The 47,350-nt window shown below is 65.1% G+C and carries 36 protein-coding genes; 12 read left to right on the forward strand and 24 right to left on the reverse strand.

Annotated features, from left to right (window positions below):
* A partial coding sequence (locus GM672_RS15560) for a sensor histidine kinase (protein WP_155471453.1) occupies positions 1 to 920 on the forward strand: 920 nt, incomplete at its 5' end.
* A gap of 99 nt (positions 921 to 1,019) precedes the next feature.
* Positions 1,020 to 2,024 (forward strand): sensor domain-containing diguanylate cyclase, encoded by a 1,005-nt coding sequence (locus GM672_RS15565; protein ID WP_155471454.1) that lies wholly within the window; start codon positions 1,020 to 1,022, stop codon positions 2,022 to 2,024.
* Here the strand turns inward: GM672_RS15565 and GM672_RS15570 are convergent.
* Positions 2,012 to 3,709 carry a DUF4214 domain-containing protein gene (locus tag GM672_RS15570; RefSeq protein ID WP_155471455.1) on the reverse strand — a complete coding sequence of 566 codons (1,698 nt, stop codon included), beginning with the start codon at positions 3,707 to 3,709 and terminating at the stop codon, positions 2,012 to 2,014. The two genes, GM672_RS15565 and GM672_RS15570, sit on opposite strands and share 13 nt — an antisense overlap.
* A 162-nt stretch (positions 3,710 to 3,871) precedes the next feature.
* Between GM672_RS15570 and GM672_RS29245 the strand changes: the two genes are divergently transcribed.
* Together GM672_RS29245 and GM672_RS15575 are read left to right on the forward strand one after the other, a co-directional pair.
* Positions 3,872 to 4,480 carry a M16 family metallopeptidase gene (locus GM672_RS29245; RefSeq protein ID WP_229427758.1) on the forward strand — a complete coding sequence of 203 codons (609 nt, stop codon included), beginning with the start codon at positions 3,872 to 3,874 and terminating at the stop codon, positions 4,478 to 4,480.
* A complete protein-coding gene (locus GM672_RS15575) occupies positions 4,468 to 6,732 on the forward strand; it encodes a M16 family metallopeptidase (protein ID WP_229417758.1) in 2,265 nt (754 codons plus the stop codon). The genes GM672_RS29245 and GM672_RS15575 overlap by 13 nt, the downstream gene beginning before the upstream one ends.
* A gap of 61 nt (positions 6,733 to 6,793) precedes the next feature.
* Here GM672_RS15575 and GM672_RS15580 read toward each other — a convergent pair whose 3' ends face one another.
* On the reverse strand, positions 6,794 to 9,022 hold the full coding sequence (locus tag GM672_RS15580) for a prolyl oligopeptidase family serine peptidase (protein WP_155471456.1): 2,229 nt from the start codon (positions 9,020 to 9,022) through the stop codon (positions 6,794 to 6,796).
* 236 nt (positions 9,023 to 9,258) lie between these two features.
* Between GM672_RS15580 and GM672_RS15585 the strand changes: the two genes are divergently transcribed.
* Positions 9,259 to 11,067 carry a GGDEF domain-containing protein gene (locus GM672_RS15585; RefSeq protein WP_170300093.1) on the forward strand — a complete coding sequence of 603 codons (1,809 nt, stop codon included), beginning with the start codon at positions 9,259 to 9,261 and terminating at the stop codon, positions 11,065 to 11,067.
* A 3-nt stretch (positions 11,068 to 11,070) separates the two neighbouring features.
* Here the strand turns inward: GM672_RS15585 and GM672_RS15590 are convergent, their stop codons facing one another.
* The 3 genes from GM672_RS15590 to GM672_RS15600 form a co-directional block, all read right to left on the reverse strand.
* A complete protein-coding gene (locus tag GM672_RS15590) occupies positions 11,071 to 12,438 on the reverse strand; it encodes a tetratricopeptide repeat protein (protein WP_155471457.1) in 1,368 nt (455 codons plus the stop codon).
* Between the two features lie 184 nt (positions 12,439 to 12,622).
* Complete coding sequence (locus GM672_RS15595) at positions 12,623 to 13,264, reverse strand: 3'-5' exonuclease (RefSeq protein WP_155471458.1); 642 nt, start codon at positions 13,262 to 13,264, stop codon at positions 12,623 to 12,625.
* Positions 13,265 to 13,285: 21 nt separating this feature from the next.
* Positions 13,286 to 14,542, reverse strand: a complete 1,257-nt coding sequence (locus GM672_RS15600) for an Hsp70 family protein (RefSeq protein ID WP_155471459.1) — start codon at positions 14,540 to 14,542, stop codon at positions 13,286 to 13,288.
* A 167-nt stretch (positions 14,543 to 14,709) separates the two neighbouring features.
* On the opposite strand from GM672_RS15600, the gene GM672_RS15605 reads away from it, so the two are divergent.
* Positions 14,710 to 14,928, forward strand: a complete 219-nt coding sequence (locus GM672_RS15605; RefSeq protein ID WP_155471460.1) for a hypothetical protein — start codon at positions 14,710 to 14,712, stop codon at positions 14,926 to 14,928.
* A 123-nt stretch (positions 14,929 to 15,051) separates the two neighbouring features.
* The gene (locus tag GM672_RS15610; protein ID WP_229417759.1) at positions 15,052 to 16,194 is read left to right on the forward strand and encodes a LacI family DNA-binding transcriptional regulator; all 1,143 of its coding nucleotides are present in this window, start codon (positions 15,052 to 15,054) and stop codon (positions 16,192 to 16,194) included.
* A 50-nt stretch (positions 16,195 to 16,244) separates the two neighbouring features.
* Here the strand turns inward: GM672_RS15610 and cphA are convergent, their stop codons facing one another.
* Together cphA and GM672_RS15620 are read right to left on the reverse strand one after the other, a co-directional pair.
* Positions 16,245 to 18,815 (reverse strand): cyanophycin synthetase, encoded by a 2,571-nt coding sequence (gene cphA, locus GM672_RS15615; protein ID WP_155471461.1) that lies wholly within the window; start codon positions 18,813 to 18,815, stop codon positions 16,245 to 16,247.
* Between the two features lie 90 nt (positions 18,816 to 18,905).
* Positions 18,906 to 21,086, reverse strand: a complete 2,181-nt coding sequence (locus GM672_RS15620) for a cyanophycin synthetase (protein ID WP_155471462.1) — start codon at positions 21,084 to 21,086, stop codon at positions 18,906 to 18,908.
* A gap of 233 nt (positions 21,087 to 21,319) precedes the next feature.
* Between GM672_RS15620 and GM672_RS15625 the strand changes: the two genes are divergently transcribed.
* Positions 21,320 to 23,605 carry a cyanophycin metabolism-associated ABC transporter gene (locus GM672_RS15625; protein ID WP_155471463.1) on the forward strand — a complete coding sequence of 762 codons (2,286 nt, stop codon included), beginning with the start codon at positions 21,320 to 21,322 and terminating at the stop codon, positions 23,603 to 23,605.
* Positions 23,592 to 24,062, forward strand: coding sequence for a cyanophycin metabolism-associated DUF1854 family protein (locus tag GM672_RS15630; protein WP_155471464.1), 471 nt, complete (start codon positions 23,592 to 23,594; stop codon positions 24,060 to 24,062). Before GM672_RS15625 ends, GM672_RS15630 begins: the two co-directional genes overlap by 14 nt.
* Positions 24,063 to 24,136: 74 nt before the next feature.
* Here GM672_RS15630 and GM672_RS15635 read toward each other — a convergent pair whose 3' ends face one another.
* Positions 24,137 to 24,874: a hypothetical protein gene (locus tag GM672_RS15635; RefSeq protein ID WP_155471465.1), complete on the reverse strand. Its 738-nt coding sequence runs from the start codon at positions 24,872 to 24,874 to the stop codon at positions 24,137 to 24,139.
* Positions 24,875 to 25,158: 284 nt separating this feature from the next.
* Between GM672_RS15635 and GM672_RS15640 the strand changes: the two genes are divergently transcribed.
* Together GM672_RS15640 and fdhD are read left to right on the forward strand one after the other, a co-directional pair.
* Entirely contained in the window at positions 25,159 to 27,429 is a 2,271-nt protein-coding gene (locus tag GM672_RS15640; RefSeq protein ID WP_155471486.1) for an FdhF/YdeP family oxidoreductase, read from the forward strand.
* The gene (fdhD, locus tag GM672_RS15645; RefSeq protein ID WP_155471466.1) at positions 27,426 to 28,268 is read left to right on the forward strand and encodes a formate dehydrogenase accessory sulfurtransferase FdhD; all 843 of its coding nucleotides are present in this window, start codon (positions 27,426 to 27,428) and stop codon (positions 28,266 to 28,268) included. The genes GM672_RS15640 and fdhD overlap by 4 nt, the downstream gene beginning before the upstream one ends.
* Positions 28,269 to 28,287: 19 nt before the next feature.
* On the opposite strand, the gene GM672_RS15650 is transcribed toward fdhD, so the two are convergent.
* Entirely contained in the window at positions 28,288 to 28,815 is a 528-nt protein-coding gene (locus GM672_RS15650) for a hypothetical protein (protein ID WP_155471467.1), read from the reverse strand.
* Positions 28,816 to 29,009: 194 nt separating this feature from the next.
* On the reverse strand, positions 29,010 to 29,540 hold the full coding sequence (locus tag GM672_RS15655; RefSeq protein WP_155471468.1) for a nuclear transport factor 2 family protein: 531 nt from the start codon (positions 29,538 to 29,540) through the stop codon (positions 29,010 to 29,012).
* Positions 29,541 to 29,762: 222 nt separating this feature from the next.
* Here GM672_RS15655 and GM672_RS15660 point away from each other — a divergent pair, with 222 nt between their 5' ends.
* Positions 29,763 to 30,899: a sensor histidine kinase gene (locus GM672_RS15660; protein WP_170300091.1), complete on the forward strand. Its 1,137-nt coding sequence runs from the start codon at positions 29,763 to 29,765 to the stop codon at positions 30,897 to 30,899.
* Here GM672_RS15660 and GM672_RS15665 read toward each other — a convergent pair.
* The 14 genes from GM672_RS15665 to GM672_RS15730 all read right to left on the reverse strand — a co-directional run.
* Positions 30,896 to 32,155, reverse strand: a complete 1,260-nt coding sequence (locus GM672_RS15665; protein WP_188916046.1) for a flavin monoamine oxidase family protein — start codon at positions 32,153 to 32,155, stop codon at positions 30,896 to 30,898. The two genes, GM672_RS15660 and GM672_RS15665, sit on opposite strands and share 4 nt — an antisense overlap.
* Positions 32,152 to 32,706 (reverse strand): thioesterase family protein, encoded by a 555-nt coding sequence (locus tag GM672_RS15670; protein ID WP_170300092.1) that lies wholly within the window; start codon positions 32,704 to 32,706, stop codon positions 32,152 to 32,154. Before GM672_RS15670 ends, GM672_RS15665 begins: the two co-directional genes overlap by 4 nt.
* A gap of 4 nt (positions 32,707 to 32,710) precedes the next feature.
* Positions 32,711 to 33,481 (reverse strand): enoyl-CoA hydratase/isomerase family protein, encoded by a 771-nt coding sequence (locus GM672_RS15675; protein ID WP_155471472.1) that lies wholly within the window; start codon positions 33,479 to 33,481, stop codon positions 32,711 to 32,713.
* A 26-nt stretch (positions 33,482 to 33,507) separates the two neighbouring features.
* The gene (locus tag GM672_RS15680; RefSeq protein WP_155471473.1) at positions 33,508 to 34,437 is read right to left on the reverse strand and encodes a diiron oxygenase; all 930 of its coding nucleotides are present in this window, start codon (positions 34,435 to 34,437) and stop codon (positions 33,508 to 33,510) included.
* Between the two features lie 67 nt (positions 34,438 to 34,504).
* A complete protein-coding gene (locus GM672_RS15685) occupies positions 34,505 to 36,190 on the reverse strand; it encodes a long-chain-fatty-acid--CoA ligase (RefSeq protein ID WP_155471474.1) in 1,686 nt (561 codons plus the stop codon).
* Positions 36,180 to 36,686, reverse strand: a complete 507-nt coding sequence (locus GM672_RS15690; protein WP_155471475.1) for a winged helix-turn-helix transcriptional regulator — start codon at positions 36,684 to 36,686, stop codon at positions 36,180 to 36,182. Before GM672_RS15690 ends, GM672_RS15685 begins: the two co-directional genes overlap by 11 nt.
* A 197-nt stretch (positions 36,687 to 36,883) precedes the next feature.
* Complete coding sequence (locus tag GM672_RS15695; protein WP_155471476.1) at positions 36,884 to 37,699, reverse strand: hypothetical protein; 816 nt, start codon at positions 37,697 to 37,699, stop codon at positions 36,884 to 36,886.
* 412 nt (positions 37,700 to 38,111) lie between these two features.
* Positions 38,112 to 39,197, reverse strand: coding sequence for a hypothetical protein (locus GM672_RS15700; RefSeq protein ID WP_155471477.1), 1,086 nt, complete (start codon positions 39,195 to 39,197; stop codon positions 38,112 to 38,114).
* Positions 39,194 to 39,946, reverse strand: a complete 753-nt coding sequence (locus GM672_RS15705; protein ID WP_155471478.1) for a DUF3304 domain-containing protein — start codon at positions 39,944 to 39,946, stop codon at positions 39,194 to 39,196. Before GM672_RS15705 ends, GM672_RS15700 begins: the two co-directional genes overlap by 4 nt.
* Positions 39,946 to 40,770: a DUF4123 domain-containing protein gene (locus GM672_RS15710; RefSeq protein ID WP_155471479.1), complete on the reverse strand. Its 825-nt coding sequence runs from the start codon at positions 40,768 to 40,770 to the stop codon at positions 39,946 to 39,948. The genes GM672_RS15705 and GM672_RS15710 overlap by 1 nt, the downstream gene beginning before the upstream one ends.
* Positions 40,771 to 40,773: 3 nt before the next feature.
* Complete coding sequence (locus tag GM672_RS15715) at positions 40,774 to 43,434, reverse strand: type VI secretion system Vgr family protein (RefSeq protein WP_229427757.1); 2,661 nt, start codon at positions 43,432 to 43,434, stop codon at positions 40,774 to 40,776.
* Between the two features lie 131 nt (positions 43,435 to 43,565).
* Positions 43,566 to 44,261 (reverse strand): hypothetical protein, encoded by a 696-nt coding sequence (locus tag GM672_RS15720; RefSeq protein ID WP_155471481.1) that lies wholly within the window; start codon positions 44,259 to 44,261, stop codon positions 43,566 to 43,568.
* Positions 44,258 to 46,075 (reverse strand): glycoside hydrolase family 19 protein, encoded by a 1,818-nt coding sequence (locus tag GM672_RS15725; RefSeq protein WP_155471482.1) that lies wholly within the window; start codon positions 46,073 to 46,075, stop codon positions 44,258 to 44,260. Before GM672_RS15725 ends, GM672_RS15720 begins: the two co-directional genes overlap by 4 nt.
* A 445-nt stretch (positions 46,076 to 46,520) precedes the next feature.
* Positions 46,521 to 47,350 (reverse strand): DUF2345 domain-containing protein (locus GM672_RS15730; RefSeq protein ID WP_155471483.1); only part of this gene is annotated, 830 nt, incomplete at its 5' end.

Below are 47,350 nucleotides of genomic sequence, written 5' to 3' on the forward strand. Positions count from 1 at the left end.
CGATCGCGTGCGCCGTGCTGGCCGTGGGTGCCGACTGGCAGCGCCGGCTGCAGGCGCGCGAATGCGCCCTGCTGCGCACCCGGCTGGCCCAGGAACAGGGCCTGCGCGACCACGCCGAGCGGGCCTTGCGCGCTACCCAGGCCAGTTTATGCCGCCTGGCCGCAAACCGCCAGGCCGACCGTGAAGCCACCCGCGCCGCCAGCCGCGACGCCGAACGGCGCCGCATCGGCCGCGACATCCACGACGACCTGGGCCAGCGCCTGCTGGCCCTGCAGCTCGACATTGGCGGCCTGCACGGCGATCCCCGCCTGCCGCCATGGCTGCGCCAGCACACCGAACGGATCGAACGCCACGTGGGACTGACCACCGCCTCGCTGCGCGCCATCATCAACGACCTGCGCCCGGCCGCGCTGGACGGGGGGCTGCGCCAGGCCGTGCGCTGCCAGGTGGAGGAATTCGCCCGCCGCACGGGCCTGCGCTGCCGGCTCGACGCCGCCGGCCTGGATGGCGTGCCGGCCATCGGCCCGACGCCGTGCGCCGCGGCCGAGACGGCCGTGTTCCGCATCCTGCAGGAAACACTGTCGAACGTGCTGCGCCATGCCGCCGCCACCGAGGTGCACGTGGCGCTGCACCGCGACGCCAACGGCCTGGTGTTGACAGTACGGGACAACGGCGTCGGCATGAAAGCCGAGGCCGCCACAGGCGCGGGCCTGGCCGGCATGGCCGAGCGCGTGGCCGCCGCCGGCGGGCGCCTGGACCTCGACAGCCGGCCGGGCCGCGGCACGACCTTGACGATCGCCGTGCCGTTGCTGGCCGGCGCCGTACTGCCCGACGGGGCGCCTGCCGCGAATGACGTGCAGCATCACGGGAAGCACCACGTCCAGCATCACGCCAGGAATCACACCGAGTATTGCGGTTAGCCAGCCAAACCCCCGCTGCGCGCCGCACGCCCGGGCGAAGTTCCGCCCGGCTTACTTTTCACCTCAACAAAACTACGTGTTATCACGAACGGGACCTCCATGAACACGCAAATCCTCCGGCAACAAGCTGCGGTCGTCGCACCGCACGGGGCTGCTTACAGGCTGCTGGAACTTCTGGTTATACCAACCTTCGTCCTCGATGCCCAGTGCCGGGTGATCGTGTGGAACCGCGCCTGCGAGCGCCTGACGGGCGTCCCGGCGCGCGAGATGCTGGGCACGCGGGACGCGTGGCGCTGCTTCTACGGCAAGGCCCGCCCTACCCTGGCCGACCTGGTGATCCAGCGCCGCACAGGCGAGGTGCCGACCCTGTACGACAGCCACCAGCGCCTGTGCGAGGACGGCGCCCACCTTGCCGCGCAAAGCTGGTGCGACATGCCGCGCGCGCCGCGCCGGCGCTACCTGGCCGTCGACGTCAGCCCCATCGTCGACGACGACGGCAACGTCACGGCCGTGGTGGAGACCTTGCGCGACATGACGGACGAGAAGCAGGCCCAGATCGCGCTGGAGCAGCTGGCCACGCGCGACGGCCTGACAGGGCTGGCCAATCGCCGCTGTTTCGACGACACGCTGCAAGCCGAATGGCAGCGCGCGCTGCGCCAGCACCAGCCGCTGTCGCTGCTGATGGTCGATGTCGACAGCTTCAAGCAGTACAACGACGCCCATGGCCACGTGGGCGGCGATGAATGCCTGCAGCGCATCGCCACCGCGGTGGCGAGCGAAATGCGCGCCAACGACCTGGTGGCCCGCTACGGCGGCGAGGAATTCGCCGTCATCCTGCCGAACCAGTCGCTGAAGGGGGCGGCCATCGTGGCCGAACGCATCCGCTGCCGGGTCGAAAGCCTGAACCTGCCGAACCTGGGCGCAGCCAAGCGGTGCGTCACCGTCAGCATCGGCGCCGCCACGGCGCTGCCGTCGCCGGAAACGGAAGCGGGCCAGCTGATCGCCACGGCCGACGCCGCGCTGTACCGCGCCAAGCACATGGGCCGCAACCGCATCAGCCTGACGCGCGAGGCCGACGGCGAGCTGCCCGCCTACACGGTGTAGAACACGCCGACCGGCAAGCTGGGCGCCAGGCCGGCGATGAATTCGGCCGACTCGGAGAAGTCCAGCAATGCCTGGGCGCGCGACACGCCGTGCGCCAGGTTGTCGACGTGCCAGGCAAAGCCGCCCGGATCGGGCGCGCGGTCCAGCACGTTCTGGTACAGGCGCGTGACGTAGGCGGCATCGTCGAGGCGGCCATTGGCGGCGACGAATTCGGCGCTGCCGACGAAGCTGTCCGCGATGCCGACCAGGCTCGCGCCGGCGTCCTGTTGCGCCAGCCAGTAGGCCATGCCGCCCGGGTCGGGCGCACGGTCGAAGACGGCCTGGTACAGCCGGTACAGCTGGCCCGCGCCGCCGCCGGCCAGGTCCAGCGCGATGCCGCCGTCGGCGAACACGAGCCGCTCCACGTTCACCAGCACATCCTCGACACCGTTGCCGCCGACGGTCACGCCGGTGCCGCCGACGGCCAGCCGGTAGTCGGCAACCTTGCCGGCGAAGACGACCGTATCGAGCCCGGCGCCGCCATCGATGGTGACGCTGGCGGCGGGCGCGACGATGCGGTCGTTGCCGGGCGTGCCGTCGGCGGCGGCGGCCACGTCGCCCACGCGCACGACGCGGTCGGCGAACTGCAGCAGCTCGATTCCGACCAGCGTGTCGCTGCCGTCGCCGCCCACGGCGATGCCGCCGCTGCCGGCCGCCACCGTATAGCGCGCGTAGCTGCCCGCGAAGACGACCGTATCGATGCCGGCGCCACCGTCGATGGTGTCGTTGCCGGCCCCCGCGTGAATCACGTCCGTGCCGGCGCCGCCGCGCAGCAGGTTGCCCAGGTCGTTCGCATGAATGGTCGTGTCGCCCGAGCCCGCGATGGCGCCCTGCACGGCAACGCCGTAGGCGATGGACAGGTTGTTCAGTCCTGGCGCCGTTTCGCTGAAGCTGCCCGCGTTCAGGTTGATGACGGCCGCGCCCGTGCAGGCGGAAAAATCGATGGTGTTGTTGCCGCCCGCGTCCCAGATGCACTGGGGCGTCGCATCGGCGGCAAAGGCATACACATCGTCGCCGGCGTGCCAGCCCGTGTTGGCGCCATACAGGTACTGGATCGCCTGGATGTCGTACAGCATCGGCGTGGTGGCGTAGTGGCGGTTGACGTTCCAGCTGGTCGGCTGGTCATACGACATCTGCGTGTAGTCGCCGTTGTCCGTGGCCGCCGGCAGGAAGGGCCCGGAGCCGCCGCCGCCGGTGGAGTCGTAGTCGCCCGGGTGCTTCAACCCCAGCAGGTGACCGATCTCGTGCACCAGCACGGCCGGACCGTAGCTGCCCGGCGTGAACACGCTGTTGTAGCCGTTCTGGATATTGGTGTACATGGCCAGCGACGTCACGCCCGTGCCCGGCAGGTAGGCATAGGCGCTGCTTTCGCGGCCCTGGTCGTTGCTGCCGAACAGCAGGTTGCCACCGCTGGCGACCTGCTCGAACGTGACGTTGGCAACGCCGGCCCACTTGGCCAGCGCCTCGCGCACGGCGCCCTGCTGGGCCTCGGTCATGGCGCGAAAGCCGTTGCGGTCGTCGGCGCTGGCCCCGGAGGGCGAGCGCGTCAGGAAACTGTAGGTCAGGGTGACGGGCGCGCCGGCCACGCCGGTCCAGCTGTTGTAGACCAGCGCGTCGATGGCGTTGTTACCGGTGTCGAGACTCATGGCAGGACGGAAAATGGTCGAAAACCGCCCGATACTAGCATGCCGTCGCGGGCCTGTCGCGCTGGGGAAACACGCGGCATCCCGGCGCTGTTCATCGGCACCGGGCCGTCGTATTCTGACGCTTGTCGATTCATCATGAAACCATTTGCGCAAGGAGACACCGTGCGATTTTCCGCCCTGCCGTCCGCCCTGAGCTGTTCCCTACTGGTCGCCTGCGCGGCCCTGGTGCTGGCCTTGCCCGCCGCCCGGGCCGCAGCGGCCGCACCGGCCAGCCCCGTGCTGCCCTTCAAGGCGGCCGAGAAGACCCTGCCGAACGGCCTGAAGGTCATTGTCGTGCCCACGGGCTCTCCCGATCTCGTCACCGTCGAGATTCCCGTGCAGACGGGCTCGCGCAACGAGATCGAGCCGGGCAAGTCCGGCTTCGCCCACTTCTTCGAGCACATGATGTTTCGCGGCACGCCCGCCAATCCGCCGGCGAAGTACCAGCAGATGATCGCCCGCGCCGGCGCCCGGCAGAACGCCTATACGAGCGACGACCTGACCAACTACCACATCACGTTCGCCAAGGAAGACCTGGAGGAAGTGCTGAAGGTGGAGGCCGACCGCTTCCAGAACCTGGCCTACGACGAGGACGTGTTCCGGACGGAGGCGCGTGCCGTGCTGGGCGAGTACAACAAGAACAGCGCCAACCCGGTGCAGAAGATGCTGGAAGTGATGCGCGAGGCCGCCTTCACGACGCACACGTACGGCACACGACGATGGGCTTCCTGAAAGACATCGAGGACATGCCGAACCAGTATGCCTACTCGAAGGTGTTCTTCGACCGCTGGTACCGGCCCGAACGCACCACCATCATCGTCGCCGGCGACGTGGTGCCGGCGCGCGCCTTCGCGCTGGTGGAAAAATACTGGGGCCGCTGGCAGCGCGGCAGCTACCGGGCCAGCGTGCCGGTGGAGCCGCCGCCGCAAGGCCCGGCGTACCGGCACGTCACATGGACCACGCCGACCCTGCCCTGGGTGGCGCTGGGCGTGCGGGCGCCACGCTTCTCCGTCGTCGACAAGGAGGGAGCCGCGCTGGCGATGCTGCTGTCGCTGGCCTACGGCGAGACGTCGCCCCTCTACAAGCGCCTGGTGCAGGACGAGCAGAAGGTCGATCAGCTGCTGACCTACACGCCCGAGCGGGTCGACCCCACCTTGTGGATACTGGGCGCGCGCGTCAAGCGCGCCGGGGATACGCTGGCCGTGCGCGACGCCATGCTCGCGACGATGGCCGGGCTGCGCGACACGCCGCTGCCGGCCGCCAAGCTGGCCGACGGCAAGGCCGCCATGAAATACGGCCTGATCCGCTCGCTGGACAACACCGAGCGGATCGCCGCGACCCTGGCCAGCTACGTCCACTTCGAGCGTTCCTACGACACCCTGAACCGCTACTACCGTCTCATCGACAGCCTGACGCCGGCGGACCTGCAGGCTGCGGCCCGCACCTGGCTGCGCGACGAAGGCCTGGTGCTCCTGACCCTCGCACATGGCGAGGCCGACCCCGCGCTGGCGCAACTGCCGGGCCTGGCCTCGTTCGCCGCGCCGGCCGGCAAGGCGGCCTTCGACGTCACCGTGCAGAAGACGGCCCTGCCACAGGTGCGCTACAAGCTGATGTTCGCGGCCGGCTCGGCCCACGACCCGGCCGGCAAGGAAGGCCTGGCGGCGCTGACGGCGGCGATGGTGGCCGCCGGCGGCTCGCTCGAGCGCAAGGTCGACGAAGTGACGAAAGCCCTGTTCCCGATGGCCGGCAGCTTCGACGCCCGCGCCGACAAGGAACTCACCACCTTCACCGGCTCGGTGCACCGCGACAAATGGACCGAGTTCCAGGAAATCGCCATGCCGCTGCTGCTGTCGCCCGGTTTTCGGGAGGAAGACTTCCGGCGCTTGCGGGACGCGCAGAAGAACGCGCTGGACGTGGACCTGAAGAACAATAACGAGGAGGAGCTGGCCAAGGAGCGGCTGCAGGCCAACGTCTTCGCCGGTACCGGCTACGCCCACCCCGTCCTGGGCACGGCGCGCGGGATCGACGCCATCACCCTGGACGACGTCAAGGCCTTTTACCGGCAGGCCTACGCGCGCGGCGCCATCAAGGTCGCCATTGCCGGCGACGTGACGGAGGCGATGGTGGAACAACTGAAGACGCAGCTGGCGCGGCTGCCGGCGGGCACCGGCCTGCCCGCCACGTCGGTGCCCGCCGGGCGCATGCCGCAGGGGCTGGAGGTGGAGATCGTGCAGAAGGACACGCGCGCCACGTCGATCTCGTTCGGCCTGCCCCTGACGGTGACGCGCGCCCATCCGGACTTCCCCGCCCTGTGGCTGGCCAAGACGTGGCTGGGCGAACACAGGGCCTCGAGCGGTGTGCTGTACCAGCGCATGCGCGAACTGCGTGGGCTGAACTACGGCGACTACGCGTATATCGAGGCCTTCCCGCGCGGGATGTTCCAGTTCTTCCCCGATCCGAACGTGGCCCGCAAGGCACAGCTGTTCGAGATCTGGCTGCGCCCGGTGGTGCCGGACAATGCCCACTTCGCCTTGCGCCTGGCCCTGGCGGAGCTGGACAAGATGCTGGCCGACGGCCTGTCGCAGGCCGACTTCGACAGCACCCGCAACTACCTGATGAAGAATGTCTTCCTGATGACGTCGACGCAGGACCAGCAGCTGGGCTACGCCCTCGATTCGCGCTGGTACGGCACCGTGGAATTCACGAAGCTGATGCGGGACGGCCTGGCCAGGTTGACGGTGGCGGACGTGAACGCCGCGATGCGACGGCACCTGTCGTCGAAGAACCTGTCGGTAGTGATGGTGACGAAGGATGCGGCGGGCCTGAAGGAGAAACTGCTGTCCGATGCCTTCTCGCCCATCAAGTATGACGGTAACAAGGCCCAGGCGGTGCTGGAGGAAGACAAGGCCGTCGGTGCGATGAAGCTGGGCTTGCGGCCGGAGGCGGTGCGGATCGTGCCGGTGACGGCGGTGTTCGCGAAGTAAAGCGCGCGGACGAAGACGAAAAAAGCGCCGCACGAAGCGGCGCTTTTTTTGTGCGGCGACCTTACTGGGCGCCGCCCGCCGGTGCTGCCGCCGGTCCCTGTGCGGTGGCTGGAACCGAGGTGGGTACCAGGGTCGCATTCATCTTCAGGGTGCGCGCCAGGAAGCCCCACTTGTCCGCCACTTCCTCGATCTGCTTGGACGTCGGCTTGCCGGCGCCGTGGCCGGCCTTGGTGTCGATGCGGATCAGGATCGGCGCGGGGCCGGCCTGGCTGGCCTGGGCCGCGGCGGCGAACTTGAAGCTGTGCGCCGGCACGACGCGGTCGTCATGGTCTGCCGTCGTCACCATCGTGGCCGGGTAGCAGGTGCCCGGTTTCAGGTTATGCAGGGGCGAGTACTTGACGAGGGCCTTGAACTCTTCCGGGTTGTCCGACGAGCCGTAGTCCGACGTCCAGGCCCAGCCGATGGTGAACTTGTGGAAGCGCAGCATGTCCATCACGCCCACGGCCGGCAGGGCCGCCGCGTACAGGTCGGGCCGCTGCGTCATGGCCGCGCCCACCAGCAGGCCGCCGTTGCTGCCGCCGCCGATCGACAGTTTTTCCGGCGACGTCACCTTGTTGGCGATCAGCCATTCGGCCGCGCCGATGAAATCGTCGAACACGTTCTGCTTCTGCAGCTTGGTGCCGGCCTTGTGCCACGCTTCGCCGTACTCGCCGCCGCCGCGCAGGTTGGCCATCACGTAGACGCCGCCCATTTCCACCCAGGCCAGGTTGGCCACGGAGAAGCTGGGGGTCAAGGACACGTTGAAGCCGCCGTAGCCGTACAGGTAGGTGGGGTTCGAGCCGTCCAGCTTGATGCCCTTCTTCGCCACGATAAACATGGGCACCTTCGTGCCATCCTTGCTGGTGAAGAATTCCTGGCGCGTCTCGTAGGCGCTCGGGTCGAAGTCCACCTTCGGCTGGCGGTAGACCTGGCTCTGGCCCGTCTTCAGGTCGTAGCGGTAGATCGTCGTCGGCGTCGTGAAGCTGGTGTACGAGTAGAAGGTCTCCGTGTCCGTGCGCTTGCCGTTGAAGCCGCCGGCCGAACCGATGCCGGGCAGGCTGACGTCATGCAGGGGTTTGCCCTTCAGGTCGAACACCTGCACCGCGCTGCGGGCGTCCGTCAGGTACTCGGCCACCAGCTGGTTGTTGATGATGTTCGCGCCCGTCAGCGTGGCGGCGCCTTCGGCGACGATTTCCTGCCATTTGGCCGGCGCGGCGTCCTTCACGTCGATGGCGACGATGCGCGACTTCGGCGCGTTCTTGTCGGTGACGAAGTAGAAGGTGCTGCCGATATTGTCGATGAAGCTGTAGGACGCGTCGAACGCCTCCAGCAGGCCCACGACCTTGCTGTTCTTCTTCGTCAGGTCCTTGATGAAGACGCGGTTCTTCGGATCGGTGCCCTGGGACGAATTGATGACGAGCCAGCGGCCGTCGTCCGTCACTTCGGCCGAGAAGCCCCATTCCTTCTGGTCCTTGCGCTCGTAGACCAGCACGTCCTTGTCCTGGCTGGTGCCGATCTTGTGGAAGTACAGCTTCTGGAAGTAGTTGATGCCGGCCAGCTTGGCCGCTTCCGTCGGTTCGTCGTAGCGGCTGTAGTAGAAGCCGGAGCCGTCATGGGCCCAGGCCGTGTTCGAGAACTTGACCCACTTGACATGGTCCTGCGTGTCCTTGCCGCTGTCGATGTGGCGCACGCGGATTTCGTTCCAGTCCGAACCGGAGGCGGCCGTGCTGTAGGCCAGGTACTTGCCGTCCGGGCTGACGGCCGCGCCGGCCAGCGCCACGGTGCCGTCGGCGGCCAGCTTGTTGGGGTCCAGCAGCAGGCGCGGTTCTTCGTCCAGGGTCTTCATCGTGTACAGCACGGACTGGTTCTGCAGCCCGTCGTTGCGGTTGTAGAAGTAGCGGCCGCCTTCCTTGTACGGCACCGAGAAGCGCTCGAAGTTCCACAGCTTGGTCAGGCGCGCGCGGATGGCGGCGCGCTCGGGAATCTGTGCCAGGTAGCCTTGCGTCAGCGCGTTCTGCTGCTCGACCCAGGCCTTCGTGTCGGCGCTGTTGGCGTCTTCCAGCCAGCGGTAGGGATCGGCGATCGTGGTGCCGTGGTAGGTGTCCCGCTGGTCGACCTTCTGCGTGGCCGGGTAGGCGACCTTGGCGGTGTCGGCAGGGTTGGCCGATCCGGGCGCGCAAGGCAGGGCCTGGGCCTGTCCGCCGAATGCGGCCAGCAGCGAAAGTACGAGGGAAGCGCGTCGAAATGCCATGTGTGCTGTGTCCTTATGGTTGTGATCCCGCTCGGGGCGGATCGGCAGATGATAGCGTGAACCCAGGAAAATAAAAGCGGTAAGGTCACGGGAGGTGGCGTGGATTATTCGGCAAAAAACGGTTGTTGCATGGTGCTTCGCTTCATCATCTTGTCACAATGCAAGATTAAGATGGGCGGCATTCCCGCTTCCCCGATGCCACCGTGACCTCCGCGACCGCCCTGTTGTTTCCCGTCCTGCCCGCCGCCAACCTGACCCACCTGCATGCGGACGGCGACCGGCTGACGGCGGCCTACCTGCGCGACATCCTCGCCCGGCGGCAGCTGACGGCCCTGTTCCAGCCCATTATCCACATGGGCACGGGCGACATCGTCGGCTACGAGGGGCTGATCCGGGGCCCGTCCGACAGTCCCCTGCATGCGCCGATGAGCCTGTTCAAGGCGGCCCGCGACAACGGCCTGATGCGCGAAGTGGAGTCGCTGTGCCGCAGGGTCGTGCTGGAGCGCTTCGCCGAACTGGCGCTGCCGGGCCGGTTGTTCCTGAATGTCAGCCCGGACTGCCTGCTGCCGCAGCGCCCCGGCAGCCATGGCGAGACGCTCGACACGATCCGCCAGATCGGCATCGCGCCCGAGCGCGTCATCATCGAGCTGACGGAGAACCAGCCCACCTACGACTACGCGCTGATGCGCGACGCCGTGCTGCACTACCGCGACATGGGCTTCGGCATCGCCATCGACGACCTGGGCGAAGGCTTTTCCAGCCTGCGGCTGTGGTCCGAGCTGCGGCCGGAATACGTCAAGATCGACATGCACTTCATCCAGGGCATCAACCACGACGCCGTCAAGCTGCAGTTCGTCCGCTCGATCCAGCAGATCGCCGAGAAATCGGACACGCTGGTGATCGCCGAAGGCATCGAGACGCAGGCCGAGCTGCTGGTGCTGCGCGACCTGGGCATCGGCTTCGCCCAGGGCTACCACCTGGGCCGGCCCCATCCGACACCGGCCAGGGCGCTGCCGGCCGAGGTGGCCCAGGCCCTGTCGCGCAACGGCGTGGCCGTCTACCCGCAACGCCAGGCGGAGAACACCAGCGTGAGCATCCTGAAACTGCTGCACCGGGTCGCGGCCGTGCCGCCGTCGATGACGAACAACGAGGTGTATGAGCTGTTCCTGCGCGAGCCGAAGCTGCTGATCGTGCCCGTGGTGGATGAGGATGTGCCGCTGGGCCTGATTTCCCGCTTCGACGTCATCGAGCACTTCGCCCGGCCCTACCAGCGCGAGCTGTACGGCAAAAAATCCTGCCGCCAGTTCATGGACAGCACGCCCCTGATCGCCGACAAGGACACGAGCCTGCAGGATTTGTCATACCGGATGGTGGAGTCGGACGCCCACCACCTGTTCAACGGCTTCATCATCACGGACGAAGGCCGCTACCTGGGCATGGGTACGGGCCACGACCTGATGCGCGAGATCACGCAGATGCAGATCAACGCGGCCCGCTACGCCAATCCGCTGACGCAGCTGCCCGGCAATGTGCCCATCAACGAGCACATCGACCGCTTGCTGGCCAGCGGCACGCGTTTCTGGGTGTGCTACTGCGACCTGGACCACTTCAAGCCGTTCAACGACGTGTACGGCTACCGCCGCGGCGACGACGTGATCCAGCTGGCGGGGCGCATCCTGTCCGGCCATTGCGATCCGGACCGGGACTTCGTCGGCCATATCGGCGGCGACGACTTCATGCTGCTGTTCCAGAGCGAGGATTGGGAAAGCCGCTGCGCCGCCATCCTGGCCGAGTTCGCCGGCAGCATCACGGCCTTCTACAGCAACGACGATTGCGAGCGGGGCGGTTATTTCAGCGAGGACCGGCAAGGCCGGAAGGTATTTTATTCGCTGATGAGCCTGTCGCTGGGTGTCATCAAGGTGGAACCGCGCCAGTATTATTCGCACCACCAGATCGCCACCAGCGCGGCCGAGGCGAAGAAGCAGGCCAAGAAGATCCATGGCAACAGCCTGTTCCTCGACCGGCGCCAGGAGCCGCAGCGCTAGTCCCTAGGCGCGGTGCGCGTCGCGCCACCGCTGCGTCATCTGCAATGCCGACCCCAGTTCTTCGCGCGTCAGGCGCCGTTCGATCAGCTTGCGGTTGGTGCGGGCCGTTTCGTCGCCGGCCTCGGCGGCGAGCGAAATCCACATATACGACAGGACGGGGTTCTGCTCGACACCCCGGCCGCTGTTGTACATGCCGCCCAGGTTGTACTGGGCCAGGGGGTGGCACTGTTCGGCAGCCTTGCGGTACCACCGCACGGCCTCGATATCGTCCTGCGGCACGCCCTGGCCGTTGGCGTACATGACGCCCAGGTTGTTCTGCGCGCTGGCATCGCCCTGCGCGGCCGCATGGCGGTACCAGGCGACGGCGCGCGCTTCGTCCTTCGGCACGCCGTGGCCGTTGGCATAGATGACACCGACATTGAACTGGGCATTCGCGGCGCCCTGCTCGGCGGCCTTGCGGTACCAGTCCAGCGCCCGCTCCGCATCGCGCTCGACGCCCCGGCCATACGCATACAGGCTGCCCAGGTTGTATTGCGCCAGCACATGGCCCGCGTCGGCGGCGCGGCGGTACCACTGGGCCGCCAGCGCTTCGTCCTTCGGCAGGCCATGGCCGTTGGACAGCATTACGGCCAAGTGGAACTGGGCATCGGCGTCGCCCTGGTCGGCCGCCCGCTGCAGCCACGAGCAGGCCCGTTCCAGGTCCGCCGTTACGCCCCGCCCTTCCGCGTAGACGATGCCGAGGTGGCGCTGGGCGGCCGCGTGGCCCTGCGCGGCGGCCTGGCGGTACCAGGCGATGGCCTGGGTATCGCTTTGCAGCACGCCATGGCCGCGCCGGTACATCAGGCCCAGGTTGAGCTGCGCCGTGGCGTCGCCCTGCAGCGCCGCCTTGCGGAACCAGGCCAGCGCCAGCGCGAAATTGCGCTGCGTGCCCAGGCCCTGGGCGTACGCTTCGCCCAGCAGGGTCTGGGCGCTGGCAACGCCCTGCTCGGCGGCGCGGCTGAACCACGTCAGGGCCATGTCGTCGCTGCGTGGCACGCCGCGCCCCTTGCGGTACATCAGCCCCAGGTTCTGCTGGGCCGACGCGTCGCCCTGCTTGGCCGCCATGCGGAACCAGAACACGGCCTCGGCATCGTCGCGGGGCGTGCCGCAGCCGTTGTAGTACATGGCACCGAGATGGTTCTGGGCAAAGGCGATACCCTGCAGCGCCGCCAGCCGCATCCACGCGAATGCCTGTTCCTCGTCGCGCTCGACGCCCTTGCCCCGCTTGTACAGCAGGGCCAGGTTGAACTGCGCATACGGATTGCCAGCCTCGGCGGCGCCACGAAACCACGCGCAGATGCTGACTTCCTCCTTCGAATAGCGATGTTTCATGCCAGTTCCCCCATCCAGCACGTCGGTGTTGTAAGAAGTTTAATAAGTGCCTGCGCATTCCATTTGCGCAGTCTCAATCGCTTTATCAGTTTGTCATGCACAACCTTGCAAGACGCGACGCACGGCAAAAGGCCCGCTGCGTCTGCACGCAGCGGGCCCGGAAATCACGGCGACGGACGGCGAATCAGGCGGGCGGCGGCACCGCCCCGGTGGCGGCATGCTTTTGCAGCCATGTGTGCACCTTGGCGGCGGCCAGGCGGTTCACCGACAGCAGCAGGCCGGCATCGACGCGGGCGATGCCGTAGCTGCTGGCAAGGTGGCGGCCGATGTGCAGCAGCAGTTCGGCCGCCACTTCGGCGTCGGCCTCGGCCCGGTGGGCCGTGCCGCGGAACGGGATGCCCAGGCGGCCGCTCAGGGTGCCCAGCTTGTAGCTGCCCAGCTGGGGGAAAACGCGGCGCGACAGCTTGAGCGAGCAGACCGTGCCGCCATGGCCCGATTCCAGGCCCAGGCGCCCCCCTTCGGCGCGGAGGAACTTCTCGTCGAAGCTGGCGTTGTGGGCAGCCAGGGTGTCGGCGCCGATGAATTCCAGGAGGCGCGGCACCACGTCCGTGGCCGGCGGCGCGCCGTCGACCATCTGCTGCGTGATGCCTGTCAGGCTCGTGATGAATGGCGGGATACGCACGTGGCAGTTCACCAGCGACACGAAACGTTCGACGATGCGCCCGTCGACGATGCGCAGCGCCGCCACTTCCGTGATGCGGTCGCCCATGTCGGGCGACAGTCCCGTCGTTTCGAAGTCGATCATGACGACCGGTTCAGCCAGCATTGCTACCTCCGTGTTGTGGGGTCACGCGAACTTGCGCACGGCGTCGAGCGCCAGGCCGGCGCCGATGCTGCCGAACAGGTCGCCCTCGACCTTGCGTGCGCCCGGTACCAGCGCGCCGATGCGCTCTCGCAGCAGGCCCACGCCCGACGAACCGCCCGTGAAGAACACCGTGTCGACCTGGTCCGCGCGCACACCGGCGTCGGCCAGCAGCTTGCCCACCGTCGTGCCGACGTCGTCGACCAGGTGGCCGATGGCAGTCTCGAACAGCACGCGCCGCACGTCAAGCTCGACCTTCGGTGCCAGGCGGTCCAGGTCCAGCCGCACCGCTTCCTGTGCCGACAACGCGATCTTGCCCTCTTCCACCTTCATCGCCAGCCAGTGGCCGGCGCGATCCTCGATCAGGTTCTGCAGCCGTTTCATGGCCTGCTGGTCCTGGGCGTCGCGCACCAGCTCGGCCAGCTGGGTCCACATCTTCTTCGTGTAGGCCTGGTTGATCGTGTGCCAAGTGGCCAGGTTGAAGTAATAGCTGGACGGGATGGCGCTGCTGTTCTTCAACAGCGAGCCGTAGCCCAGCAGGGGCATGACGGCCGCCAGGCTCAGGTACTTGTCGAAATCCGTGCCGCCGATATGCACGCCGCCGTTGGCGAGGATGTCGTCGCGGCGGTCCAGCTTGGCGGCACGCCGGGGCGACAGCCGCACCAGCGAGAAGTCCGACGTACCGCCGCCGATGTCGGCGATCAGCACCAGCTCCTCGCGGTCGATCTGCGACTCGTAGTCGAAGGCGGCGGCGATGGGCTCGAACTGGAAGTCGATATGCTGGAAGCCCACCGAGCGGGCGATCTCGCCGAGCGTGTCCTGGGCCAGCTGGTCGGCCTTGGCGTCGTCGTCGATGAAGTGCACGGGCCGGCCCAGCACGACGGACGTAAACGGCGCGCCGGCGGCACTGTCGGCCCGGCGCTTCAGTTCGCCGATGAATTGCGCCAGCAGAGTGCGGAACGGCACGGCGCGGCCGGCCACTTCCGTCTGCCCGTCCATCAGGCTCGTGCCCAGCAGGCTTTTCAGCGAACGCATCAGCCGGCCTTCGTAGCCGGCCAGGTAATCGGCCAGCGCGGCGCGGCCGAAGGTAACGCCGTCATCCTCCGCATTGAAGAACACGACGGACGGCAAGGTGGTCTTGCCCTCTTCCAGTGCCAGCATCGCGCTCGCGCTTGCGCCGGGGCGCACCCAGCCGACGGTGGAATTGGATGTGCCGAAGTCGACACCGCAAGCGTTCGCCATTACTACCTTTCATTAACCATGGAGGCCGGATGTTGCCGCGCGGATCACGCGGGACCGTCGCGGCGCCGAAGGGGCGGTATTTTAGCAGAGAACGGTTTGCGCCAGATCAAAAAGCCCGGCCCGTAACTAATTACCCTAGGAAATTCACACGAACCCTGGAAGACGCCATGAACCATCCCGCCCCCTCGCCCGCGCCGGACCCAGCCAACCGCCCGTCCGCGCACCCCGTGCCGCCACGTCGCAGCGCAGACATTCACGCCATCGGCAGTGGTGCCCGCGTGCGCCACCAGCAGGCCCTGTCGCGCACCCGGGCCGTCTGGCGCCGCCGCGCCGGCGCCGCCGTGCCCCTGTTGCTGGCCATTGCGGCCGCCGTTGCGCTGGTCTGACCGGCCGGGGTAGCGCAGGCGCGACACCCGAGGCCGGCCTCGGCATATAAAATTGCCACACGGTAAGTATTTCAGTTATGCTCGGTTTCACAACAGGTGCCCTACGGCAACCCAAGAGAGACGATGAGAAAAACGAAACCACCCGCAATGGCCGAACTGGCCGCCGCCCAGTCCGTGAACAACATGGCGCTGGAGCGCCCGATCGACCGGCAAGGCGTGGCGCGCCCGTCCGTGCGCAGTGAACGCCGCGTCACCTCCTACGACGTGGCGATGCTGGCCGGCGTGTCGCAGTCGGCCGTGTCGCGCTGCTTCAAGCCCGGCGCCAGCGTGTCGAAGTCCACCTATGCCCGGGTGATGAAGGCGGCCGCCGGCCTGGACTATATTCCCAACGCGGCCGCGCGCAGCCTGATCACGCGGCGCTCGAACATGGTGGCCGTCGTCATCTCGCAGCTGGCCAACCTGTACTACCCGGAAGCGCTGGCCGAGCTGTCGCAGCAGATTGCCCGGCGCGGCAAGCGCGTGCTGCTGTTTACGATGCAGCACGAAAGCGACGTCGAAGCCATCCTGGCCGATATCTGGCAGTACCAGGTCGATGGCGCCATCGTGGCCGCCGCGCTGACGGATGCCCAGGTCGAGGAATTCGAACGGCGCCGCCTGCCGCTGGTCGTGTTCAACCGCAACCTGCGGGGCCAGTCCGTCAACAGCGTGCTGTGCGACCAGTACGAGGCGGGCCGGCTGCTGGCGTCGAAACTGGCGGCCGCCGGCCACCGCCGCTTCGGCATCATCGCCGGGCCGGCCGACTCTCCCGTCGCCACGGAGCGGCGCAACGGCGCCTGCGAACGTTTGCAGGAACTGGGCCTGCCGCCGCCCGTCATCGTCACCGGCCAGTTCGACTATGCCAGCGGCGTACTCGGCGTGCGCCAGATCGTCGCCCAGGGCGGCGTGCCGGACGCCATCATCTGCGGCAACGACGTGATGGCCATCGGCTGCCTCGACTGCGCCCGCCAGGAACTGGGCATCGACGTGCCGGGCCGGCTGTCCGTGGCCGGCTTCGACGCCGTCGAGCCGTCCAACTGGCTCAGCTACAACCTGACGACCCTGCGCCAGCCCATCCACAATATGGCGCTGGCGGCGGCCGACCTGCTGACGTCCCTGATCGAGTCGCACGGCGGCACGGCGGAGAAGCGCACCTTCGCGCCGCAGTTCATTACCGGCGCGACGGCGCGGCTGGTGCCGGCGACAGCGGCCGACCCGCTGGCCGCCTGAGGCCGAAAAAAAACCCGCCGCGGCGGGTTTCTTCATGGCGGCGCCGAAACTCAGCCCGCCGCGATGCGCGCGGCCAGATGGGCCAGCGCCTCTTCCACCTGGTCGACCAGGATCAGGCACAGGTCGCCCGGCTGCAGCCGTTCCAGCGCCGTGTCGATGGCGACGAATTCGCCGTTGATCTCCAGCACCTGCTCGGTGCGGCTGGCGCCGCGCAGGCCTTCGCGCAGCAGCGCGATCACTTCGCCGTCGGCGCGGCCCCGCTGGCACTGGTCCTGGTACAGCAGAACATGGTCGAAGGCCTTGCCGAGGATTTCCGTCTGCTGGCGGATATCCTCGTCGCGCCGGTCGCCGGCGCCGCTGATGACGACAGAGCGGCGCAGCGCCGGCATCGCCTCGACGGCCTGAACCAGTGCCAGCATGGCGTCCGGATTGTGGCCGTAGTCGGCGATCACCGTGGCGCCCCGGTAGTCGAACACATTGAAGCGGCCAGGTGCATTATGGCTGTCCGTCGTGAAGGTCTTCAGGCCCAGGCGGATGGCCTGCCAGTCGATGCCGGCGCCCCAGGCGGCGGCGACGGCGGCCATCGCATTCTCCACCTGGAAGCCGATCTGGCCGTTGCGCGTGATCGGCACGTCGGCCAGCGCGATGCGCTCCATGAACTTGCCTTCCACCGCCACCAGGTCGCCGTTGTCGACATACACGGTGCGGCGGCCCTGGGCCACGTGCGTGGCCACCACGGGGTGGTAGCGGTCGGCGCCGAAGAAGGTCACCTTGCCGCGGCAGGTGGCCGCCATCGCCGCCACGATCGGGTCGGTCGCGTTCAGCACGGCCATGCCGTTGTCGTCGACGTTCTGCACGATGACGCGCTTGAGCACGGCCAGGTCTTCCACCGTCGTGATGTAGTTCAGGCCCAGGTGGTCGCCCGCGCCGATATTGGTCACCACCGCCACCTTGCAGCGGTCGAACGCCAGGCCTTCGCGCAGGATGCCGCCGCGCGCCGTCTCGAACACGGCAGCATCCACGTCCGGGTGCTGCAGCACGTTGCGGGCGCTCTTCGGGCCCGAGCAGTCGCCGCTGTCGATCTGGCGGCCATTGACGTACACGCCGTCCGTATTGGTCATGCCCACGCGCAGGCCGCTGGACGCGATCAGGTGCGCCGTCAGCCGGACCGTCGTCGTCTTGCCGTTCGTGCCCGTGACGGCGATGACGGGAATGCGGCCGTCGTCGCCTTCGTCGAACAGCGTGCCGACGATGGCTTCACCGATGGGGCGGCCCTTGCCGTAGGACGGCGACAGGTGCATGCGCAGGCCCGGCGCGGCATTGACTTCCACCACGCCGCCGTTCTGTTCCTCGATGGGACGCAGCACGCTGTCGACCACCACGTCGACGCCGCAGATATCCAGGCCGATCATCTGCGCCGCTTCCACGGCGCGCGCCGCCACTTCCGGATGGACGTCGTCCGTCACGTCGGTGGCGCTGCCGCCGGTGGACAGGTTGGCGTTGTTGCGCAGGATGACGCGCTGGCCCTGGGCCGGCACCGAGTCCGCCTCCAGGTCCTGCATCTTCAGGCGCGCCAGCGCGATATCGTCGAAGCGGATTTTCGTCAGCGACGTGGCATGACCGCTGCCCCGGCGCGGATCGGCGTTGACGATGTCGACCAGCTGGCGCACCGAGTGCACGCCGTCGCCCACCACGTGGGGCGGATCGCGGCGCGCGGCGGCCACCAGCTTGTTGCCGATGACGAGCAGGCGGAAGTCATGGCCGGCCAGGAAGCGCTCGACCAGGATATCGTCGCGGAATTCGCGCGCCGTGTGGTACGCCGCGTGGGTCGCTTCTTCCGTCGTAACGTTGACGGTGACGCCCTTGCCCTGGTTGCCGTCCTTCGGCTTGATCACCACCGGCAGGCCGATTTCCAGCGCCGCCGCCCACGCGTCTTCCGCGCTGGTGACGGAGCGGCCCGTCGGCACGGGCACGCCGGCCGCGTCCAGCAGCTTCTTCGTCAGCTCCTTGTCCTGCGCGATCGATTCGGCGATGGCACTGGTCGAATCGATTTCGGCGGCCTGGATGCGGCGCTGCCTGCTGCCCCAGCCGAAGGCCACCATCGAGCCGGACGTCATGCGGCGATAGGGAATCTTGCGGGCCACGGCGGCGTACACGATGGCGCCCGTGCTGGGGCCCAGGCGCACGTCCTCATCCAGGTCGCGCAGTTCCGTCAGCGCGGCCGTCAGGTCGAAGGGCTGGTCGGCCATGGCGGCGTTGACCAGCTGCTCGGCCAGCTCCACGGCGCGGCGGCCCACTTCTTCCTCCGTGTACTCCACCACCATCTGGAAGATGCCCTGCTCGACCGTCGCCGTCGTGCGGCTGAACGTGACGGGGCAGCCGGCTTCGGCCTGCAGCGCCAGGGCCGTCAGCTCCAGCACATGGGCCATCGGCACGGCATCGGCATGACCGTGCGGCTGGAACTGGCCGATGCGGGGAAAGCGGGCACGCAGGCGCACTTCGAAACCGGCCAGCTTGTCGACCGCCAGTTCGTCCGGCGTGCAGGAGACGATCGCCTCGATCGCCGTGTGGTGGCTCCACAGATTCGGGCCGCGCAGGGCGCGGGTACGGATGACTTCCATTGATGTTCCTGTCTGTCTTTGTACTGCTGACTTTTATTCTGAAAAGTTGCCTGAAAAATGGGGTCTGTCCCCATTTTTCAGGCAAGAAGCTTAGGCGGCGCGGCGGGTCTTCCACTCGAAGGTGCGCAGCGCGGCGGCGATCAGGTCCGGCGACAGGCCCAGGGCCCAGCCCGTGGCCAGCGCGGCCAGCACGGCTTCGCGGCATTCCTCCTCGTCGCTGGGCAGGCAGCTGGCGGGCAGCACGGCGACGATGTCGGCACCGTCGGCCAGCACGAAGCCGCCCTCGGCCAGGAACACGGCCTTGCCGCCGGCCTGGCGGTGCGCGTCGATCGGCCCCGCGTGCGGGTCGATGCCGTAGAAGATCACGTCGCCGTCGCACAGGCGCGCCATGTCGGCCACGTGGGCGTCGCCCGCGTTCAGAACGGCCACGCCTTCGGGCAGCACCACGTCGACCTGGTTGCGCAGCACATTGAACATCTTGTCCGGCGTGTCGATATAGAACTCGTGCAGCTCGTCATGGCCTGCCGTGTCCGTGACGACGCCGACGGTGCAGCGGTCGTAGGCGAAGCCCTCGGTCAGGATCATGCGGTTGCCGTTGGCGAAAACGGCCGACTCGACGTTCTTGTTCAGCAGCAGGCGCTGGCCCGATTCCCATTCCGTCAGCGGGCCGCGGGCGATCTTGCGCCCGTTCAGGTAGACCCCTTCCTCGCAGGCCACGCCGACATAGCGGCCCGATACCTGCAGCTGCCACGCCGTCAGGCGCGCGATCAGCGCCGTGTGGCGCGTGCCGGAAACCCCGACGATGGGAATGCGGCCGTCCTCGCCCGCGGCGAACAGCTGGTCGACGATGGCGGCGCCCACGTTGCGGGGCGTGCCGCCGGCGGCCGGCTTCAGGTGGGCCAGCAGGCCCGGGCTGGCATTGACTTCGATGATGGCGCCGCCCTGCGCTTCCAGCGGCTGCGAGACATCCTGCACCACCATGTCGATGCCGGCGATGTCCAGGCCCACGGCGCGCGCGGCCAGGGCCGCCATTTCCGCCACGGCCGGATGGACTTCATCCGTCACGTCGTTGGCAACGTTGCCGTTCAATTGAATGAGGACCTTCCTGCCCGCATCCGGCACGGAATCCGGGGTCAAGCCCTGGCGTTGCAGGTCCAGCTGCACTTCGGCCGACTTCTTCGGCTCGACGATATTGAGGGGGAATTCCTCCGTCGTGCCACGCCGGGGATCGGTATTGATCTGCGAATCGACCAGGCCCTGCACACTGTGCACGCCGTCGCCCGTGACCCACAGCGACTCGCCTTTCGACGCCGCGACGACCTTGCGGCCCACCACCAGCAGCCGGTGTTCGTCGCCGACGATGAATTTCTCGACGATGACGGACTCGCTGCCGCCCCGCTCGACGGCGATATCGTAGGCGGCGCGGATGTCGGCCTCGGTCGACAGGTTCAGCGACACGCCCCGGCCATGGTTGCCGTCGTACGGTTTCACGGCCACGGGCAGGCCGATTTCCTGCGCCTCTTCCCAGGCCGCGTCGGCGCTGGTGACGAGGGCGCCTTCCGGCACGGGCACGCCGCAGGACTTCAGGATGTCCTTCGTCATGTCCTTGTCGCTCGCAATGCCTTCGGCAATCGCGCTGGTGTTGTCCGTCTCGGCCGTCCAGATGCGGCGCTGGCGGGCGCCATGCCCCAGCTGCACCAGGTTGCCGTCGGTCAGGCGGATATGGGGAATGCGGCGCTCGGTGGCGGCATCGACGATATTGTTCGTCGATGGGCCCAGGCACAGCGACTCGACCATGTCGGTCAGCTCGGCCACGGCGGCCGGCACGTCGAAGGCTTCGTCATGGATGGCGGCCAGCAGCAGCTCGCGGCCCAGGGCCAGGGCCTTGCGCCCCACCTGCTCCTGGCGGGTACGGAAGGCCATCTTGTAGATGCCCGAACCTTCGGCCGTCTGCCGCGTCTTGCCGAAGCCCGTACGCATGCCGGCCAGGTTCTGCAGCTCCAGCACGACGTGTTCCAGGATATGGCCGGCATAGGTGCCATCGCGCAGGCGCTCGATGAAGCCGCCCACTTCGCCCACGCCGCAGCGGTGCTCGACCAGGCTGGGCAGCCAGGCCGTCAGGCGGTCGGCCAGGCCCGGCAGTTTATTCGAAGGGAAGTCTTCCAGCTCGCCGATATCCAGCCAGGCTTCCACCACGGGACGATAGGTCCAGATATTCGGTCCGCGCAGGTGTGTTACACGGAGAAGTTCGATGTCTTTCTTCTTTGTCATGTTTTTGCTCTGCTACGTCTTGCGTTATATACTCCGCAAAAGCAGAGCTTCCTCTTCTTTATCGTCTATTCGTACAGCCGAAGAATACAATATTCACTGTCCTACCCTTCGACTACGCTAAATCGTGTCAGCGCAACAGGGGCCTGATCCGTTGATTTTGCTAGTTTAGTTATTTTCCCACCGAATCAACATTCTTGCCACTTGGCAAAAACACCACCGGAGTAGCGCCAACAATGATAACAACCGACTTTCCCTCCGAGCAGACCCGGGTCGAACTGCCAGAACGGTGGCATGCCGAAGCGAAACTCCAGCTTGCTCCAGGGGAAAACGTACAGAGTGCTCTGGAGGTTGACCTCGATTCGAAACTGCATTTCGCCAAAGGTATCATTCTTTTGACGGAGCATCGTGTACTGTCGCGTGCGCCGGGCGCCGCCGAATGGCAGGCCTGGCCCTACCGCGCCGGCATGAGGCTGAAGCTGCACGACCACGCCGGCGTCGGTCACCTGGAACTGTTCGACAGCCATGGCCGCCTGGCAGCCTGGCGTTTCACCCTGGGCCAGAACCTGCACGCGCTGCGCCTGGCGGAGCAGTTCACGCCGATGCTGGAAACGGCGCTGACGGGCGTGCCCCCCGTGCGCATCGAGGAACACGCCTGCCCCACGTGCAAGGCGCCGCTGGCGCCGGACGAAGTCGATTGCCCCATCTGCACCAAGGTGGTCTACACGCCGCCGTCCACGTGGACCCTGTTCCGCCTGTGGCGCTTCGCCCATCCCTACCGCTGGCAGCTGCTGGGCGGCTTCACCCTGATGCTGCTGTCCACGGCGGCGCACATGATTCCGCCCTACCTGTCGATGCCCCTGATGGACAACGTGCTGATCCCGTACCAGAACGGCCAGCCCGTCAACACGGAGCTGGTGACGATGTACATGTCTGGCCTGTTGGGCGCTGCCGTGCTGGCGTGGATACTGGGCTGGGCGAAGACCTATGTGCTGGCGCTCGTGTCGGAGCGGATCGGCGCGGACCTGCGCACGAATACCTATGAACACCTGCTGCGCCTGTCGCTGGAATACTTCGGCGGCAAGCGCACGGGCGACCTGATGTCGCGCATCGGCAGCGAAAGCGACCGCATCTGCGTGTTCCTGTCGCTGCACTTGCTGGACTTCGCATCGGACTGCCTGATGATCATCATGACGGGCGTGATCCTGTTCTCGATCGATCCATGGCTGGCCATGGTGACCCTGGTGCCGCTGCCCTTCATCGCATGGCTGATCCACCTGGTGCGCGACCGCCTGCGCACGGGCTTCGAGAAGATCGACCGGGTATGGGGCGAAGTGACGAACGTGCTGGCCGATACGATTCCCGGCATCCGCGTCGTCAAGGCCTTTGCCCAGGAGACGCGCGAAGCGAACCGCTTCCGCGTCGCCAACCGCCACAACCTGGCCGTCAATGACAAGTTGAACAAGGTGTGGTCGCTGTTCTCGCCCACCGTGTCGTTCCTGACGGAGCTGGGCCTGCTGGTGATCTACGTGTTCGGCATCTGGCAGGTGTCGCAGTCGCACATCACGGTGGGCGTGCTGACGGCCTTCCTGACGTACTCGGCCCGCTTCTACGGCCGCCTCGATTCGATGAGCCGGATCGTCTCCGTGACGCAGAAGTCCGCCTCGGCCGCCAAGCGCATCTTCGACATCCTCGACCACGTGTCGTCCGTGCCGGAGCCAAGCAACCCCGTCAAGGTGGGCAAGATCGAAGGCAATATCACCTTGCGCGAAGTGGGCTTCCGCTACGGCAACCGGGCCGTCAACCGCGGCGTCAACCTCGAGATCAAGGCGGGCGAGATGATCGGCCTGGTGGGCCACAGCGGCTCGGGCAAGTCGACGCTGGTCAACCTGATCTGCCGCTTCTACGACGTGGCCGAAGGTGCCATCCTGCTCGACGGCGTCGACATCCGCTCGTTCGCCGTGTCGGACTACCGCCGCAATATCGGCCTGGTGCTGCAGGAGCCCTTCCTGTTCTTCGGCACCATCGCCGAGAACCTGGCCTACGGCAAGCCGAACGCGACGCGCGCCGAAATCATGGCCGCGGCCCGCGCGGCCCACGCACACGACTTCATCCTGCGGCTGCCACAGGGCTATGATTCGATGGTGGGCGAGCGGGGCCAGGGCCTGTCCGGCGGCGAACGCCAGCGCATCTCGATCGCCCGCGCCCTGCTGATCGATCCGAAGATCCTGATCCTGGACGAAGCGACCGCCTCGGTCGACTCGGAAACGGAGAAGGAAATCCAGAAGGCGCTGGACAACCTGGTGGCCGGGCGCACGACGATCGCCATCGCCCACCGCCTGTCCACCTTGCAGCGCGCCAACCGCCTGGTCGTGATGGACCGGGGCCGCGTGGTCGAGGAAGGCCCGCACGAGGAACTGATGGCCCAGGAAGGCGCGTATTACCGCCTGTACCAGGCGCAGGCCCGCAACGTCGACACCGACCTGGACGACACCAACACGAAACGCCATGACGACAATTGATTTTCAGCTGGAACGCGACGCCTTCGGGCGCCTGAACCTGACCGACGCCGCCGGCACGGTCCACCACAACGTGTCGCCCGTGCGCGCCTTTCCCGTGCAGGCGCCGGACGAGGGCCTGGCACTGGTCAATGGGGACGGCAAGGAAGTGGCGTGGATCGACCGCCTCGACGACCTGCCGCCGGCAGTGGCCGGCCTCGTGCGCGAGGAATTGTCGGGTCGTGAATTCATGCCGGAGATCGCCCGCATCATCGACGTGACGAGCTTTGCCACGCCTTGCACGTGGACGGTGGAGACGAACCGGGGCCGTACGGAGTTCGTGCTGCGCGGCGAGGAAGACATCCGCCGCATCGGCCCGGAGGCGCTCCTGGTGTCGGATACGCACGGCATCCATTTCCTGATCCGGGACCAGTACGCGCTGGACAAGCACAGCAAGAAGATCCTGGACCGCTTCATGTAAGGGCCAGGATCGCGCTCGGGAGGAGCGATGGCAGGCATGCCATCGCCAAGCGGCAGGCACCCCCGCCCCACCCCTTACTGCTGCAAGTACGCCGAGCAGGCAGCCTGCTTGCGTGCAGCGCCGCTGCACACGGCGCGCCGGCACTCGACGGCGCCTGATTCGCCCGGTTTCGGGCAGCGGGCAAACACGGCCGATGCCCGCTCGGGGGCCGTCCGGGCCGGCGTCTTGTCCTTGCCGCGTTCCTTGACCGATTCGGCCGACTCGTCGCCCGACGCGCCGGAACTGGCCGCTTCCACTGGCGCCACGGCCGCCCGCGGTGCCGTGCCGCCCACTTCCGTCGCCAGCCAATCCGGCAGGTCGCGCACCAGCGCCGCCGGCGCCGGCGCCGGCTTGGCCGGCTTCGTTCCCTGTGCCAGCAGTTCCTCGGCCGACGGCAAGGTCGGCGGCGCGCTCGGTCCCGCTCCCATGGCGGCATCGGACCGGGGCAGGTCCATCGTCGCGACCTCCGGGGCGGCCGGAACGGCAGCCGCGGGGGCAGCCGGGATGGCCGGGACGCTCGGGGCCTTGGCGGCGCCCTGCTCCGTGACTGCCTTGCCCAGCTTGTCGACCTGGCTGGTCGTGACGACCTGGTAGCCAAGGTAGACCGAGCCGGCCGTGAACGCCACCACCAGCACTGCCAGCACGCCGAACAGGACCTTGCGCGACAGCGCCGGCGTGGCTGACTCCGCGCGCGGCTGTACGGTTTGCTGCGCGTCCGGCTGACTCTCGGGCCGCGCCGTGAACGGGGGTGGAACTTGGCTTTCGTCTTCCATCGTGGGGCTCTGTTGGCAATCCGTTAAAGCTGGCTATGATATCACTCATGTTCGCGCGGAGGTCCTCGCGCGTCTCCCCACGCGCCGCCTCACGCTGGCCCGCCTCGGCGCCGTCGCTGCCGCGCCTGACCCGGCCTTCTCGACCCGATCCGCCCCTATGTGCGCCCGCGCACCGAGCCGGCGCCCCCACGGCGCTACGGTAGCTCGTTCAAATGCAAGGAGAAACCATGAGCGACGATCGGAAGCGCCAGTCAGCCAAGGCAGTCAGCATCGAACCGGCCACCATGCCCGCCGGCGGCTGGGGCTCGGTGAGCGAAGTGACGCACATCCTGCTGGACCAGCACGTGGCAGGCAAGGACAGCCGCCTGTTGATGAGGCAGAACAAGCCGGACGGCTTTGCCTGTGTCAGCTGCGCCTGGGCCAAGCCGGCCAATCCCCATCCCTTCGAATTCTGCGAAAGCGGCGCCAAGGCCACGGCCTGGGAAACCACCAGCCGCGCCATCGGCGCCGATTTCTTCGAGCGCCACACGGTGACGGCGCTGGAGAGCTGGTCCGACCATGACCTGGAGGACCAGGGCCGCCTGACCGAGCCGCTCCGGTGGGATGCCGCCAGCGACAAGTACCGGCCCGTCGCCTGGGACACGGCCTTCGCCGAGATCGGCGCGGCGCTGCGGGCCTGCCAGCGCGACCAGGTGGTGTTCTACAGTTCCGGCCGGGCTTCGCTGGAGACGTCCTACATGTACCAGCTGCTGGCCCGCATGTACGGCAACAACAATCTGCCGGACAGCTCGAACATGTGCCACGAAAGCACGTCGGTGGGCCTGAAGAAGACCATCGGCGTCCCGGTCGGCACAGTGACCCTGGACGACTTCGAAAAGACCGACTGCATCTTCTTCTTCGGCCAGAACGTGGGCGTGAACAGCCCACGCATGCTGCACCAGCTGCAGGAAGCGCGCCGGCGTGGAGTGCCGATCATCACGTTCAATCCCCTGCGCGAGCGGGGCCTGGTCAGCTTCACCAATCCCCAGTCGCCGCTGGAAATGCTGACGGGCTCCGAGACGGCCATCAGCACCCAGTACCACCAGCTCAAGGCAGGCGGCGACACGGCCGCCCTGATGGGGCTGTGCAAGGCCATCCTGGCACGCGACGACGCGGCCGTGGCGGCGGGCGGCCAGCGCGTGCTCGACATGCCCTTCCTGCACGAGCACACGGACGGCTTCGATGATTTCGCGGCCGCCGTGCGGGCCTGCCCGTGGCAGGACATCGAGCGCGAGGCGGGCCTGCTGCGCGAGGCGCTGGAGCTGGCGGCCGACGTCTACTGCAACTCGTCGGCCGTGATGGCCGTCTACGGCATGGGTGTCACGCAGCACCGCAACGGTGTACAGAACGTGGCGATGATCGTCAACCTGCTCCTCATGCGCGGCAATATCGGCAAGCCCGGCGCGGGAGTCTGCCCCGTGCGCGGCCATTCCAATGTGCAGGGCCAGCGTACCGTCGGCATCACGGAAAAGCCGGAACTGGCGCCGCTGGACAAGCTGAAGGTGCAGTACGGCTTCGAACCGCCCAGGAAGCCCGGCATGAACACGGTGGAGGCCTGTGAAGGCATCCTGGCGCGGCGGGTCCAGGCCTATATCGGCCTGGGCGGCAACTTCATCCGCGCCGTGCCGGAAACGGCGATGATGGAAGCGGCCTGGCGCGAGCTGCCGCTGACGGTGCAGGTCTCCACCAAGCTCAATCGCAACCACGTCATCCACGGCAAGGCCTCGTACATCCTGCCCTGCCTGGGCCGCATCGAAGTGGACCGGCAGGCCGGCGGCGCCCAGTCCGTGACGATCGAGGACAGCACGGCCTGCATGCACGGCTCGCGCGGGCTGGCCGAACCGGCCGCGCCGGGCCTGCTGTCGGAACCGGCCATCGTGGCCGGCATCGCCAAGGCCACGCTCGACGCCAATCCCCGCGTCGACTGGGACGGCTGGGTGGCCGACTATGCCCGCGTGCGCGCGGCCATCGCCGAGACCTTCCCGGAGATCTTCCATGACTTCGAAGCGCGCATGTGGACGCCCGGCGGCTTTCGCAAACCGCTGGCCGCGGCCCAGCGCATCTGGAAGACCGAGAGCGGCAAGGCCGGCTTCACCGTGCCGGATACCTTGCAGGGCGACCCGGACACGGCCGGCCGCGACCCGGACGCGCTGACCTTGTTCACGGTGCGCAGCGACGGCCAGTTCAACACCACCATCTACAGCAACGACGACCGCTTCCGGGGCGTAAAGGGCAGCCGCATGGTGCTGTTCATGGCTCGCGCGGACATGGCCCGCCATGCCCTGTCGGCCGGCGAACTGGTGACCCTGCGCACCCCGTCCGACGATGGCGTGGCGCGCCGCGTCGCCGGACTGGCCGTCGTGCCCTACGATATCCCCGAAGGCTGCGTGGCCGGCTATTTCCCGGAATGCAATCCCCTGATCCCCCTGTGGCACCACGCCAAGGAAAGCAAGGTGCCGGCGGCGAAATCGATCGACGTGCTGGTGGAACGGATGGCGAGCGGGAGCGCGTCATGAACCTGGACGCGCGCGTGCTGCATCCGGCCGCCTCGTGCAGCATCCCGGCGGCGCGCTGGCAGGAAGGCTGCCTGGCGCCCGGCCACGAGGTGGTGCCTGACGAGGTGCCCGTGGCCCTCGTCTACAACGGCATCAGCCACGCCGTCATGCTGGCCTCGCCCCAGGACCTGGAGGACTTCGCGCTGGGCTTTTCGCTGAGCGAGGCGATCGTGCGCCAGGCAAGCGACGTCCGCGATATCGACGTCTCGGAGGCCGACGAAGGCTTTGTCGTGGCGATCGACATCGCCGCCGGTGCGATGGCGCGCCTGAAGGCATCGCGGCGCGCGCGCACGGGCCGCACCGGCTGTGGCCTGTGCGGCATCGAAAGCCTGCAGCACTTCGCGGGGGAGCTGGCGGCCGACGGCGAGCACGCCCGCGTGACGCCTGCCGGCACGCCCCTGGCGCCGGCCGCGCTGCACCGGGCCATGTCGGCCATGCACGCGCAGCAGCACCTGCACCATGCCACCGGCGGCGCCCATGCGGCCGGGTGGGCGGACCGGGACGGTAACGTCCTGGTCGTGCGCGAAGACGTCGGCCGGCACAATGCGCTGGACAAGCTGGTGGGCGCGCTGGCCCATGCCGGCAACGACAATGCCGCCGGCTTTGCCGTCATCACGAGCCGGGCCAGTTACGAAATGGTGCAGAAGGCGGCGCGCGCCGGCATCGGCCTGCTGGCGGCCATCTCGGCGCCGACGGCAATGGCCGTTCGGATCGCCGACGCGGCTGGCGTGACCCTGGCCGGTTTCGTGCGGGACGGCCGGCATGTGCTGTACACCCACGCCGGGCGGCTGGGCGGCTAGGCAAACGAGCAAGGAAACGTCAGGGCTTGCGCTCCAGGTAGGGCCGGCAGGCGGCCTCCTTGCCGGCGCCGCCATTGCAGATATGCCAGCGACACATGACGGCACCCTGCTTGCCCAGCGGCGGACAGCGGATGAAGGTGCGGTCCCGCGCCGCCCTGGCGGCGGCCTGCCGGCGTGGCGCCTGTTTTTTTTCGGCCTTGCGCACCCTGCGTACCGGTTCGTCGCCGTCGGCCTTGCCATCGGCCCTGACGGTGCCTTCCCCGCTGCCGGCAGCCAGGGCTGTCGTCGTCACGGCAGCCGCCGCCAGGGTGGCCGGGTCGACCAGGCTTTCATCGGCGGCGAGCGATGCCGCCGCCGCTTCGGCAGGTGGCTGCGGCGCCACTGCCGGTGTCAGCGACCCCGGTGCACCCAGCGCGGCGGCCTGGCCGACGACCTGCAGGCGCCGGTCGACGGTGATGCCATGCACGATCCATGCGGCCACACCTGCCAGCAGCAGCACGACCAGCGCGCCAGCCGTCCATATGGCGTGCTGGCGGCGGCGTTGCACGCCGAGGAGATCGCGCGGCCCATCCGGCACGGGTGGGGCCGACGCAGTAAAGGAATCGTGCGGCCCGTCCGGCACGGACGGAGCCGGCTCGGAAAGGGGACCTTCGTCAGGAGGAAGCGTAGTAGCCATACTGGACAGTATTACACCGGCGGCCACCGCGGCGCAACGCCGCGCGTCAGCCGTGCGCAACCCCGTCAGGGCGCTTTCTTGCCACGCGGCAGGGTCGTCTCGGCGATCTGGTGCACCATCAGCCGCCAGCCCCGCTCGTCGCGCACCCAGACGCGGATATAGCGTCCCGCCGATATGCCACGCACGCCCTGGCGCACCAGTTGCGTGTGGTAGGTACCGGTGACGATGGCGGCCGTGCCCGTGATGCGGATGTCGTAGCTGCCGATGTCGTAGGTCAGGAAGCGCAGTTGGCCGCGCTGCAGGGCCAGCAGCATTTCCGTCTTGTGCCGCAGGCGCCCGTTGCTGCCGACGTGGATATGGTCGCTGCTGAGGATGGTGCGCAACGCCATCGCATCGCCCCGGCGGATGGCCTGGAGCCACTCCTGTTCGGCCGTCCATACGGAATCGAGGGCAGCGGCGTTCGGACCCGCCGTGTTCGGTCCGACCGGTGCCGGCGCGTCCTGCACGGCCATGCGGACAACGCCGTGGGCATTGCCGGGGCACAGGCAACTGGCCGCCAACAGCGCGGCCGACAGTGACAATTGCATAGGCTGCATGAACGTCCCCTGCGGCAGGCGCTTTGCTGGCGGCCGCCGGAACGGCGGCGCGGCCCTGCCTGCCTGGCCTCATTCTACTGCGGTGCAAGCCACGGGGGCGCGCGCACGGGCCTGACGACTCTGACAGGCGCGGGGCGCGCGCTTACGTGGTCTTGCGCACCGAAGGGCGCCTGCGCCCGTGCTATGTTGGGTTTCGCGCAGTGTCCACGGAACCATGCAGCCATGACCTTTGCCAGTGACCAGTTCAACCAGCCGGAGCGGCTGTCGCCCCTGGCGCAGCACCTGTTGCGCCTGCGCGATACGGTGCTGGACAACTGGACCAATGCCGTCCAGCTGACGATTCCGCCCGCCCGCGCCCTGTATGTGCCGGTACTGATCAATACCCTGCCCGTGTTCTACGACAACCTGGTGCAGGTGCTGTCGCCCGGCTATCCGCGCTGCGCGGGCGACCCCGGCGACAACCTGCCCGCCGCCCATGGCGACGAGCGCGCCCGGCTGACGCAATACAGCCCGCGCGACGTGGTGCGCGAGTACCAGGTCTTCCGCAATATCCTGATCGCCGCCTGCGTGGCCGACGGCATCGCGCTGCAGCCCAGCGAACATGCGTTGATCAACGAGTTCATCGACAGCGCCATTCAGGAGGCCCTGACAGCCTACGTGGCACGCCAGAACGAGTTCCGCGAACGCTACCTGGCCGCGCTGGCCCACGATATCCGCAATCCGCTGTCCAATATCGGCATGGCGGCACAGCTGATCCTGGCGCGCCAGGACAGCGCCGGCGCGCACGCGCTGGCCGGCCGCATCGTCGACAACGTCGCCGCCACCGATACCCTGATCCGCGAAATCCTGGACGGCGCCACGGCCTACCACGGCGAGCAGCTGCGCATCGAGCTGGCGCAATGGGACATGCTGGTCCTGGCGCGTGACGTGGCCGGCGCCGTGCCGGGCCACCCCGTCGTCGTGCAGGGCGACTCCGTGCTGGGCTACTGGTCAGGCGCGCACGTGCGCCGTGCCCTGCAGAACCTGGTGGGCAACGCCGTCAAGTACGGTGTCGACGGCGAGGCGCCCACGATGCTGGTAAGCGCCACGCATGGCCGGGTGCAGGTCTCCGTGCACAACGACGGCGAGCCGATCGCGCCGGAGCGGCTGCACCAGATCCTGCAGCCCTTCCAGCGCGCCGCCTGCGGCAGCGAAGGCTGGGGTCTGGGCCTGCACTTCGTACGCAGCGTGGCCGAATGCCATGCGGGCAGCGTCACCGTCGACAGCTCCGCCGCGCGCGGCACCACCGTCACGCTCGACCTGCCGGTCGATCCGCGGCCGCTGGTCGAGCTCGCGGCCGGCGGCGCCGGCCCCCATTAGAAGCTGCGGCGCACCAGCGCCCTGGCCTGCCGCGCGCTGTGTTCGACGGTCTCGAAATGCAGTGCCCCGCCGGCGAACCACACGCCGCCCTCCCCTTGCAGGCGCGCCACCTGTTCGAAGAAGCGCCCCTGCAGGGCTGCCTGTCCCACATGGGGAAAATAGTCCCATTCGCGCCGCAGGGCCACCCTTTCGAGTTGTCCGCCGGCCCGGGCGACATCGGCCGCCAGCAGCGCCGTCAGATCCGATGGCGTCGCCTGGCCCGGCGCCTGCTGCCAGCCCAGGTACATCGGCGTGGCCGGATTGCGGTTGGCCCACGCGTTCATATGGCCGATGCGCGCCGGCCGCTCGTTCTCCAGCAGGAACAGGAACTCGCCCGTGGCCAGGCCCGTGGCGGCGAACGCGCTGACGACATAGCGGCTGCTGCGCAACTGGCCGAACAGTGCCGTCTCTTCCTCCGTCAAGTCCATGAAGCGGTGCACCGTGTGCAGGGGCGCCGTGACGATGGCGGCGTCGAAGCGGTGCTCCGTGCCGGCCACGGTGAGCCGCACGCCGTCGCCGCCGCGTACCAGCCGGGTGACGGGACTGGAAAGCCGCACGTCGTGCTCGCGCGCCAGCGCTTCCCACAGGCCCTGGAAGCCGTCGGGGAACATGAAGAACTCGCCCGGCAGCAGGCTGCCCTGGACTCCCGGGCGCAGCAGCCAGCCGATCAGCTTCATCAGGTAAAGCGCCGGCACCGTTTCGCTATGGCCGTAGCCGAAGCCCGTCAGCGCGCCACGCGCCAGTTCGGCCACGGGCGTGAAGCCGTGCAGCGCGGCGTAGCGGTCGAACGGCAGTTGCAGGTCGTCCGGCACCTCGGCCAGGTCGTCGTCGCACACGGCGGCGCAGCGGGCCAGTGCTTCGCCATAGCACGCCACCGCGCGGGCGATGGTGGCGCCATCCCAGCGGCTGGCGAGGAAACCGGCCGCGTCGTGGCGCACCCCGTGTTCGTCCAGGAAGCGTTGCGGCACCGGGTAGGCGGCCCGGCGTATGCCGAAGCGCTCCGCCAGGCCCAGTACCAGCTCGCATTCGGCCGATGCCAGCACGGCGCCCAGTTCGACCACGCCCGCCGGCGTGGCGACGGAACAGACCTTGCCGCCCACGCGGCTGTCGGCCTCGAAGACCGTGACGTTGGCGTAGCCCAGCTGGCGCAGGGTGTCCGCGGCCGTCAGCCCGGCGGGCCCGGCGCCGACGACGGCAATGCTGCGGTCTTTTTTCATGCACATTCCTTGTCGATCGTGGGGGTCTCGATGCTGGCGCGCAGCAGCCGGTCCGCTTCGATCCACGCCGCCAGCGCCGGCGGCACGGGCGGCGAAACCGGGTCGATGGCCAGCGCCTCGCACATCTGCGCGCTGCCGACGATGCCGCGAGGGCCGACGATGCCGCCCTTGGCGTGGCCCGATGCGACGGTGACGCCATCGCGCACGAACTCGAAGCGGATATACGACCAGCGCGCATCCCAGCACGTGATGGCGAAACGCAGCGTGTAGCGGCGCAACGGCTTCAGGCCGCGCCGGTAGGCGATCATCGAGCCGCCCAGCATGGGCCGCCAGCCCCGCCGGAGCGCGTGGGCCATGAAGCCGGCCCGCGTCATGTAAGCCACCAGCGCCAAATCGACGATGGTGAGATAACGGCCATTGTTCATATGGCCGTTCAGGTCGACGTCGCTGGGCAGCACCGTCAGTTGCAGCTCGATGGTGTCGCCCAGCGTGACCTTCGGCTTGTGCCGCGCGCCCAGCCAGACCAGCAGCAGCCGCCAATACAGGTTCATCGGCTCAGGCCGCGTTGGCGACGGGCCTGCGCGCCTGCGCCGCCACGTGCCGCAGCACGGCCTGGGTTTCGGGGCGCAGGAAGGCATCGACGAAGGCGTCCAGCGGCAGCGCGTCCACGTCCGCGAACTGGTCGGCCAGGTCGCGCCGGGCGATCGCGCGCGTTTCGGCCAGGCCGCGCCGCGGCAGGGCCAGCAGCTCACGCAGGCGGCCCGACGCCGTTTCCACCACCTGCCCCGGTTCGGCCAGTTCGTCCACCAGGCCCATGGCCAGGGCCTGGCCGGGATCGAGCATGCGGCCGAACACGAGCATGCGCTCCGCGTGCAGCGCGCCCACGACGCGCCGGATCGCGTACTGGAAGCAGGCCGGCAGCGCGACGCCGACGCGCACTTCGTTCAGGCCGATATGCCAGGCCCCGCGCGCCATCACGCGGTAGTCGCAGAACACGGCCAGCAGCGCACCGGCCGCCATGCAGTGGCCCGTGATCGCGGCGACGATGGGCACGGGCCCATGCGCCATCTCGGCCGCCAGCAGGAACACCTGCTGCCAGTAGTCGCGCACGTCGGCCCGGTCGCCTTCGAGCAGCGCGGCGATGTCGACGCCGGCCGAGAACACGCCGGGCAGGCCGGCCAGGACGATGCCCCGGGCGCCGTCGTGCCGGGCCTGGACCAGCCCCGCGCGCAAGGCGCGCAGCACGGCAACGTCGATCAGGTTGATGGGCGGCCGGGCGATGCGCAGTTCGGCGATGCCGGCTTCGTGATTGAGAATGTCGAACATGAAGTCTTTCGCGTTCGTTCGCAGGATCAGGCCTTGATGATGTTGTACTTCAGGCACCACTCGCGCACGTCGCGGAAGCGCTGCTCGTTCAGGCGCTGGTTGTTGGGCGAGTTGCGCACGGCGGCGATGGCCTCGGCGTCGTCCGGCTTGATGGGGAAGTCGAACGACGCGTGCAGCGCGATCTCCGGCATATACGTGTATTCGGCCAGCAGGAAGCCGTAGCCCTTCTGGAAGAAGTCGCACATCTCCGCAATTTCGCCGGCGGGCGCCGTGTCGAAGTAGTTTTCGCAGACTGTCTTGGCGAACGCGATATGGCGCAGTTCTTCCGTGTGGTGCTCACGGAACATGGTGCGGGTCAGCGGGTCGATGCCGTCCGTCTGGGTCTGGAAGATCGAGTTCAGCTCGGCGAACCATTCGATCAGCAGGTTCCAGCAGATGCCGTACACCGGGTGCTTGCCGGCCAGCTGCTGCTCGAACAGCGAATAGTTCGGGATGTTCTCGGGGTGGCTCCACAGGCGCAGGCCGGCCGCCTCCAGGTAGCGGCGGAACATCAGCGTGTGCACGATTTCCTCACGCGAGAACACCATCAGGTATTCGCGCACGTCGTCGGTCAGCGCGCCGTGGTACTTGTTCACGTAACCCACGTACAGCTCGGGCAGGGTCTGCTCCAGCCAGATGAAGTAGGACACGTCGCGGCCCGTCTCCAGCCACAGCACTTCGTTCTGCTGCTCGGGTGTCAAGGCATCCCAGTACGGCGTGCCGTAGATCCAGCTGGACTCGGCCACCTTGGGGGGTTTCGAGAAATCGATGCCCTGCTCCCAGTCGACCACCTTGTCCAGGAACAGCAGGTTGCGGTGCGAGGCATTGATCAGGGTGCGCACCGTCTTGCGGCTGCGTTCGTTCAAGACGATGGGGTTGGCGGCGACTGGCTGTACTGCGGTGATGCTGGCTTCCATGCTGTTCTCCTTCGGGTTTTTGGTATTGGTATGTCGGGAAACGTGCTGCAGCTTCGGTGGTGCTGGTTCAGGCGGCGACGGCTTCGTCGCGCAGTTCGCGGCGCAGGATCTTGCCCACATTGGTCTTGGGCAGGGCGTCGCGGAATTCGATGTACTTCGGCTTCTTGTAACCGGTCAGCTGTTCGCGGCAGTAGGCCATCAGGACTTCGCTGGTAAGGTTCGGGTCCTTGCGAACGACGAACAGCTTGACGGCTTCGCCGGCGGCGGCATCGGGCACGCCAACGCAGGCGCATTCGAGCACGCCGGGGTGGGCCGCGACGACACCTTCGATCTCGTTCGGGTAGACGTTGAAGCCCGAGACGAGGATCATGTCCTTCTTGCGGTCGACGATCTTCACATAGCCCCGCTCGTCCATGATGCCGACGTCGCCCGACTTGAAGTAGCCGTGCGGCGTCATGACCTTGGCCGTCTCGTCCGGGCGGTTCCAGTAACCGGCCATCACCTGCGGGCCGCGGATGGCGATCTCGCCGGCCTGGCCCACCGGCACGGGGCGGCCGTCGTCGTCCAGGATCGCCACTTCCGTCGACGGCACCGGCAGGCCGATGGTGCCGGAGAAGGTGTCCAGGCCGGGCGGGCACAGGGTCGCCGTCGGCGACGTCTCGGAAAGGCCATAGCCTTCCAGGATGGGCGAACCGGTGACCTTGCGCCAACGGTCGCTGACCACTTCCTGCACGGCCATGCCGCCGCCCAGGGTGATGCGCAGGCCGGAAAAATCGACCTTGGCCAGGTCCGGCTGGTTCAGCAGGCCATTGAACAGCGTGTTCACGCCGGGGAAGAAGTTGACACGGTACTTGGACAGTTCGCGCACGAAGCCGGGCATGTCGCGCGGGTTCGGGATCAGGACGTTCATCGCACCCCAGCGCGCGCCCATCAGCATGCAGGCATTGAGCGCGAGGATGTGATACAGGGGCAGCGCGCACATCGTCACCAGGCCGCCGCCTGCGGCATCGCGCAAGGTGGGGCCGGCCCACGCGTCGTTCTGCAGCATGTTGGCGATGACGTTACGGTGCGTGAGCGTCGCCCCTTTCGACAGTCCGGTGGTGCCGCCCGTGTACTGCAGGAAGGCGATATCGTCATGGCCCAGCTCTACGGGCACCGGCGCCATCGAACCTCCTTCGGCCAGCGCGCGCTTGAACGGCACGGCGCCGGGGAGCTCATAGGCGGGCACCATCTTGCGCACGCGGCGCACGACGAAGTTGACAAGGGTGCCCTTGCCCAGGCCCAGCATATCGCCCATCGTGCCGACCACCACGTGGCGCACAGCCGTACGGGAGAGCACCTTCTCCAAAGTGACGGCGAAGTTCTCCAGCAGGATGATGGCCTCCGCGCCCGAGTCGCGCAGCTGGTGTTCCAGTTCGCGCGGCGTGTACAGGGGATTGACGTTGACCACCGTGCAGCCGGCGCGCAGGATGGCCGCCACCGCCACCGGATACTGCAGCACGTTCGGCATCATCACGGCCACTCGTGCGCCCTTGCGCAGTCCCCGCCCCTGCAGCCAGGCCGCCAGGGCCCGCGAAAAGCGGTCCAGTTCGCGGTAGGTCAGGAAGCGGTCCATGCAGGCGTAGGCGCGGCGCTCGCCGAACTTGGCGAACGATTCCTCGAACAGGTGCACCAGCGAGCGATACTGCGCCGGGTCGATGGTGGCGGGTACGCCGGCGGGATACGATCCGAGCCAGATCGGTTCATTGTTCATGCTTGTTGGTCTCCTCTCTCATGCGCATCAAAGCGTGCGTCTTTTCATCGGCGGCGGGGCCCGCCACCGTGTCGATCTCGGCGGGCGTCAGGGCCCGTCCGTCGGCCGCGAGGATGCCGACACCGGCAACCGGCAGCCCCGTGGCCTTTTCCACCATCGTCAGGCGCGCCCCCAGCGGGTTGGGCGCCCATTTCTCGCCCCACAGGGTCATCGCGGCCAGCACCGGGTACAGCGAAAAGCCCTTTGCCGTCAGCCGGTAATGCACCACCCGCGCATCGGTCGCCGACACCTCGCGGCTGAAGATCCCGCTCTCCACCAGCCGCGCCAGCCGCCGCGTCAGCACATTGGTGCTGATGCCCAGGTCGCGCTGAAAGTCCTGGAAGCGGCTCATGCCGCAAAAGGCATTGCGCAAGATGACAAAAGTCCACCATTCGCCCACCTGCTCCAGCGTCTGCGCGATGGGGCAATTCATTTCAACAAACGAGCCCTTGCTCATGCTGTGTCCTTTACAACGTTGAATTTACTTTATGGAAACCACTCTCTTTAAACAAGTGAATTTTTAGTGGCCCGACTCTAGGTTTTTTGGTAACAAAAGCACGAGCGTGCGGCTGCGGGTGGGTGACGGCGGGGAAAATGAAAAATGCCGGCATAAGCCGGCGTCGATGGATGTTGCGTGGTAGCCGCGCGGCGGGGCTACTGACGCTGGAACTTGCCCGTCTCCGTCAGCCTGGCGACAGGACGGCCCTCTTCCAGGCACACGTAGTCGCGGTTGAAATGGCAGCCCGAGATCTGATCCACCACCTTGCCGCCGGCAATAGACAGGTAGACGCCGGACATGACGTCGCGTTCCTCGTTGCGCACGACCTCGAAGTCATCCACGCGCACCAGGGTGACTTGCTTAAACGGCGGGAATACCAGGAAAGTCGCTGCCGCCTTCTGCCGGAACGGCGGCGAGAACCCGCCCGCATATTCCTGGCCGGCCCTTTCGTAGTCGTGGTTGCCGATGATATCCATCAGCGCGTCGCCACGCTTCGCTTCGGCCACGTAGGGGAAATAGTCCGGCGCGCACAGCTCCGTCGTCTGCGGTTTGCCCTTGCGGCCGACGATCTTCGGCCGGCAGGTATTGTTATATCGCTCGTAATCCATCGGCAGCGGCGTCACCTTGTATCCCGCGGCGATGGACGCGACGGCAGGCGCTGGCGCCGGTAGCTTCGGGGCATCGGCCTTTACATAGCTGTGGAAAGTGGCGCCGACGGGAATCAGGATACGGTCACCGACCTGGAAGAATTCCATCACGGGCCCGGCGCAATTGGCCGGCGACGACGTCAGCGAATAGACCGTTTTCGTCTTGGCCAGCCCCACGCCGAAGTTTTGCGCCAGGAAGCTGTCGAGCTGTTTTTCCGTGACGCCCTGCTTGCTCAACGGCTGGAATACTTCTGGAAACAGGTATTCGTCCGGGCTGAATTGCGCCACGCAGGCGTCGGACAGGGCGATTTCCTTGGAACGCACGATCAATGACGTGAATTGGGGAACACTATTGGGGCGGGCGAAATAATCCGCTGTCTTCTCCAGGTTCCAGGGTCGGTCCGGGCCCTTGGCGCTGCAAAAACAGGCACGATGGCGCCCATACACAAGAAAAACACTATTGAAAAACGCATCGATATTCCTGAAGTGGACCGCGCTGAGGCGCTCTGCGAGTCAATCCGAGTGAGAGGATTCGCGGTCGGCTCTCGCACGACGGGCGTCGCCCGCACCGGGGCGGCCGCCAGCTTGCGCCGCAAGGCATCGTTCCGCATTCGCATTGCGGCAAATTCTGTCATTTCCCCAGAGCCATAGTATAGTGCCATCCTCGGAACCGCGTCCTGATGAAAGCGCCGCATCTGGCCGGAAGCCTACAACTGCCGGCATGCCGAGAATAAGGTCATTTTTCTTTGAATCGCAGCGTCGCCGACAACCGACGGACCAGTTCAAGGAAGTACACTTTAGATACCGGCACAATGCCCCTGGACTTCGCAACGTCGGCATTCGTCAGAATGACCAACTCGACATCAACCGAATCTTTCCGCGCAGGATCGCCGCGATGCACACCGATATATCCGAAGTCTCGCTCCCCTGTTTTTCGCACAATCTGCGCAATCGAGGCGAAGCCGTTCGCCGGACCGCTGAACGAAGAAAAGTGCACATCGCTTTTTTCAATCGAAACGATATGTTTGACTGAATCGCCGAGCTGGTATTGCGCCCAGAAATTCTCGTTCACACGCTTCGGTTCAGCATTCAGCGCCCGAACTTTCCCTTCATATGAGGCGGCATTGGAATCTTTGAGATATATCGTTACGTCCGGGTGGTCAACCAGCTTGTACATTGCAGCGACATTCCGGATGCCGGGGTCAACATCACCGATGAATGCGTGCGGCAGGCAAAGTCCCGCTTGTGCCGGAATATGAAAAATGGGCCGATACGATATATTATTCGCGAAGCGCCTTGCCATCTCGCTGCTGGACGGCTCGCCGGGCGCTGCGGCTAGCCGTGTGAACAGGACGTGTTCGCCAATATTTACCAGAAGCCGCACCGACGATTCTGTGTACCACGCCCGGCTCCCGTGAGGGAGACCAGCAAGGACTTCAACTTTCGAAATACCAGCACCATCTGTGCGTTGTTGAGCAAGACGCCGTTCAACAGCTTCTCTTGAAATAGCGAATGCAGTACCGATAGAATCTTTTTGAGCGTCGTCCAACTTGTTTGAAATCAATAACTCGCCTTTGTACAGAAGGCGCACCCCTGACGCCCGCTGCCCATCTGGAAACTCAAAAGGAATGGACTGGGACGGTCTGAGCAATTCCTCGCGAAATACAGCCGGCGAAATGCCCGCAACCGAGGCATTTCCGGGGAGATCCACCAGCAGGCGCCCAACGCATTCACTTCGCCACTGATTTTCCGACGCCTCAGCGCTACATAACGCCGACACGCCCAGTACTAAAATGGAAAAATAGTCAAGATTCGCCGTCATGGCTTCGCCTCCTGCAGTTTTTCGACATTTCGCTCACTTCGCTGGAGCATTGCTTCGTACCGGGATTTTAGAAACGCCCGGAACTTAGGGTCGTCCGGCCCTTGAAAGCGGGTATATTCTCTGGGTTCATCTCTCATGGCGATGCGCCACTTCCTTCTCGCGAGCCCATCGGGGTCAGTTTCAAACTCGGCCAGGAATTCTTTTGCGAGGGTTACATATTCAAGTTCATAATCCATATATATTTTCCATCGCTCTTGCTGGTAATTAAGGGACGGGGTCGGCCAGCCTTTAATCTTTCCCGGCCATTTAGGATGATTTGGTTGATAATCGCTAGAGATCGCCGAAACATTCCCACCCGGGTCACGAAGTATCCACAACTCCCCGGGCGAACCGCTTGAATATGGCGCGACTCTGACATCTTCAATTTTTGTGGTTTCGAATAGATTGCCATCAGACCCTTTAGACGAAACTGTCGTACGTACACGAACCGTCAAATCCGGCCGCCACTTATGTGGCAAAGAATAGCAGCACACAGTCCCTCCAGCGCTGTACGGTTCGATTGTTTCGCCAACTGAGGCGTCCAAATCGTCGCCTTTCAAAATTGAGTAGAAGAATGTCTGTTCGGTATAATTGACGCCGTGCACGCTTACTGAGGTGTTCTCGCTACAGCCAGATCCGGAAAAAACTAGAAGTATTGATATCCCGGTAACGCGACAAAGGTTTTTCATTTTTTTTTCGACCATCGACATCACGCCCTGTCCTCCCTGTCATTTCCTTGGTTACGCCAGTAGGCGAAGTCGGTAACATCAAGGGCTCGCTGAGAATCAGATTGGATGATTATGGCATGATGTGCCCAGCGAACTAGATTAGAGAACTCTAAATCACCCTCCACGATGCTCAAGGCATCCGTAACAAGACGGTAGTAATAAAGTGTATTTGCTGTGATTTGCAGGCCAGTATTTTCGAGAACACTCAGTATCTCATCCACCAGACTGTCTTCGATTAATTCACCGTATTGCTCTGTAGAAAAAACCAACGATGGCGGTTTATTGTCGCTTGTCTCCCATTGCTTAGCACACAGGGAATTCCATTCACCATCTCGCCCGACAAAGTACCATTTTGAAGCAGGGCCGAAAAATAAAGACCTCTGCGAGGAAGACAATACTGCTATGACTCTCTCGATTCTTCTGGTATCGGAAAACCTTAAGTTAAACCGTTGACCGTCAGCCTCGACTATGCAACATTCTGCCAATCTGAGAGCAACCTCTGGTAAGTTTTCTGGGGTTTCTATTGCGGCGACCATCGGCCACCCGTCGCATGCGACTAACGCCCGATTCAAAGCGTCGCGGCTGTCGTAGCGTATTACAAAAGGAGAGACGCTTGCTGCTTGGTCATCAAACCCCGGCAAATATCGGAACAGTAAATCGGTTTCCGCGAAGAGGAATTGTTTATGCAAAGATTGAACAAATGCTCCTTCCAGTAACATGTAGAGGTAATTGTCATTCTCTTCGGGGCTGGCCGAATAGTTCTCCAGCTCAGTGACCCAATCGGTTCGAAATTTCGAGATAAACATAAATTACCCTGCCAATGTGAGTGCCGGGCCAGCCATCAACGATTTCATCATGCACTCAATGCAAACGCTTCGAGGCATAATGGGCAGCGGGTATGGCAGGCTCTCGGCCGATGTAAAACTCTTCTTCCCAGCCTTAACCAAAATCTTCCCCGGACACTGCACAGTAATATTCCCGCCATCAATAGTAATATTCGCCCCACCCGCAGTGGACAGCGAAATACTCTTCGCGGCGGCGAAGTCAACAAACGACGAAGCACTGACCACCGTCACCTCATCGCGTGCCTGCACCTTCAGCACATCCGCCTGGGCCTGAATGTCCACCGCGTCCTTCGCGGCGATCAGCTGCACACCGAGCCCGCCTTCACCAGCAGCGACAGCGCCGCCGAGCACGCCGATGGCCTGGCCGCTGTGCACGCGCAGCGCCCCACCAGCGACGAATTGCGTGTCGGCGCCGCTCATCAAGCCGATGGTTTCGCCATTCGACAGCTGCACCGCACCGCCCGCCGTCACGCCCAGGCCGGCCTTGGCGCTCAAGGCGATCACGGGGTCCGCCGAATGCGGCAAGGCGCCATCGTCCGGGGACGTCTTACGGGCACCGGCATCGGCGCGGGCGGCGTCGAGACTGTCGCCACCGACCATGCCCGAGACGGCCGTCAGCAGCGCGGCGAGTGGTGCTTCCTTGTCCGACAAGGTCGATGCGCCGGCCTTGACGGAACCAATCGACGTGGCCAATGCCACCGTCTGGTGCGTCTTGGCCGCCTCGCTGAACGTTTCGCCCAGTTTCACGGCCTGCTTCATCAGCGCGATGCCGGCGGCGTTGTCGCTGGCCGGGTCGCGGTTGGTGGCACCGTGCGTGATCTGGTAGCTCGACACCAGCAGGCCCGCGCCGCCGCGTACGGCGCCGTAGGCGTCTGTGCGCAGTTCGGCGCCCTGGCCGCGCAGGCTACCCCGGTAGTTATCGGCGGCGTGGATCAGGTGACCGAGCGACAGTTCGGAGCCGGCGAAGGTTGAGCGCAGCTGGACGCGCCCTTGCGCGTCCGTGTCGTCAAACAGCAGCTGGTTGTAGCCGCTGCCGCCAAATTCTTTTGTCCTGACGCCCCATTGGGCGGCGGCGTTGCGATGGCCGTCGTTGGTGCCCGAAGCGCCGTGCCATACGGGGCTGTTGCCGGCAGCGACGTTGCCTTGCGCCGACGGCGTGTGGTCGCCGGCCGGCTGGAAGACGGCCGCCGGGTCGTCGCCGTCTGCCGCTTGCCCGCCGGGTGTGGGGGCGTGACCGCCCTCGCCCTGGCCGTTGTACAGGGCGCCGATGACGATGGGACGGTCGATGTCGTTCTCGATGAACTGCACCAGCACTTCCTGGCCGATGCGCGGCAGGAACTGGCTGCCCATGCCGCCGCCGGCGGTTCTCTGCGCCACCCGCACCCAGCACGAGGCGTTGCTGCTGTCCTGCCAGTGGTAGCGGATGCGGATGCGGCCCAGCGCGTCGCAGTACAGTTCATCGGCGCCGCTGGCCTGGTCGCTGCCGTCGGCGCCGATGACGATGGCGCTTTGCGCACCGCGGGCCGTCGGTTTCGGGTGGCTGCGGGCGTCGCTGCCCGGCAGTTCCGGGCGCCACGGGGCCTCCGCCGCCAACGCGTCAAAGCGGTTGGCGTAGCCGAGTTTGCGGGCTTGGTCGATCACCAGGGCCATGTCCTCGTCGGCGAGGTCGGCTTCAAGGAGCACGTCTTCCAGCAGTTCCGGGATGGGGCCGAACAGTTCGGCCAGGGCCTGCACGGCCGGTGACGGCAGGTTGTTTACGCCCACGCTGGTTACGCGCAGGACCGTGTAGCTGGCCGGGGCGTCGCCGAACATGGCCAATGGCCCCTGCGTGACGTCGATGCGGGTGCCGGCGGCCAGCGTGCGCACGGTCGAACGGCCTTGCCAGGGCTGGCTGCGTGCCTCGCGCGCTTCCATCTGCAGTTCCGCATAATGCTGCGCCAGGGCGCCGCTGGCAAACGCATACTGGCCCGGCACGTCGTAGCTCTCCAGCACCGGCAGCCTGGCGAACTGCTGGCGCGACGGGGCGCTGGCACTGACGGCCTTCTTCGCCTTGTAGTCGTAGCTGAGGAGGGTCGTCAAGGTCGAGACGACCTTGCGTGATTTGTGCAGGGCCTGGATGCTGTCCTGCTTTTCCGCCGTGCGGGCGCCGTGGAAACGGATGCCACCATCCTGTTCGCTGATGGGATCGGGCGGCATCGCGCTTTGCTGGCTGCTGTCGGCGAACAGCACCAGGCCGTGGCCCTCTTCCAGTTCCTCGATGCGCCAGCCCAGGCCTTCTTCCGTCAGCAGGCGGCGCACGAAATCGTAATCCGACTCGCGGTACTGGCAGCAGTAGCTGCGCGGCGGGACGTCGGCCAGGAAGCTGTCCGTCTCCCCGCTCCAGCGCCACTGGGCCAGCGGCTGGTAGGCCGACAGCACGTCGTCGACGATGTCGACCACGCTCTTGTCCTGCCATACGCGGCTGTTGCGTACCTGGCTCAGGCGCCACAGCCATGGCGTCAGTCGCAGGCGGTAGCGCGCCAGTCCGCCTTCGCTGCCCAGCATGGCCGCGTGGGTGATGTCGCCACTGAAGGTGGTGCGGGTGCCGTCCGCGAGGCTGATGTGGAGCGTGGCTTGTTTTGTCACCCTTGTCCAGCAGCGGCACCAGGTCGATGTGGGTGCTAGTTGGCAGAACGCGAATATATGAACGAAACTTATCCCGACAAAAGTATAGGTGGGGTCCATAATATACCCAACCACGGCGGAAATTATTAGAACTAATAATCGAGTGAGTACTCGAGCTGACACCGAGAATGCGTTCGACTAAACTCAGGAAAAGCTATCAAATGCCGTCCGTCAACCCACACTCGGAATGAGGATGTCTTCGCAAAATTATCACAGTCGGGCGAATACTCTGTTGAAAGCGCTGCTGCCGCTGTAACCATGCGATCCAATGTCATCCTATCAAAAATAATTAGATGGCTTCTTGGCGCAGGCTCGTTTGCCACGGAAGCTTTAGGCAGCAGTGTCTGTACAAGTTTCACTGGGGACATTAACGCTCCGGATTCTTTTGAGAACACAGCTGCTTCTTTAACTACTTCAGGTGAACCCGCACATACTGTGTCTTTATTATAAACAACGCTCAAATAATCCCTAGAATCGACAATCTTATCAAAACTTAGCTTGTATTCCCACGGATTGCCCTGTGAGGCGTTGCCACACTGGCGAGCCTCAATCGCAAAATTAGTGACAAATTTTACAATACCTGAATTTATCGATGCTACACTGCTCTTCCTAACCCCCTGTGCAGATCGCAAGCGAATGGACTCTATACTGACGCCCATCTGGAAACTCTTGCTTCCACCAACTTTTACTTCCTGAACAGAGTACTCAATCGGGTTAGCAGCGCCCGCCCTAGCACAACCAAGGATCAATGAAGCAAGAACGAACGACCAAGAACTCTTTGTATTCATAAGAGAATATCCTTATACCAATTGGTGAACACCAACCGCTTCGGAAGATCAGTGTACCCACCATTAATTGCATAGGTGGCTGCCCTACCATCATCTCTATCCATGGCTAAAGCCGCACCCTTTCGAAAAACGGTGATATACCAACATCCCGCGTCAATAGCGTTGAAAACGTTATTCAGAATAATATCTGGATTATCAATGATAGGATGCTGTTTATTTAAATCAATCTCCCAGCCCAAATCGAAGTCCCTTCCAGGACGCAACCAGCCTCTGAATACCCAATATTGAGCATAATTGTACCGCCCAGTAAGCTGCTTAAATCCGCGGCCGATAAATTTCGGACCATCCCCTGGCTCGGTGTTACCTATACTTCGCTTATTCTCATACTTTGTCCCAGTAGTGTCCTCCAGCATCGAATTCAAGCTTGCGCATTCTACCGCCCCTTGCCCAAAGAAATGCGCTTGCCGCAATCGAGAATTTATCCCATATTTGTAACAACACTTATTAAGGTCGATGCGATACTTCTCTCTTATGCTTTCGCTCGTGCCGTGCGTGATTAGGTCATCAGAACTCCGGCGGCGGTTTGGGTAAATTAATGCCAGCTCATCTTTCGTCAACCACATACATTTAGCTAAGTGTTCTATAAACTTAATTGGATGTACGTGCCAAACGGACGCATCTGCAGGGAGTCCCGGGACGCTCTCCCAAAACGACAACTTTTCTATATGCGCAACAAGCCTTGTAAATTGCTCTTGTGTCAATTTAGATGGACCGAACTCCTCCTGCGCCACGCGTTGAAATCGCGTTGCGATATTCCGCCCGCTCCACTCGCTTGTATGCTTCGTCACGATATGCCTCAACTTATCGCGCTGCCCCATAACCGCTGCTCCATCTTTCTCCTGCACGTTTTTTTCGTAGAGCTTTACCAACCGAACAAGACCTTCGGCGTCAACAAAACCATCAGAGCTATACATTCCCGTCTCAGAAACCGTTGAAAATCCGGGCCAGTCAGCATCAGTTATTATTTCTATCGAATCGCGCTCCGCCCAAAAAATCTCGTTTGACTTCGGCAAATACACTTGAATATAAAACTTGCCATCCAAAGACTCCTCACGGAACTCGCCCGCCTTTAGCCAGGGCCCCTTCCATGGGATTATCTCCTCGCCAGCGTCCAGCTCTCGCTCAATCTCTGCTGGGTTTTGCTTATATGCTTTTACGTTTTCTGACTTTAAAAAAAACTGGGTCTGCGGTTTATTTGGTTTCCCACTAATTCCTGTTTTTTCGGAGTCCCGAACTTCAATAAAAGTTTTTTCTATCCAAACTTGTCGACCTGCCACCGAGGCTCTCCAAAACTGCCCTTTCCTAGAATTCTTGTCCACATTGATAGGCCTTGAAGGATCTGCGGCCACTGTCACGCTCTCGGGCAAGTCCGTAAAAACTTTTGTTTTTACTCTCGCAACCGTTTTTCCCCACATAGCTTTGGTGAAATTGGTTAAAAATCCTATATCTTCAAAAAATATTTCGAAATGAATACCTTTCGACGGACGGCTTATATTGTCTGGGATAGAGCCGCAATAGCCCAGAATATCGCCCCGTCGAACAGGAAGGAAATTACGACCATCATGACAACTGCCATCAGCTGTTGGCGCTAGAACTGCAATTCTCTCAGGATTTAATACTGGCTTCTTGTCTCTATCGAGAACCGGTTTTCCATCTTTACCCAGTTTGGGTGACGCCGATACAAGTTTCTTCAGGAAATTAACGGCAAAATCACCGCCTTTGTTTTTTACCGCCCCCCAAGGCTGGAGATGCATGTATAGCGAAAAAAATTTAATTTTGTTTCGCCGAGAGTTGTTTTTCCTAGCTCAGCCTCGTGCTTTAGCAGGACAAAACTACGAGAATACGGTACCTTGTCGAAAAATGCGTCTGTCGAGTCAGTTTCGTCGAACCTATATGCGACAACCTCACCGTCGGCGATCGCGCGTATTGGAGAGAATGGGTCAGGATTGAGATGAACCCCGCCATGCCAGAATCGGTTTTGCCCCATCGGATAGGACCCACTTTGCGTTTCGGCACAGTCGTATAGAATGTCAGGAACAACGCGCTGCTCATTCCCTTTAATATACGGAATCTTGATTGGGTATGTGATAATCATGTTATGTCTGGAGCGCAGCAATAAGCCAAAGCGTTTATGAATAGATCTGCTTATGTGTGAGGCAACTTAGCTATGCATTTCCTGTCTATTCTTTACATTATTCATCAGCTCGAAAAAACAAACTTCCCGTCCAGCTCAGTCTGCACTGCAGGGGAGAATTTTGGGAAGCGATAAGTTCCTTTTACACCGGCAAGAAAACTCTTCTTCCCAGCCTTCACCGAAATCTTCCCCGGACACTGCACAGTAATATTCCCACCATCAATCGTGATATTCGCCCCACCGGCGGTGGACAGCGAGATACTCTTGGCAGCAGCGAAATCAACAAACGACGAAGCGCTGACCACTGTCACCTCATCGCGTGCCTGCACCTTCAGCACATCGGCCTGGGCCTGAATGTCCATCGCATCCTTCGCGGCGATCAGCTGCACACCGAGCCCGCCTTCACCAGCACCGACAGCACCGCCGAGCACGCCCATGGCCTGGCCGCTATGCATGCGCAGCGCGCCGCCGGCGACGAATTGCGTGTCGGCGCCGCTCATCAAGCCGATGGTTTCGCCATTCGACAACTGCACGGCGCCCCCCGCTGTCACGCCCAGGCCGGCCTTGGCGCTGACGGCAATCACGGGGTCCGCCGAATGCGGCAAGGCGCCATCGCCAGGGGACGTCTTACGGGCACCGGCATCGGCGCGGGCGGCGTCGAGACTGTCGCCGCCGACCATGCCCGAGACGGCCGTCAGCAGCGCGGCGAGTGGTGCTTCCTTGTCCGACAAGGTCGATGCGCCCGCCTTGACGGAACCGATCGACGTGGCCAACGCCACCGTCTGGTGCGTCTTGGCCGCCTCGCTGAACGTCTCGCCCAGTTTCACGGCCTGCTTCATCAGCGCGATGCCGGCGGCGTTGTCGCCGGCCGGGTCGCGGTTGGTGGCGCCGTGGG

The organism is Pseudoduganella buxea, assembly GCF_009720835.1.
Classification (GTDB): domain Bacteria; phylum Pseudomonadota; class Gammaproteobacteria; order Burkholderiales; family Burkholderiaceae_D; genus Rugamonas; species Rugamonas buxea.

Bases quoted from the DNA above. Each gene is read 5' to 3' on its own strand.
- GM672_RS15565 (WP_155471454.1), top strand. From the start codon at position 1,020: ATGAACACGCAAATCCTCCGGCAACAAGCTGCGGTCGTCGCACCGCAC.
- GM672_RS15570 (WP_155471455.1), bottom strand. From the start codon at position 3,709: ATGAGTCTCGACACCGGTAACAACGCCATCGACGCGCTGGTCTACAAC.
- GM672_RS15575 (WP_229417758.1), top strand. From the start codon at position 4,468: ATGGGCTTCCTGAAAGACATCGAGGACATGCCGAACCAGTATGCCTAC.
- GM672_RS15580 (WP_155471456.1), bottom strand. From the start codon at position 9,022: ATGGCATTTCGACGCGCTTCCCTCGTACTTTCGCTGCTGGCCGCATTC.
- GM672_RS15590 (WP_155471457.1), bottom strand. From the start codon at position 12,438: ATGAAACATCGCTATTCGAAGGAGGAAGTCAGCATCTGCGCGTGGTTT.
- GM672_RS15595 (WP_155471458.1), bottom strand. From the start codon at position 13,264: ATGCTGGCTGAACCGGTCGTCATGATCGACTTCGAAACGACGGGACTG.
- GM672_RS15600 (WP_155471459.1), bottom strand. From the start codon at position 14,542: ATGGCGAACGCTTGCGGTGTCGACTTCGGCACATCCAATTCCACCGTC.
- GM672_RS15605 (WP_155471460.1), top strand. From the start codon at position 14,710: ATGAACCATCCCGCCCCCTCGCCCGCGCCGGACCCAGCCAACCGCCCG.
- GM672_RS15610 (WP_229417759.1), top strand. From the start codon at position 15,052: ATGAGAAAAACGAAACCACCCGCAATGGCCGAACTGGCCGCCGCCCAG.
- cphA (WP_155471461.1), bottom strand. From the start codon at position 18,815: ATGGAAGTCATCCGTACCCGCGCCCTGCGCGGCCCGAATCTGTGGAGC.
- GM672_RS15620 (WP_155471462.1), bottom strand. From the start codon at position 21,086: ATGACAAAGAAGAAAGACATCGAACTTCTCCGTGTAACACACCTGCGC.
- GM672_RS15625 (WP_155471463.1), top strand. From the start codon at position 21,320: ATGATAACAACCGACTTTCCCTCCGAGCAGACCCGGGTCGAACTGCCA.
- GM672_RS15630 (WP_155471464.1), top strand. From the start codon at position 23,592: ATGACGACAATTGATTTTCAGCTGGAACGCGACGCCTTCGGGCGCCTG.
- GM672_RS15635 (WP_155471465.1), bottom strand. From the start codon at position 24,874: ATGGAAGACGAAAGCCAAGTTCCACCCCCGTTCACGGCGCGGCCCGAG.
- GM672_RS15640 (WP_155471486.1), top strand. From the start codon at position 25,159: ATGCCCGCCGGCGGCTGGGGCTCGGTGAGCGAAGTGACGCACATCCTG.
- fdhD (WP_155471466.1), top strand. From the start codon at position 27,426: ATGAACCTGGACGCGCGCGTGCTGCATCCGGCCGCCTCGTGCAGCATC.
- GM672_RS15655 (WP_155471468.1), bottom strand. From the start codon at position 29,540: ATGCAGCCTATGCAATTGTCACTGTCGGCCGCGCTGTTGGCGGCCAGT.
- GM672_RS15660 (WP_170300091.1), top strand. From the start codon at position 29,763: ATGACCTTTGCCAGTGACCAGTTCAACCAGCCGGAGCGGCTGTCGCCC.
- GM672_RS15665 (WP_188916046.1), bottom strand. From the start codon at position 32,155: ATGAAAAAAGACCGCAGCATTGCCGTCGTCGGCGCCGGGCCCGCCGGG.
- GM672_RS15670 (WP_170300092.1), bottom strand. From the start codon at position 32,706: ATGAACCTGTATTGGCGGCTGCTGCTGGTCTGGCTGGGCGCGCGGCAC.
- GM672_RS15675 (WP_155471472.1), bottom strand. From the start codon at position 33,481: ATGTTCGACATTCTCAATCACGAAGCCGGCATCGCCGAACTGCGCATC.
- GM672_RS15680 (WP_155471473.1), bottom strand. From the start codon at position 34,437: ATGGAAGCCAGCATCACCGCAGTACAGCCAGTCGCCGCCAACCCCATC.
- GM672_RS15685 (WP_155471474.1), bottom strand. From the start codon at position 36,190: ATGAACAATGAACCGATCTGGCTCGGATCGTATCCCGCCGGCGTACCC.
- GM672_RS15690 (WP_155471475.1), bottom strand. From the start codon at position 36,686: ATGAGCAAGGGCTCGTTTGTTGAAATGAATTGCCCCATCGCGCAGACG.
- GM672_RS15700 (WP_155471477.1), bottom strand. From the start codon at position 39,197: ATGACGGCGAATCTTGACTATTTTTCCATTTTAGTACTGGGCGTGTCG.
- GM672_RS15705 (WP_155471478.1), bottom strand. From the start codon at position 39,946: ATGTCGATGGTCGAAAAAAAAATGAAAAACCTTTGTCGCGTTACCGGG.
- GM672_RS15710 (WP_155471479.1), bottom strand. From the start codon at position 40,770: ATGTTTATCTCGAAATTTCGAACCGATTGGGTCACTGAGCTGGAGAAC.
- GM672_RS15720 (WP_155471481.1), bottom strand. From the start codon at position 44,261: ATGAATACAAAGAGTTCTTGGTCGTTCGTTCTTGCTTCATTGATCCTT.
- GM672_RS15725 (WP_155471482.1), bottom strand. From the start codon at position 46,075: ATGCATCTCCAGCCTTGGGGGGCGGTAAAAAACAAAGGCGGTGATTTT.